47 protein-coding genes and 1 other annotated feature (2 of these 48 cut by a window edge) are annotated in these 57,671 nt (G+C 45.8%); of the genes, 30 read left to right on the top strand and 17 right to left on the bottom strand.

Features of this window, described 5'->3' with window-relative positions; translation table 11 throughout:
* From L5M38_RS05935 to L5M38_RS05925, 3 genes are all read left to right on the top strand, one after another.
* Positions 1–76: the end of a methyltransferase gene (locus tag L5M38_RS05935; RefSeq protein WP_263178556.1), read on the top strand. It extends 998 nt beyond the left edge of the window; only the last 76 of its 1,074 coding nucleotides appear in the window; its start codon lies beyond the left edge, outside the window; it ends in the stop codon at positions 74–76.
* Positions 77–229: 153 nt separating this feature from the next.
* Complete coding sequence (locus tag L5M38_RS05930; RefSeq protein ID WP_263178555.1) at positions 230–1,234, top strand: TDT family transporter; 1,005 nt, start codon at positions 230–232, stop codon at positions 1,232–1,234.
* Between the two features lie 642 nt (positions 1,235–1,876).
* Positions 1,877–4,528 carry a TonB-dependent receptor plug domain-containing protein gene (locus L5M38_RS05925; protein ID WP_411569027.1) on the top strand — a complete coding sequence of 884 codons (2,652 nt, stop codon included), beginning with the start codon at positions 1,877–1,879 and terminating at the stop codon, positions 4,526–4,528.
* A 158-nt stretch (positions 4,529–4,686) separates the two neighbouring features.
* On the opposite strand, the gene focA is transcribed toward L5M38_RS05925, so the two are convergent.
* Positions 4,687–5,682 carry a formate transporter FocA gene (gene focA / locus L5M38_RS05920; protein ID WP_263166051.1) on the bottom strand — a complete coding sequence of 332 codons (996 nt, stop codon included), beginning with the start codon at positions 5,680–5,682 and terminating at the stop codon, positions 4,687–4,689.
* Between the two features lie 1,206 nt (positions 5,683–6,888).
* Between focA and pflB the strand changes: the two genes are divergently transcribed.
* Both pflB and pflA read left to right on the top strand, forming a co-directional pair.
* Positions 6,889–9,171 (top strand): formate C-acetyltransferase, encoded by a 2,283-nt coding sequence (gene pflB, locus L5M38_RS05915; protein WP_028760972.1) that lies wholly within the window; start codon positions 6,889–6,891, stop codon positions 9,169–9,171.
* A gap of 63 nt (positions 9,172–9,234) precedes the next feature.
* Positions 9,235–9,975, top strand: a complete 741-nt coding sequence (gene pflA, locus L5M38_RS05910) for a pyruvate formate lyase 1-activating protein (protein WP_105252135.1) — start codon at positions 9,235–9,237, stop codon at positions 9,973–9,975.
* Between the two features lie 44 nt (positions 9,976–10,019).
* Here pflA and yfbV read toward each other — a convergent pair whose 3' ends face one another.
* A complete protein-coding gene (gene yfbV / locus L5M38_RS05905) occupies positions 10,020–10,463 on the bottom strand; it encodes a terminus macrodomain insulation protein YfbV (RefSeq protein ID WP_081729091.1) in 444 nt (147 codons plus the stop codon).
* A gap of 141 nt (positions 10,464–10,604) precedes the next feature.
* Here yfbV and ackA point away from each other — a divergent pair, with 141 nt between their 5' ends.
* The 3 genes from ackA (at position 10,605) to L5M38_RS05890 (ending at position 14,983) form a co-directional block, all read left to right on the top strand.
* Positions 10,605–11,804, top strand: a complete 1,200-nt coding sequence (ackA, locus tag L5M38_RS05900) for an acetate kinase (RefSeq protein ID WP_107948097.1) — start codon at positions 10,605–10,607, stop codon at positions 11,802–11,804.
* Between the two features lie 111 nt (positions 11,805–11,915).
* The gene (gene pta / locus L5M38_RS05895; RefSeq protein ID WP_028760976.1) at positions 11,916–14,069 is read left to right on the top strand and encodes a phosphate acetyltransferase; all 2,154 of its coding nucleotides are present in this window, start codon (positions 11,916–11,918) and stop codon (positions 14,067–14,069) included.
* A gap of 479 nt (positions 14,070–14,548) precedes the next feature.
* The gene (locus L5M38_RS05890; RefSeq protein WP_263146344.1) at positions 14,549–14,983 is read left to right on the top strand and encodes a hypothetical protein; all 435 of its coding nucleotides are present in this window, start codon (positions 14,549–14,551) and stop codon (positions 14,981–14,983) included.
* A gap of 800 nt (positions 14,984–15,783) precedes the next feature.
* On the opposite strand, the gene L5M38_RS05885 is transcribed toward L5M38_RS05890, so the two are convergent.
* Both L5M38_RS05885 and L5M38_RS05880 read right to left on the bottom strand, forming a co-directional pair.
* Positions 15,784–16,701 carry a class I SAM-dependent methyltransferase gene (locus L5M38_RS05885; RefSeq protein ID WP_263178554.1) on the bottom strand — a complete coding sequence of 306 codons (918 nt, stop codon included), beginning with the start codon at positions 16,699–16,701 and terminating at the stop codon, positions 15,784–15,786.
* A 6-nt stretch (positions 16,702–16,707) separates the two neighbouring features.
* Complete coding sequence (locus tag L5M38_RS05880) at positions 16,708–17,817, bottom strand: AI-2E family transporter (protein WP_028760979.1); 1,110 nt, start codon at positions 17,815–17,817, stop codon at positions 16,708–16,710.
* Positions 17,818–17,915: 98 nt separating this feature from the next.
* Here L5M38_RS05880 and folX point away from each other — a divergent pair, with 98 nt between their 5' ends.
* The 3 genes from folX (at position 17,916) to gltS (ending at position 21,016) form a co-directional block, all read left to right on the top strand.
* Positions 17,916–18,278, top strand: coding sequence for a dihydroneopterin triphosphate 2'-epimerase (gene folX, locus L5M38_RS05875; RefSeq protein ID WP_006082167.1), 363 nt, complete (start codon positions 17,916–17,918; stop codon positions 18,276–18,278).
* Between the two features lie 87 nt (positions 18,279–18,365).
* Entirely contained in the window at positions 18,366–19,259 is an 894-nt protein-coding gene (locus tag L5M38_RS05870; protein ID WP_028760980.1) for a TIGR01777 family oxidoreductase, read from the top strand.
* 533 nt (positions 19,260–19,792) lie between these two features.
* Complete coding sequence (gltS, locus tag L5M38_RS05865) at positions 19,793–21,016, top strand: sodium/glutamate symporter (protein WP_113940752.1); 1,224 nt, start codon at positions 19,793–19,795, stop codon at positions 21,014–21,016.
* Positions 21,017–21,091: 75 nt separating this feature from the next.
* Here the strand turns inward: gltS and lepB are convergent, their stop codons facing one another.
* The 3 genes from lepB to L5M38_RS05850 all read right to left on the bottom strand — a co-directional run bounded on the left by lepB (position 21,092) and on the right by L5M38_RS05850 (position 25,249).
* The gene (gene lepB, locus L5M38_RS05860) at positions 21,092–21,754 is read right to left on the bottom strand and encodes a signal peptidase I (RefSeq protein ID WP_263178553.1); all 663 of its coding nucleotides are present in this window, start codon (positions 21,752–21,754) and stop codon (positions 21,092–21,094) included.
* A gap of 268 nt (positions 21,755–22,022) precedes the next feature.
* Complete coding sequence (locus L5M38_RS05855) at positions 22,023–24,518, bottom strand: ABC transporter permease (RefSeq protein ID WP_263178552.1); 2,496 nt, start codon at positions 24,516–24,518, stop codon at positions 22,023–22,025.
* Between the two features lie 2 nt (positions 24,519–24,520).
* Positions 24,521–25,249, bottom strand: a complete 729-nt coding sequence (locus L5M38_RS05850; RefSeq protein WP_263139018.1) for an ABC transporter ATP-binding protein — start codon at positions 25,247–25,249, stop codon at positions 24,521–24,523.
* A 52-nt stretch (positions 25,250–25,301) separates the two neighbouring features.
* On the opposite strand from L5M38_RS05850, the gene L5M38_RS05845 reads away from it, so the two are divergent.
* Both L5M38_RS05845 and L5M38_RS05840 read left to right on the top strand, forming a co-directional pair.
* Positions 25,302–25,901: an arylesterase gene (locus L5M38_RS05845; protein WP_028760985.1), complete on the top strand. Its 600-nt coding sequence runs from the start codon at positions 25,302–25,304 to the stop codon at positions 25,899–25,901.
* A 145-nt stretch (positions 25,902–26,046) separates the two neighbouring features.
* Entirely contained in the window at positions 26,047–27,114 is a 1,068-nt protein-coding gene (locus L5M38_RS05840) for a DUF3083 family protein (RefSeq protein ID WP_028760986.1), read from the top strand.
* A gap of 87 nt (positions 27,115–27,201) precedes the next feature.
* Here L5M38_RS05840 and sohB read toward each other — a convergent pair whose 3' ends face one another.
* Both sohB and L5M38_RS05830 read right to left on the bottom strand, forming a co-directional pair.
* A complete protein-coding gene (gene sohB, locus L5M38_RS05835) occupies positions 27,202–28,218 on the bottom strand; it encodes a protease SohB (RefSeq protein WP_263178551.1) in 1,017 nt (338 codons plus the stop codon).
* A 111-nt stretch (positions 28,219–28,329) separates the two neighbouring features.
* A complete protein-coding gene (locus tag L5M38_RS05830; RefSeq protein ID WP_263178550.1) occupies positions 28,330–30,813 on the bottom strand; it encodes a VolA/Pla-1 family phospholipase in 2,484 nt (827 codons plus the stop codon).
* 262 nt (positions 30,814–31,075) lie between these two features.
* On the opposite strand from L5M38_RS05830, the gene L5M38_RS05825 reads away from it, so the two are divergent.
* Positions 31,076–31,813, top strand: coding sequence for a YciK family oxidoreductase (locus L5M38_RS05825; protein WP_263166039.1), 738 nt, complete (start codon positions 31,076–31,078; stop codon positions 31,811–31,813).
* Positions 31,814–31,959: 146 nt separating this feature from the next.
* On the opposite strand, the gene L5M38_RS05820 is transcribed toward L5M38_RS05825, so the two are convergent.
* The 6 genes from L5M38_RS05820 to rnm all read right to left on the bottom strand — a co-directional run bounded on the left by L5M38_RS05820 (position 31,960) and on the right by rnm (position 36,920).
* The gene (locus tag L5M38_RS05820) at positions 31,960–32,925 is read right to left on the bottom strand and encodes an exo-alpha-sialidase (RefSeq protein ID WP_263166036.1); all 966 of its coding nucleotides are present in this window, start codon (positions 32,923–32,925) and stop codon (positions 31,960–31,962) included.
* 101 nt (positions 32,926–33,026) lie between these two features.
* Complete coding sequence (gene rluB, locus L5M38_RS05815) at positions 33,027–33,902, bottom strand: 23S rRNA pseudouridine(2605) synthase RluB (RefSeq protein ID WP_028760991.1); 876 nt, start codon at positions 33,900–33,902, stop codon at positions 33,027–33,029.
* On the bottom strand, positions 33,895–34,491 hold the full coding sequence (gene scpB, locus L5M38_RS05810; protein ID WP_263178549.1) for an SMC-Scp complex subunit ScpB: 597 nt from the start codon (positions 34,489–34,491) through the stop codon (positions 33,895–33,897). Before scpB ends, rluB begins: the two co-directional genes overlap by 8 nt.
* A gap of 3 nt (positions 34,492–34,494) precedes the next feature.
* Positions 34,495–35,283, bottom strand: a complete 789-nt coding sequence (locus tag L5M38_RS05805) for a segregation and condensation protein A (protein ID WP_105252121.1) — start codon at positions 35,281–35,283, stop codon at positions 34,495–34,497.
* Positions 35,284–35,442: 159 nt separating this feature from the next.
* Positions 35,443–36,063: an L-threonylcarbamoyladenylate synthase gene (locus L5M38_RS05800; protein WP_028760994.1), complete on the bottom strand. Its 621-nt coding sequence runs from the start codon at positions 36,061–36,063 to the stop codon at positions 35,443–35,445.
* Positions 36,060–36,920, bottom strand: coding sequence for an RNase RNM (gene rnm, locus L5M38_RS05795; RefSeq protein ID WP_105253095.1), 861 nt, complete (start codon positions 36,918–36,920; stop codon positions 36,060–36,062). The genes L5M38_RS05800 and rnm overlap by 4 nt, the downstream gene beginning before the upstream one ends.
* A gap of 211 nt (positions 36,921–37,131) precedes the next feature.
* Positions 37,132–37,239: a sequence feature (Trp leader region), on the top strand.
* 97 nt (positions 37,240–37,336) lie between these two features.
* Between rnm and L5M38_RS05790 the strand changes: the two genes are divergently transcribed.
* The 16 genes from L5M38_RS05790 (at position 37,337) to xthA (ending at position 55,621) form a co-directional block, all read left to right on the top strand.
* Positions 37,337–38,995: an anthranilate synthase component 1 gene (locus L5M38_RS05790; RefSeq protein WP_263166034.1), complete on the top strand. Its 1,659-nt coding sequence runs from the start codon at positions 37,337–37,339 to the stop codon at positions 38,993–38,995.
* 9 nt (positions 38,996–39,004) lie between these two features.
* Positions 39,005–39,607, top strand: coding sequence for an aminodeoxychorismate/anthranilate synthase component II (locus L5M38_RS05785; RefSeq protein ID WP_263166032.1), 603 nt, complete (start codon positions 39,005–39,007; stop codon positions 39,605–39,607).
* Positions 39,604–40,671 (top strand): anthranilate phosphoribosyltransferase, encoded by a 1,068-nt coding sequence (gene trpD, locus L5M38_RS05780; RefSeq protein ID WP_263166030.1) that lies wholly within the window; start codon positions 39,604–39,606, stop codon positions 40,669–40,671. The genes L5M38_RS05785 and trpD overlap by 4 nt, the downstream gene beginning before the upstream one ends.
* A 4-nt stretch (positions 40,672–40,675) precedes the next feature.
* Complete coding sequence (trpCF, locus tag L5M38_RS05775; RefSeq protein WP_263178572.1) at positions 40,676–42,163, top strand: bifunctional indole-3-glycerol-phosphate synthase TrpC/phosphoribosylanthranilate isomerase TrpF; 1,488 nt, start codon at positions 40,676–40,678, stop codon at positions 42,161–42,163.
* A gap of 179 nt (positions 42,164–42,342) precedes the next feature.
* Positions 42,343–43,533: a tryptophan synthase subunit beta gene (trpB, locus tag L5M38_RS05770; RefSeq protein WP_105252117.1), complete on the top strand. Its 1,191-nt coding sequence runs from the start codon at positions 42,343–42,345 to the stop codon at positions 43,531–43,533.
* 5 nt (positions 43,534–43,538) lie between these two features.
* The gene (gene trpA, locus L5M38_RS05765) at positions 43,539–44,360 is read left to right on the top strand and encodes a tryptophan synthase subunit alpha (RefSeq protein WP_263166028.1); all 822 of its coding nucleotides are present in this window, start codon (positions 43,539–43,541) and stop codon (positions 44,358–44,360) included.
* A gap of 246 nt (positions 44,361–44,606) precedes the next feature.
* Complete coding sequence (locus tag L5M38_RS05760; protein WP_105252115.1) at positions 44,607–45,038, top strand: glycerate kinase; 432 nt, start codon at positions 44,607–44,609, stop codon at positions 45,036–45,038.
* 71 nt (positions 45,039–45,109) lie between these two features.
* On the top strand, positions 45,110–45,394 hold the full coding sequence (locus L5M38_RS05755; protein WP_028761002.1) for a DUF2798 domain-containing protein: 285 nt from the start codon (positions 45,110–45,112) through the stop codon (positions 45,392–45,394).
* A 733-nt stretch (positions 45,395–46,127) separates the two neighbouring features.
* A complete protein-coding gene (locus L5M38_RS05750; RefSeq protein WP_263178548.1) occupies positions 46,128–47,642 on the top strand; it encodes a lysine N(6)-hydroxylase/L-ornithine N(5)-oxygenase family protein in 1,515 nt (504 codons plus the stop codon).
* A gap of 2 nt (positions 47,643–47,644) precedes the next feature.
* Positions 47,645–48,409: a GNAT family N-acetyltransferase gene (locus tag L5M38_RS05745; RefSeq protein ID WP_263178547.1), complete on the top strand. Its 765-nt coding sequence runs from the start codon at positions 47,645–47,647 to the stop codon at positions 48,407–48,409.
* Positions 48,410–50,338 (top strand): IucA/IucC family protein, encoded by a 1,929-nt coding sequence (locus tag L5M38_RS05740; RefSeq protein ID WP_263166022.1) that lies wholly within the window; start codon positions 48,410–48,412, stop codon positions 50,336–50,338.
* Positions 50,339–50,434: 96 nt separating this feature from the next.
* Positions 50,435–52,639 (top strand): TonB-dependent siderophore receptor, encoded by a 2,205-nt coding sequence (locus tag L5M38_RS05735; protein ID WP_263178546.1) that lies wholly within the window; start codon positions 50,435–50,437, stop codon positions 52,637–52,639.
* A gap of 123 nt (positions 52,640–52,762) precedes the next feature.
* On the top strand, positions 52,763–53,851 hold the full coding sequence (fhuF, locus tag L5M38_RS05730) for a siderophore-iron reductase FhuF (protein WP_263178545.1): 1,089 nt from the start codon (positions 52,763–52,765) through the stop codon (positions 53,849–53,851).
* Between the two features lie 113 nt (positions 53,852–53,964).
* Positions 53,965–54,510 carry a septation protein A gene (locus tag L5M38_RS05725; protein WP_028761007.1) on the top strand — a complete coding sequence of 182 codons (546 nt, stop codon included), beginning with the start codon at positions 53,965–53,967 and terminating at the stop codon, positions 54,508–54,510.
* On the top strand, positions 54,510–54,809 hold the full coding sequence (locus tag L5M38_RS05720) for a YciI family protein (RefSeq protein WP_028761008.1): 300 nt from the start codon (positions 54,510–54,512) through the stop codon (positions 54,807–54,809). Before L5M38_RS05725 ends, L5M38_RS05720 begins: the two co-directional genes overlap by 1 nt.
* A complete protein-coding gene (gene xthA, locus L5M38_RS05715) occupies positions 54,809–55,621 on the top strand; it encodes an exodeoxyribonuclease III (protein WP_028761009.1) in 813 nt (270 codons plus the stop codon). The genes L5M38_RS05720 and xthA overlap by 1 nt, the downstream gene beginning before the upstream one ends.
* Positions 55,622–55,848: 227 nt before the next feature.
* Here xthA and L5M38_RS05710 read toward each other — a convergent pair whose 3' ends face one another.
* Together L5M38_RS05710 and L5M38_RS05705 are read right to left on the bottom strand one after the other, a co-directional pair.
* Entirely contained in the window at positions 55,849–57,060 is a 1,212-nt protein-coding gene (locus L5M38_RS05710; protein ID WP_028760445.1) for a porin, read from the bottom strand.
* Between the two features lie 222 nt (positions 57,061–57,282).
* On the bottom strand, positions 57,283–57,671 hold the final stretch of the coding sequence (locus L5M38_RS05705) for a DNA polymerase II (protein ID WP_263178544.1). The gene runs 2,059 nt beyond the window's last position; only the last 389 of its 2,448 coding nucleotides appear in the window; its start codon lies off the right edge, out of view — the gene reads right to left on this strand; it ends in the stop codon at positions 57,283–57,285.

Genomic DNA, 57,671 nt, shown 5'->3' with positions numbered 1-57,671 from the left:
GGGACTGTATGTGGATGAAGACACAGACAATCTTGGCCTAGGGCACACGCTACTGCGTTGTAAACTCAAACCTTAAGTTTAATAGCAACACCAAAGTAAACAAAACTTATGCAATGAATAAAATTAATCAAATTTATTTATCATGGATGCCCGCAGTACACTAAATACATCAAAACAGCGCCCCAAAAAAAGCGATGTTAAGCATTGTCAGTATTGAGAGGTATTCAAAATGACTTCAAAACGCAAACGCTGGACATCCCACGCAGCTAAACTTCCCAGCCCTATGGCTGGGTTGGCATTGGCAATTGCCAGCTTAGGTTGGACATGGGAGAACATGACACCTTCACTTAATGGCGCAGGACAACTCACAGGCGCCATCATCGCCTCTGTGTTGCTGTTATTGCTCATGGGTAAATTCATGCTTCATCCTAATATTTTAAAGGACGAGCTAAGTCACCCTGTGATTGGTAGTGTAATCCCCACCTTCGCCATGGGCTTGATGGTGGTGTCTAAATCACTCGGCGATTATTTCCCCCATGCAGGCTTAACTCTGTGGCTAGTCGCCATTGGTATCCATGTGATCTTCCTAAGCGCGTTTATCTACTATCGCGCCATTGATTTTAAACTCGAGCACATGGTGCCAAGCTGGTTCGTACCACCCATTGGTATTATCGTCGCGGCGGTGTCTTTCCCTGTATCTGATTACCAATGGTTAGCAAACGCCATTTTGGTTTTTGGAATGTTAGCCTACTTAATCATGCTGCCTTTGATGCTCTATCGCCTCATCTTCTGTCAGGCGATACCTGATGCAGCTAAACCAACCATTGCCATTCTCGCAGCTCCCGCCAGTTTATCACTTGCAGGTTATCTGACCGTTTGCGAGCAGGCGTCGATCCCCTTAGTCGCCTTACTACTGAGCATCGCCATTCTGATGACCAGCATCATCTACTTGGCCTTCTTTCATCTGCTAAAACTGCCCTTTAGCCCAGGCTACGCAGCCTTTACCTTCCCTATGGTTATCGGTGCAACCGCCCTCTTTAAAACCGCAGCTTGGTTAACGCAGTTCAATAACATGGGTGAGTTAGCGATATGGATAAAATACTTAGCAGAATTCGAACTGGTAATCGCCACCTTAGTGGTTGCCTATGTCGCCCTACGTTATTTAGGACACTACTTTCCACTGCAATTTAAAGTGGAAGAGCTAATAAACAGAATAGAACCAAGTAAAAATTAATTCTCAATTTTATGCGCTCTGTACACATTAATTGGAATAACCTACCAAAACTCAAAGAAAGATGAATCGAGATTCATCTTTTTTTGAGTAACGAAGATATTAATAAAACCCTCAAAAATCAGTTCAATTTCAAACCGAACCTATCCTAGCCCTTCTAAAAAAGTGCATATTTAAGAGAATCAGCCATCTAACTTAAACAGCATGAAATTCTATATATAAAGTTAAGCTGCACAAGAAAACCTGAAGAGATACAGAATGACTAACTAAATAAGCAAAATTTCCTATTTTCCCTATAAAAATAATAAAAAAGTATGATTTAACCAAAAGCAAATTAAAACAAAATGAAAACAATTATAAAAAATAAATAAACATTTAATTAACAGGCTTAACAAAAAAACATCAAAACCAGTACTAAGTAGCCATCATTAACGGCATTAATGATGCACAAACCCTTTGTAAAAAAACATTTAGAATAGAAATTTACAAATTTGAAACAATTTAAGCAACATTTATAATGTTGCACTTGTTATTTCCTTGTGGTTATATCTTGAACCTAATTAAAGGTGACACTTATTGGTTACAAAAGTGACTTTTAATAAAATAAGAATTAAACAAAAAAAACAAATGTTAAGGGAGAATAGAATGCGCGCAAAATCTACATTAGCCAAAGCAGTTCGCTTTGCGTTAATCAGCGGAGCTGCTACAGCAGCATTATCAACTTCAGCAGTATTTGCTGCTGAAGACGGTGCAAAAGTTGAACGTATTGAAGTAACAGGTTCTCGTATTCAAAGAACTGATATGGAATCAGCATTGCCTGTTACGGTTTTATCGGCTGAAGATATAGCTAAAACAGGCTTAAGCGACGTTTCTGCAGTATTAGCACAAATGCCATTTAACACTGCGGGAAGTTTTATTAGTGACGCTGGAAGTTCAGCAAGTAACCATGCAAGTTCAGGTATGCGCGGATTAGGCTCTAACCGTACGCTAACATTAATTAACGGACGTCGGATCGCTCCTTCCGCAACATTTGGTGGTGATTCAACCAACCTCAACTTAATCCCCATGGATGCAATTGAGCGTATCGAAATTTTACGTGATGGTGCATCAGCTATTTATGGTTCTGACGCTATCGGTGGTGTAATTAACATCATTCTTAAAAAGACATTCGATGGCTTAGCATTCGATGCAAAATTCGGTAGCCCAACACAAGGTGGCCGTGATGAAAAATCTGCTTCTATTACATTTGGTAAAACTGATGATAAAGGTAGTAGTTTAGTTGTTATCGAACATAAGGCATTTGACCCTCTGCAAGGTGGACAACGCCCTCACATAACAGCTAACTGGGACCAAAAATATGGTCGAAGTGGTTTGTATGCTCCAGAAGGAACATATCGTCCTGTAGCATCTCGCCCAGGAAAAGGCGCTGATGGAACATTTGATGACCCTGTTTACACAGGATTACAAGTTCCAGGTAAAGACTGTCCTGCTGATAGAGTTATTACCACTAAAGATGGCTCGGCCTGTGGATTCAGTCATTTTGATGGCACAGATTACTTACCTGAACAAACTAAAGACTCTATTTTTTCAAATATGACTCATCGCATTACTGATGAACTAGAGTGGTTTGGTCAAGCAATTGTAATGCGTGATAAATCAACCACATCTTCAACAGCATTATGGACTCCTAATCTATATATGGCTGCTGATAACAAGTTAAATCCAACATATGGCACAGCTCAAGCGTCAGAGGTTCAAGCCTATCACCGCTTAAAAGGTGTAGCTGATCGCAAAACAGAATTCGACTCAAATGTAGTCGATATCGTTACTGGCTTGAATCTTGAATTAGATGCTGGTTCATTAAGCTGGTATGTTCAATATTCTGATCAAGTCGTTAATATCGAAACGGACTCTTATGTCTTTGAAGATAAGTTACAAGAAGCTGTAGATAAAGAACTGTATAACCCTTTTGTGGAAGGTGGCAATGCAACACAGGCAACCTTAGATACATTTTTGCATACAGCAACACGTAAAGCGACATCGAACACAACTGGTACAGGTTTATCTTGGGCAGCTTTAGCACCAATAGCATTACCTGGTGGCGATTTAGGCTATGCCGTCGGTGTTGAATATCAAAAAATGGAGTACAAAGATACTCGTGATGCACAACAAGCGGCAGGCAATGTACTAGGTACTTATGGTGGTGATTCAGCTGGTGACCGAAGCTATAAAGCTGCATTTGTTGAATTAGAGCTTCCAGTTCTAGAAAATTTAAACGTTAAACTTGCTAGTCGTTATGACCAATACAGTCTTCCTGATGTTGGCCAATTATCAAGTTCAATTAACGTGCGTTATGAAGTGCTTGATAACTTAGTATTAAGAGCATCTTATGGACAAGGCTTTAGAGCACCGTCTTTAGACGACTTACTAGGCGAGCCAGCAACAAGTTATGATTCAATAACTGATACAACTCTGTGCCAAAGCTTACCTGATGATCAACAAGCAGGTAACAAAGCATGTGAAGATAACCAGTATTTACGTAAAAGTTCAGGTAATAAAGATTTAGAACCAGAAAAATCAGCTCAATACTCATTTGGTGCAGTGTGGAACATCACCGAAAATATTGATTTTGTCGTTGATTACTACAATATTGAAATCACTGACCAAGTAAGTTATATCGATGCTCAGACTATTGTCGACTTAGAAGCGACAGCTGGTTTAGGCGCCTACGATCCAAACTACATTTATGTAAAACGTAAAGCTGATGGCACAATCGATGAAATTGGTGCTGGCAACATCAACATGGATGGCGTACAAACCTCAGGTCTTGATGTCTCTTTTACGTCTAAATACGATCTAGGCACTATGGGTGAGCTGAAGTTCGCAGTTGAGGGTACATATGCACTTGAATATTCAGAGCAAGCAAGTCCAATTGCTCAACGCTATGATGTTTTAGGAACTAAAGGTTATCCACCACTGCGTTTCAATACTACATTTAGCTACGCTATTGACGATTTTTCCGCGTCTTTAATCGCTAAATATATTGATTCTTATGATGGTGAAACACCACAACAGCAGGAAGCCGGCACTAATAAGCAAGACTTCTCTTCGTTTACAACTTGGGATATGACACTTAACTATGACTTCAACAATTATGGGAAAGTCACTGTAGGTGCACGTAACTTATTTGATGCTATGCCAACAGTTAACTATAGCTTAGGTTACCCTGGATACGACACTGATACGCACAACATCTTAGGTCGTGTAGTATTTGCAGGATACAAAGTTAAGTTCTAATATCGCATTTCTCAATTAGAACTAGAACCTAATCAAAAAACGGCATCTTCGGATGCCGTTTTTATTTACTTCATTATTTACACATCATAGTAAACCGACATAAAAATGCCCAGCTACCTGCTGGACACTTTCACTTCAGACTAATAATTAAAGACGTTTTAGGAATGTTTAGTCAGCTTAATCTCACTCTGATGCTGAGGTTTTTCAGTATGTGAATGTGGTGCAGAAAAGTGTTCATGATGAGCTTTGTGTGGTTCAGCCAAGGTTACTTTACCCTGCTCTATCCACCAATAACCTAAACCAACAATCACACCGCCACCGACAATATTGCCTAAGGTTACAGGTATTAAATTATTGAATATAAAGTTTGCCACGGTTAAATCGGCAAATTGTGCTTGAGTAACCCCTAAAGACGCGAAGAACTCTGGGCTGGCGATTGATTGGATCATCATGCCCATAGGCACCATAAACAGGTTAGCGATACTGTGTTCAAAGCCACTACTGACGAACATAGCCACAGGTAAAATTAACAGTAACGATTTAGTCAGCACATCACGGCTGGCAAAGGTCATCCACACACCTAAACACACCAACATGTTACATAAAATGCCTAAACTAAAGGCTTGAATCCAAGTATGGTGCAGTTTGTGCTGTGCCACTTTAAGGGCATTTAATCCCCAATTACCACCATCGAGCTCATACATACCTGCGGCAGTGATCAAGCAAACCATCAACATAGCGCCGACAAAATTGCCGGCATACACGCGGCACCAACATTTGAGTAATTCAGCGCCAGTGACCTGTTTTTGTGCCCAGGCGACGGTACTGAGTACAGAACTGGTGAACAATTCTCCACCGCAAACAACCACTAAGATTAAACCTAAACTAAAGGCTATTCCGCCAACGAAACGAACTAAACCCCAAGACGCATCGCCTGCGCCAGTGGTTACGGTTAAATAAAAAACAAAGGCTAAGGCGATAAATGCGCCAGCAAACACGGCTAAACCAAAGGACTGCCAAGGTGCTTTAACCACTTTGCTTGTCCCGTAAATTTCAGCCTGATTGTAACAACTAAAATGAGCTGAAACCTGTGGCGCTTCATGTGCGCTGTTTGTCACAGTTGGAACTGATGACGATGGATTTGGGCTTTTCATTGCATAACTCCAACTTCAGATAAACAAACTTGAACGCGTAGCATAGGTATCTCCAGCAGCGCCATTGCGCAGATAATACGAATCAAAACCGAGATAATGATTTGCTTAAATGATGATTCACTAAAGTCTCGCTTTGTATCATACAACGCGCTTATGCTGTGAAGCAGATATTGCTAAAGCGTGATGCTATTCACACCCAAAATGTGAAAACTTTGAAGCCAAAAACACAAAAGGTTAATTGGTCTTACCATGGTGACACAATTTTCATCGCGAGAATGTGGCTTAATTAAGATGGTATACGATGCAAATCCTGCACATTTCCATCTCATATTTAGTGAACTAACGCTTAAATTAATGCGCTATAGATTCAAGTTAACCTCAGCAATGACACATTAAATGACCAAGAGCTTGACGCGTGTCTCTCGGTATTCATTAAATTGAACCGATACTTTAGCATTTACAGTTTAGTCCAACAGCAAGTAACAAGTTGCCTGCATCATAGCAAACTACTGTATTTAGCCACTCTTTAACCCTTCCTGAATGATTTAAGCATTGCATGCTTTATTTGATGGCGTTATGACATGCCGTCTCCTAAATCGACACTAAGTTAGCAAATAAAAATAAATTAATACAAATAGCTAACATCAAACTTATTTTTAATATCATAACCACTGCGCCTACTGTGACAGCTCCCATTATCGAGCCGTGACCTCCACCAATCAAAATCAGCCTATACGAGGATAGATTTATCCTCGCTAAAGGTGGACAGTAAATGGGAACAATATAGGCAGGCTGATTTAAGAGATAATGGGGTTCAGATGTCACACCAAGTTAAAAAGCGTGCCGTATTCCCTATTGTGGTAAAAAAATGCTACCTAGCTAGCAAATTTGGGATTAACAGAGCATAAACCAAGCCGTTTAAGATGCGATAGCGACTGACCTATGTTAATATGCTTATGGACAATTGGTCTTACCAATTATAAAGATTTATCAGTAGCCGATAATCAAAGTAAGCGAATATTTGTCATCTTATCGGGTATCAATAGACAGACTTTTGGAGTGACGAGCGCTTCAAAATCCAGTTCCCATCATAGGGCGTCATCATGAAGGGAGCTTTATTTCAGGAATTAGCTATTGGCTTATACTCAGCATTGCTTAACGCTGATCGCCAATAACCTTTTATCTCAACCAGAAGGTATTAGTACGATGACCGACAAAACTGAACTGTTTGCCAACGCATGGGAAGGCTTTACTCCTGGCGATTGGAAATCTGAAGTCAATGTACGTGACTTTATCCAACAAAACTACGCGCCTTTTGAAGGCGATGAGTCCTTCCTCGCCGGTGCCACCGAAGCGACCACAAAATTGTGGGATAAAGTCATGGAAGGCATCAAACAGGAAAACCGTACCCACGCGCCTGTTGATTTCGACACTAAGATGGTTTCAACCATCACTTCCCACGACGCTGGATACATCAACAAAGAATTAGAAACTATCGTTGGCTTACAAACAGACGCGCCGCTAAAACGCGCTATGTTGCCTAACGGTGGTATTCGTATGGTGGAAAGCTCATGCGCCGCCTACGATCGTGTACTGGATGAAGATGTTAAATACGTTTATTCAGAACTGCGCAAAACCCATAACCAAGGTGTGTTCGATGTTTACACCCCCGAAATTATGGCCTGTCGTAAATCAGGTATTTTAACGGGATTACCCGATGCCTATGGCCGTGGCCGTATCATTGGTGACTATCGCCGTGTGGCACTTTACGGTATCGATTACCTGATGAAAGATAAGTTTGCCCAATTTAGCTCACTGCAAGCGCAGTTCGAAGCGGGTGAAGAATTATCTAACGTTATCCAATTACGTGAAGAAATTGCCGAGCAACACCGTGCATTAGGCCAAATGAAGAAAATGGCTGCCAAGTATGGCTTCGATATTTCTCGTCCAGCGACCAATGCACAAGAAGCGATCCAATGGACTTACTTCGGCTATTTAGCTGCAGTGAAGAGCCAAAACGGCGCTGCCATGTCATTAGGTCGTACCTCTTCATTCCTCGACATCTATATTGAACGTGATCTGAAAAATGGCACCTTAACTGAGCAACAAGCTCAGGAAATGGTTGACCATTTCGTGATGAAATTGCGTATGGTGCGTTTCCTACGTACCCCTGAATACGACGAATTGTTCTCAGGCGACCCAATTTGGGCGACGGAGTCAATCGGCGGTATGGGCTTAGATGGCCGTACGTTAGTGACGAAATCAAGCTTCCGTTTCTTGAACACCCTTTACACTATGGGTCCAAGTCCAGAGCCAAACATCACAGTATTATGGTCAGATAAACTGCCAATCGGTTTCAAAAAATATTGCGCCAAAGTGTCTATCGACACTAGCTCAATCCAATACGAAAACGATGACTTAATGCGTCCAGATTTCCAATCAGACGACTATGCAATCGCCTGTTGTGTGAGCCCTATGGTTGTGGGTAAACACATGCAGTTCTTCGGTGCTCGCGCTAACTTAGCGAAAACCATGCTGTATGCGATTAACGGCGGCGTAGACGAAAAACTGAAAATCCAAATTGCCCCTAAAGCAGACATGATCACAGACGAAGTGCTCAACTTTGATGATGTGATGAATCGCTTAGACGGTTTAATGGATTGGTTAGCGACTCAATATGTCACTGCACTGAACTCAATCCACTACATGCATGATAAGTACTCTTACGAAGCCGCGCTTATGGCGCTGCACGACAGAGACGTACGTCGCACTATGGCTTGTGGTATTGCGGGTTTATCTATCGCAGCCGACTCACTGTCTGCCATCAAATACGCCACCGTAAAACCAGTGCGTGATGAAAACGGCATAGCAGTTGATTTCGATATCAGCGGTGACTATCCAAAATTTGGTAACAACGACCCACGTGTAGATGATATCGCCTGTGACTTAGTTGAACGTTTTATGGCGAAAATTCGTGACCGTAAAATGTATCGCAATGCGATCCCAACGCAGTCAATTCTGACCATCACCTCAAACGTGGTTTATGGTAAGAAAACCGGTAACACACCCGATGGTCGTCGTTCAGGTGCGCCATTTGCACCGGGTGCAAACCCTATGCATGGCCGTGATGAAAAAGGCGCAATCGCTTCTTTAACCTCAGTGGCAAAACTCCCATTTGCCCACGCTCAAGATGGTATCTCTTATACCTTCTCAATCGTGCCAAATGCGCTGGGTAAAGATGATGATGCTCGCCGTACCAACTTAGCGGCATTGATGGACGGATACTTCGACCACAATGACAAAAAAGAAGGTGGCCAACACTTGAACGTCAACGTGATGAACCGCGAGATGCTCGAAGATGCCGTTAAGCATCCAGACAAGTATCCACAGCTGACCATCCGTGTTTCTGGCTATGCAGTGCGCTTCAACTCACTGACGCCAGAACAACAACAAGATGTGATCACGCGTACGTTCACAAAAGGTCTGTAAGCTAAATTAGTCAAGGCTGTAGTACACTGTGCTACAGCCTCACTTATTTTAACAGGAGTCACAATGGCAGTTATCGGTCGGATCCACTCGGTGGAATCCTTTGGCACAGTAGATGGTCCCGGCATACGGTTTATCACCTTTATGCAGGGCTGTTTAATGCGCTGCCAATATTGCCACAACCGTGACACTTGGGATCTTGATGGCGGAAAAGAAGTTCTGGTCGATGAGTTAATGAGTCAAATCATCAGCTATCGGCCTTTTCTCGATGCCAGCAATGGTGGTGTTACGGCCAGTGGTGGTGAAGCCATTTTACAGGCCGAATTTGTCGCCGAATTATTCACGGCTTGTCAGCAAGAAGGTATTCATACCTGTTTAGATACCAATGGTTTTGTACGTAAGTACACGCCAGTGATTGATGAGTTGCTCGACCATACTGACTTGGTCCTGCTCGACATCAAGCACATGGACGATGAAAAACATATTGAGTTAACTAAAGTCAGCAACCATAGAACATTACAGTTTGCGCAATATTTGGCAGAGCGTAATCAAGCGACGTGGATACGTTATGTCGTAGTGGGCGGATTTACCGACGATGAAGCATCGGCATTACAACTGGCCGAGTTTATCAAGCCCATGAAAAACATTGAAAAGGTAGAATTACTACCCTATCACGAATTAGGTAAACATAAGTGGGAAGCCATGGGCGAAAGCTATCAACTCGATGGGATATCCCCCCCGAGTCGAGAAACCATGGAAAAGATCAAAGCGGTATTTGTCCAGCAAGGGATTAACGCGATTTATTAATCCACAGTAACAAAAGAGCCAAAAGGGATAACCGCGGCAACGGCCTAAAGTTCTTCCCAATAACTGGCATCTAAACGCTCAAAGGCTATTTTTAAAATCAGTGCCATATCGAGGTAACAGGCCTTAGCGCCTAACGTGTGGCAATTGATACCCATGGATGACAACTTCGCACTCAACTGGTTAATCCAGTCGAACAGCGTTAACGGTAATGGATGGCGAGCTCGCCAGCCTAACCACAGCAGCCCCTGTAACGGTAAGCTGATGAAAAATAAACCGAGAGTGACAGCTTGGGGCAGAAATGCCCAACCGTGAATATACAGCTGGCTCATGCTCACAAAAATCGCCAGCACTGGCATCACCAGTATGGCAAGCTGAGTTGCTCGGACGACCCGATACTCAGGAAAATAAAAACCCAGTTGTCTAACCATAGGCCAAGTCTTCATATACTGATGACCATCACCTAAGGTTTTGAGGATCTTAATGCTCAATCTTAGACACCAACTACAATGGAATACTGCTCTTACCATAGCACAATCTGGCGAATCGCCCCAAGACTGATATGGTAAAAACACCGCAGTTCCTCATTATTTTGAATCGTTATATTAAACACAATGGCAAAGGGTTTACACATGTCAAATAAACTGGTTTTAGTTCTCAATTGCGGTAGCTCTTCTCTCAAATTTGCCGTCATTGACGCGCAAACAGGTGACGACCAGATTTCTGGCTTAGCCGAATGTTTTGGTTTAGAAGACTCTCGCATTAAATGGAAAATCAACGGCGAAAAACATGAAGCAGCCTTAGGTGCATTTACGGCTCACCGTGAAGCAGTTGAATACATTGTTAATAAAATTCTTGCGGAACAACCTGAATTAGCAGCAAAAATTCAAGCCGTTGGCCATCGTATCGTTCACGGTGGTGAGAAATTCACTCGCTCAGTGATCATCGATGAGAGCGTGATCAAAGGTATCGAAGATTGTGCTTCATTAGCCCCACTGCACAATCCTGCTCACCTTATCGGCATCCGCGCGGCAATGGCCTCTTTCCCTAAATTGCCACAGGTTGCTGTATTTGATACCGCTTTCCACCAAAGCATGCCAGACAGAGCTTATGTCTACGCCCTGCCTTACAAGTTATACCGTGAACACGGTATCCGTCGTTATGGCATGCATGGCACGAGTCATTTATTCGTTAGCCGTGAAGCGGCCAAAATGCTCAACAAGCCAATTGAAGAAACGAATGTAATCTGTGCTCACTTAGGCAACGGTGCATCAGTCACTGCCATCAAAGGCGGCAAAAGTGTCGACACTTCTATGGGCTTAACCCCATTAGAAGGTTTAGTCATGGGCACACGTTGTGGCGATATTGACCCTTCAATCATCTATCACTTAGTTCATCAACTGGGTTACACCTTAGAAGAAGTGAATAATCTGATGAACAAACAAAGTGGTCTACTGGGCATTTCCGAGCTGACCAACGATTGCCGTGGCATCGAAGAAGGTTACGCAGACGGTCATAAAGGCGCGACCTTAGCCTTAGAAATCTTCTGCTACCGCTTAGCCAAGTACATCGCCTCTTACACTGTGCCACTGGGCCGTTTAGATGCAGTCGTCTTCACCGGCGGCATTGGTGAAAACTCAGATTTAATCCGTGAAAAAGTGCTCAACATGCTGGAAATCTTCAATTTCCATGTCGATAGTGAGCGCAACAAAGCGGCGCGTTTCGGTAAGAAAGGTATCATCACCCAAGATAAAGGCACGATTGCCATGGTGATCCCAACGAATGAAGAATGGGTTATCGCCGAAGATTCCATTAAACTTATCAACAAATAAAAAGACCTAAGCCGTTTGCTCACCCAAACGGCTTTATACCTTACGTAGCCGTACTCACAAGCAAATTTGCAGAAACTATTCTGCCAAAAACCATCGACACTAGAGGTTTTTATGTCTCGTAATATTATGTTAATCCCCATAGGTACCGGAGTCGGCCTGACCTCCTTAAGCCTTGGGATGGTGCGCGCACTGGAGCGCCACGGGGTTAAGGTTCAGTTCTTTAAGCCTATTTCTCAGCTTCGTCCAAACGATAATGGCCCAGAACGCTCAACCACTATTCTGAGCAAATCGCCAACAGTAAATCCCTTAGAGCCCTTCGACATGGCCCATGCCGAAGCCTTAATTCGCGCCGACCAAATCGACGTCTTAATGGAGCAAATCATTGCCCGTGCGGCCGATTGCGCTAGCAACACAGAGACCTTAATTGTCGAAGGTCTAGTGCCAACGCGTAATCATCCCTTCGCCGATGATGTGAACTATGCCATCGCTAAAGCTATGGATGCCGACGTGATTTTTATTGCCACACCAGGCAGTGATACGGCCACAGGGCTAATGAATCGCCTCGAAATCGCCTATAACTCTTGGGGCGGAAAAAAGAACAAACGCCTGATTGGTGCTGTGATCAACAAGATTGGTGCCCCCGTTGACGACGAAGGTCGCGCGCGCCCTGACTTATCTGAAGTCTTTGATCACCAAGGTGTTCAACGCTCAGATGCGGCCAGCATGTTCCAACTGCCGGGTAAGAGCCCACTGCGTATTTTAGGCAGCGTGCCCTACAATCTTGATCTTGTTGCACCTCGTGCATCGGATTTAGCGAAACATTTAAGTGCACGCATTCTGAATGCTGGCGAAATGCATACCCGCCGTCTGCGTAAAGTAACGTTTTGTGCCCGCAGTATCCCGAACATGGTCACTCATATTAAGACTGACTCCTTGCTTGTAACCTCAGGCGACCGCTCAGATGTGATCGTATCAGCCTGTCTTGCGGCCATGAACGGCGTGAAAATTGGTGCCCTGTTGTTGACCGGTAGCTATGAGCCGGAGCCAGAAATTCTTAAGCTGTGTGAGCAGGCCTTTGAAACCGGTTTACCTGTGTTCTTGATCGACAGTAACACTTGGCAAACCTCGCTCAACATTCAACGTTTCGACCATGAAGTACCCGTTGATGACGCCGTCCGTATCGATCTGGTGCAGGATTATGTGGCCAGCCACATTGACCAAACGTGGATTGAAAGCGTGACTAAAAACTCGCCCCGTGAGCATCGCCTGTCACCACCAGCTTTCCGTTACAAACTCACGGAATTAGCGCGCGCCGCCCACAAGACTGTGGTGCTGCCAGAAGGTGATGAGCCGCGTACCATTAAAGCGGCGGCCATTTGTGCAGAACGCGGTATTGCTCGCTGTGTGCTTTTAGGTAAAAAAGATGAAATCCTGCGTATCGCCGCACAGCAAGATGTGGTGCTTGGCGAAGGCGTGATCATTATCGATCCAGAAGAAGTGCGCGATCGTTACGTAGAACCTATGTTGGAACTGCGTCGCAGCAAAGGCTTAACTGAAGTCGTTGCCCGTGAACAGTTAGAAGACAACATGGTGCTCGGCACTATGATGCTGGCGCAAAACGAAGTCGACGGTATCGTTTCTGGTGCGGTTAACACCACAGCCAATACCATTCGCCCACCACTGCAATTGATCAAAACGGCACCGGGCTCAAGCTTAGTTTCATCCATCTTCTTTATGCTGATGCCAGATCAAGTGCTTGTTTACGGTGACTGTGCGATTAACCCAGATCCCAATGCTGAGCAGTTAGCTGATATCGCCATCCAATCGGCAGAATCAGCAAAAGCCTTCGGTATCGAGCCAAGAGTGGCAATGATCAGCTACTCAACTGGCAACTCAGGTACAGGTTCTGATGTGGATAAAGTGCGTGAAGCAACCCGTATTGCCAAAGAAAAACGCCCAGATCTGATTATTGATGGTCCATTGCAATACGATGCGGCGGTTATGCCAAACGTTGCACGCTCTAAGGCACCTAATAGCCCTGTCGCTGGTCAAGCTACCGTTTTCGTGTTCCCAGACCTTAATACAGGCAACACGACTTACAAGGCCGTACAGCGAAGCGCCGATCTGATCAGTATTGGTCCTATGCTGCAAGGTATGCGCAAACCTGTGAACGACTTGTCTCGCGGCGCGTTAGTCGATGACATCGTCTACACTATCGCCCTAACGGCAATTCAAGCCGCACAGAACGACGCAGCTAAAGGCTAACAGCATTAAATCTGCATAGCGTTACGTACAAAAAAGCACTGGTTATTACCGGTGCTTTTTTTATGCTCAAATTTAGCGTAAACCATACCGTTGATCGCAAGAATCGCTTAATGGATGAGTCGAAATTGCAAAAGATAAAGAGAAAAACGAGAAATATCGAATTATGCAGTGTGAATAAGCTCGGCAAATTGCGAAAAATATCCACAAGTAGAAGTGGAACATAATGGAAAGCAGAAAAGCGTCACTTTTTAACCAGCAAATAAAGCAAGACAATATCAGTGACTTACAAAGTATCACTGAAGTCTTCAACATAGTTTTCCACAGTTTCTGTGGATAACCTTTTTATATGGCTCCTAACTATATGCCACACACATGAGGTTTGAGTCAATGCTTTTCACAATAGACTGCGAATCACGACAAGACTTGTACATTACAGCTAAAATCGCGATACTCGGAACAAATTCCAATAACTAAAACTTATGCGAACTCTATTATTTTTCTCCCTCCTGTTCCTCTTCGGTTGTGGCGATCCCTCAACGCAAGAGCAGCGCCAGTTATCACCGGAAGAAGTGAGCTTAGGCTTTTTTCAAGCGATTTATGTTGATCGTAATGTTGAACAAGCCAAGCAATACGTTGACGATCCCATTAAACAAGTGCTCACCCATTACCACATTGCCGCAGCCGTACAGCGTAATATGCTCGGCCTATCTATGACCAATGTTGAAATGGAAATTGATGATATCGATATCGACTTCTTCCGCAAATTTACCAAAGACGTCATTGTTGTGGTCAAAATGAAAGGTCTTAAAGGTGGTCAACCATGGATTGATGACAGGACCATACGCCTACACAAAATTGGGAGCCAATGGATTATCGTCGAACTTCTGCCTGAAAAGCGCAAAGTTAACGGTTAACCCCCTTTCTTGCCTGCTTTCACCGCGCATACCTTGTCATACAATCATTCTGCTTACTTTCAGCCAAAAAAATAGCAACCTTAGGGTTGCTATTTTTTTGTGCTTGTTCTGTTATTTCCGACTCATAAGTACCGTCAGTTTAATCGCTATCGATTAAGCTTGGATCACTTCTTCTTCGCTTTCAGCAGGTAAAGACGTTAGTACATCGTCTTTCACTTGATAATAAGCATTTTCGTATTCATGAACTTCCATAACAACTCCTGCTTGATTGGGTAAGGTCGCAGAGGCTTGCCATTCTATGCTGACATTTTGCCTATGAGGAAAGGGATACATTCCGTGGGCGGGAGTATAACAAAGCAAAAGCCATAATTACAGAAAACTTTCAGTTTTGTATCACCAAGCATGGCATTTAAGGCTGGTTATCATTTAAATAGCTCACAATCAGTGATTCGACATGAAAGACTTTCACTTTCTACGAGGATATTCAGGCCATGCTGACGCCATTTCATCATTCGCTTTATACACAAAAGCGATTAACAGAAATCGCTTACATAAAATGAATCTAGGGAATGCCATTAGATGTTCAGGGCAGGCTTTATGGTGAAATGTCCACCCTAAAACACTTAGACCAACATCAAGTCAGTAAAGTAATTAAAACCTATGGGCGATCGCAGCTATCTGAGCGATTAAGCTACTGAAGAATAAGTGCTGTGTAATAAGCGACAGTGTAGAAAGCTAAACACTCAACCTAAGCCGACAAAAAAGGCCAGTTAATACTGGCCAGTTAAGCTAAATCAGGCCTAGGCTTGAGTCGATAAGCGGTAGCGAAGCACCTTAAGTGACTTCTCTTCCGACACATCCATAAAGGCTAGCGGATTGGCTAAGCGCTCTATGTATTCGAGTGCAGGTGCAGCTTCCGCTACCTGTTGACGCAGGAAAGCGGTATCGAGTTCAGGTGCATTTAGACACAGTAATACTTCGCCATTCTCGGCAAGCAACTCAGGTAAACGCCTAATTAAACGCACATAATCCTTAGTCGCGACAAAACTGCCCTTTTGATTGCTCGGTGGATCGGCAACAACAATGTCGTAGGGACCGAGCTTTTTCAGTTTGCCCCAAGATTTAAAAATATCATGGCCTAAAAAACGGGCTCCCGCGCTAAAGCCATTCAGCAAATGGTTCTGCTTACCTATGCCTAATGCGCCTTTGCTCATATCCATATTCACAACTTCATCGGCGCCCCCTTGTAATGCGGCGACCGAGAAACCACAGGTATAAGCGAACAAATTAAGCACCTTTTTATAACGGGCGCTTGCTCTAACCCACTCGCGGCCATTGGCCATATCGAGGAAGAGTCCGTGGTTTTGTCCGCGCATTAGGTGCACCTGAAACCGTGCACCATTTTCGCTAACGATATGCGGCTCAGGCACTTCACCTTGCAATAATTGGGTAAACGTCTCCCCCGCACTACGGTATTGGTAGACTAAATTCAATTGGCTATCTGGCCTAATAGCTTGCCAGCGCGCTGCAATCGCCTGTTGGCAGAGGGTTAAATCCGTATCCTCCAAGGGAGTAAAGCTGGTCAGCAATAGTACGGGTGCAAACCAATCTAAACATAGGTGCTCACAACCCACGTAATGCCCACCGCGGCCGTGGAATAACCGCACCGCATCATCACCTAACTCAATTGTCGCTAGCGCTTGTATAAAACTTTGCATCTTCTACTACTTACTCTCAGTTGCACTTGTATTGGCTTCATCGCCATTGGGAATTGAATTTTCCGTGTTACTGGCCAAGAACTTATCTTCGATATCGTCCGATAATAAAATGGCTAACCAATTACCACTCTTACTCGATTCGAGGGCAATTTTAACCACCATAGTCAATGGCACTGACAGCAACATGCCCACAGAACCTAATAACCAGCCCCAGAAAATTAATGATAAAAACACCACTAAGGTCGATAACCCCAGACCGCGCCCCATAAATTTAGGCTCAATGATATTGCCCATCACCATGTTGGCACCCACGTACAAAAGTGCAGTTCCCCCCGCCGCCGCAGGGCCAAGCTGAATAAAGGCCAACAACACCGCTGGAATCGCGGCAATGATAGAACCAATATTGGGAATGTAATTAAACAGGAAAGCAATCACCGCCCATAACATGGCGTAATCCACGCCGATGAAGGTCAATCCCACACCGACGATGATCCCAGTAGCCAAACTCACTAAGGTCTTGATCACCATATACTGATTCACAGATTGTAAAAAGCGGTCAATCTGCTTTAAGCGCATATCGGGATCGTCCAATGCGAGATGCAATTTCTTTGGCAGCGACTGAGCTTCAAACAACATAAAGACGATAGTGAGGATGATCAGAAATAAATTCGCCATCACATTGCCGACACCCGATAGCATATTCGTGGTCATGGACAAGGCCATACCTGGGTCAAAATAGGCTAATACCTGATCCTTCGAAATCTGAATATTTAATGCCTGTAATTTATGGATAATCCACGAAAACTGCTCCACCAGCTGATCGCGATATTGGGGCAATTGTTTAGAAAACTCATTGACAGAACTGCCGACGACCGAGGCTAACCATAGGCCCATCAACACAATAAAACCCATCAAGAGGATCACTGCCAGCCATTTAGGCACACGGAACTTTGTCATCAAACCGATTGCAGGATTACAAATCACCGCAAGAAAACTGGACAGCACAAACGGCACCACAATCGGGCTCGCCGCCTTAATCCCTGCCAAAATAATCACTACAAAGGCCATAACCGCAAAGCCACGATAAGCAGCAGAGGGCGCATTAGGTCGAGTCATTTATTAAAAATCCTTCTTGATCTTAGATAAAATTGTTAGGCTAACCCTTGAAATCACTTAACCTCAGCAACTTTAGCTTAAGATAGCCATTTGTCATTATGAAACCAGAAACCGCGATTATACGCATTAAAAACTTAAGACTTCGTACTTTTATTGGCATTAAAGAAGATGAAATCCAAAATCGCCAAGACGTGATCATTAATGTCGTGATCCATTATTGTGCCGAACGTGCCCGTAACAGTGACAATGTCGAGGATGCGCTCAATTACCGCACTATCACCAAAAAGATCATTGAACTGATTGAGAATAACCGTTTCTCATTACTCGAAAATCTCACCAGCCAAACGCTGGCCATCGCCAGTGAGCATCCTTGGGTTGAATTTGCCAGTGTCGAAATCGACAAACCCCATGCACTACGCTTTGCCGATTCAGTCTCGATGGAGTTATGTTATCAAAAATAATCTGGCTAAAAATACTCCGACTAAGTGATCGTTGCACACCGCATTTTGGTATATATCCGCAGAGCTTAACCAATTAAGAGAGGTTCCATGAATATACTGATCACCGGCGCAAGCGGCTTTATTGGTCGCCAATTAGTCGAACGACTGGCGCCATATCATCAACTGACGTTATTAACTCGCTCAGTGCAACAAACACAAAAAGTGCTCGGCAATCAGCACCATTACCTCGAGAGTCTCGATGCGCTAAGCGACTTAAATCACATTGATGCCATCGTAAATCTTGCGGGTGAACCCATAGTCGCTAAACGTTGGAGTAAAAATCAGAAGCAACGCATTTGTGATAGTCGCTGGGATATTACGGCAAGATTAACTCAGCTAATACAACAGAGTAGCACTCCTCCTCAGATCATGGTGAGTGGTTCGGCAGTCGGTTATTACGGGCGGCACGATGATAAATTACTCGATGAGTCTAGTGGTGCCCATGTTGAGTTTAGCCATGATATCTGTCGAAAATGGGAGCAAGAGGCGCTAAATGCAACCTCAGAGCACACACGCGTCTGCATTATCCGTATTGGTATCGTGCTAGGTAAAGGTGGTGCCTTAGAGAAAATGTTACCGCCATTTAAACTCGGACTCGGTGGCCCAATTGGCCATGGACGCCAAGGTATGAGCTGGATCCATGTGCAGGATCTCATTTCCCTTATTGATTTTTTACTCACTCAACAACACTGTAAAGGCATATTTAATGCCACTGCACCCAATCCAGTGAGTAACGCTGTGTTTACCAAAGCGCTCGGAAAAGCACTTAATCGCCCAGCGTTAATCACGACCCCACCGCTTGCATTACGCTTAGCGATGGGCGAAATGTCGGAGTTGCTGACGGAAGGGCAATTTGTTTACCCCAAACGTGCCCTCGAAGCGGGTTTTCAGTTTCAATTCAGTGATCTCGATAACGCCTTAACAAACGTGTTAGCCAAATAGGCTAGCACGCTAGAGCCTAAACTCAGCTTAAATATGCTGATAAAATCAGTGGCTAATGCAGGTGGCATCTTAGTACTCAAATCCGCTCAACAACCAGGTATATTGTAACGTCAATCTTGCCATTATTTTAACAACACTAGAAAAACAAGAATGTAACATCATGATTTATATTATGATTTAGCGACAATCCGTCCATTTTCTGCTAAACTCGCCTCCATTCGGTCATAGGAGGCACGCATTAACCGCCTCAGCCTTGACCACAGATAGACTCAGCAACACCTCATAAATAGACAGTTATTTATGCTCAGGAACAGGCTATTTAATCTGCTGTTCTTGGTCTGTAGACCATAAAACGATACACACTCGCGCCTACTCATCCTTTAAATTTTTTATCGGATTGACACTGATCTGTCCTCGACATCAAGCGCTTAACATCCAGCATTAGCAGGTACTTAATAACAAGATGGGTTACTTCTCATTGGACATTGTACCCAATGAAACGCCCGCACTAAGACAGTTTGTAAGGAATTTTCATGCACACGACCTATATGATTGGCGAGCTAGAATCATTTTTAATTGCCATTTTCGTGCTGTTTATCGGCCACTCTATCAATCGCCATGTACGTGTCTTCAGGCAATATAATATCCCCGAACCCATAGTGGGTGGCCTTGTTGTCGCCGCGGGAGTCACATTTCTTCACTTTCAAAATATCAGTCTCGACTTCAGCCTATCACTGCAAAATACCTTAATGTTGATGTTTTTTAGCACCATTGGCCTCTCGGCAAACTACAAGCTATTGCTCAGCGGTGGTAAAAAAGTCTTCATCTTTTTAGGTGTGGCCTCAGTGTATATTGTGATTCAAAATGCCGTCGGCGTCAGTTTAGCCAGCCTATTGGGGCTCGATCCCATCATGGGACTTATCGCAGGATCAATTACCCTGTCGGGCGGCCATGGTACCGGCGTCGCTTGGTCACAAACCTTTGCTGAGCGCTACGGTATCAACACCTTAGAGTTTGCTATGGCCGCGGCAACCTTTGGTTTGATCATGGGTGGGATCATCGGTGGCCCCGTCGCGCAGCGATTAATCGGTAAACATAATCTTGTTTCTCGCTATGGAGTTGGCCGCAAGCATCACAGTGAACATCCGCATTTAGTCACTTATGATCACTTAGAAGAAGACCAAGTCACCGCCAAAACCATATTAGAAACTCTGTTTGTGCTGTTGTTGTGTGTTGCAGGATCAAAATGGCTCACGCTGTGGATCAGCCAATCGGGTATTGCATGGCTAAAGATGCCCGACTTTGTATATGCTCTTTTTCTTGGCGTGCTCATTGCTAATCTCACAGAACTCACCCGCGGTTACAAACCCCATACCGAAAGCATCGATGTAATAGGGACTGTCGCGCTGTCACTCTTCCTCTCAATGGCCTTAATGACTTTAAAGTTATGGGAAATTTTTGATTTAGCGATCCCACTACTGGTGATTTTACTGGTACAAACCGCAGTGTTGGCCATTTTTGCCTATTTCGTGACGTTCAAAGTCATGGGCAGTAATTACGATGCTGCGGTGATCACCGGTGGCCACTGCGGCTTTGGTATGGGTGCAACCCCAACAGCGGTAATGAACATGGGCGCGCTCGTCTCGCGCACAGGGCCATCACCCCAAGCCTTTATGGTAGTACCTATCGTCGGAGCCTTCTTTATCGACATAGTTAATTTAATTGTCTTACAGGGCTATCTGAGCTTTATGAAGTAGTTGTTTATAACTCAATCACTTAAAAAATAGGGCGCCGACTTTGGCGCCCTATTTCATGGTTCAAAATAGTTAAGACTAGAATTCACGCATTAAGCGTTCAGGCCGAGGCAGGTAATAATCATCATAATCAAGGGAGAAAACGACTGAACTTGAACGGCCAACAATCTCATCACGGGGCACGAAGCCAATAACCCGAGAGTCAGCGCTGTTATCACGATTATCACCCAGTGCTAAATAATGCGCATCCGGCACTGTGACAGGTCCAAAATTGGCAAGCCTTGAGGGTACAGGGTTAAGGCGAATACTGTGAACCATACCGAGTAAATTTTCCTGCATTTCTGTCACATCAGCGGGAGCATAAGCACTCAATGCTTGAGATCTGTAGCTAAGCAGTTCGCCGTTTAAATACAAGCGATTATCCTGCATCATCACAGTATCGCCTGGCACAGCTATTACCCGCTTAATCAGCTTTTTATCGGCCTTTTTCGAGTCAAATACCACGATATCGCCACGAGCAGGATCCGCCAGTTTAACTAATGCGATATGCGTAAATGGCACCCTAAGATCATAAGCCATCTTATTAACAAGAATGCGATCACCCTCGACGATAGTCGGCAGCATAGAACCCGATGGCACAGTATTCCAATCGGCCACAGCGCTCCTGAACACTAGCATTAAACTGATAAACAGAAAAAAGGAGCGATTATCCTTAAGCAGTTTTGTTATTCCTTTGAACATAATATTCCCTCTCTATAGCATGTATAAGCTAGTCGCTGTTCTCAGTTAGATAGACCCATTGCGTTGCACTAAGTTCTGTTGCTACCTGCTTATGCACAGATCAATTTGTAAGCCGATGTAAAAAGCATATTCAATTCAAGTGCAGCAGAATCAACCCCATAACAAAAAAGCACTGAGCTTATGTCGCATCAGTGCTTTTAATGTTGGCTCAGCTTGTTGTCTTAATAAGCTTTATGTTTTAGCCCATCAACAGAGTTCACAAACCGCCCTAGCTCCCAGCCTTTAATAGCTCAGAGCAAGATTGGCTGAGCAATTGTCGACAACGCCAAACCCCTAGTAAGGCGACGATTAAGGCTCCAGAAACAGGGGCAATACCCCACCAAGGCCAGTGCATGTATACATTAAGTTCAAATACTTGCGTCTTAAGTAGATATAACGCAAATTCGGCCACAATTACGGCTAACACACCCGCAATACCGCCAAGTAAGGCGAACTCTAAACCCGTTGCACTGCGCAATAACCATCCTGAAGCACCAAAGGTACGCAACACAGCTAATTCACGTTGCCGAGTTGCCATGCCAGCCTCAGTCTGTGCAATCAAGACTAAGGCACTGGCTAATAACACTAAGGCCAGCACTAAAGACAACGACAGCGACACTTGCTCAATTATCTGCCGCAACTGCCCCACCATAGCGCCAACATCTATGATAGATATCGTCGGAAATTGCTGAATAAGCGCAAGGATCACTGCCCCCTTAGGCGTACCATCAGCATTAATAGTCTTATCGTTAGTCGCCTGATCATTCAGATAAAAACTCGCCATCGAGGTATACGCAAAAGGCGCGAGCGCTTCTTGGGTGAAAATCATAAAGAAGTTCGGTTGCAGTGTTTCCCAATGCACGGCACGAATACTGGCAACTTTAACTGTGAGCTCTTGATTATCAATCACGTAAGTCAGCTTATCGCCAAGACCAATACCTAGACGCTCCGCCACGCCGGACTCCACCGACACTTCATCGGCGGCTTGATTAAAATGCCCCTCTAACAGTTCGTTGTTAGCAGGCAGTGTATTGCGCCACGTTAGGTTTAACTCGCGCGAAATGCCCACTCTCCCCTTTTCACCCGCTTCGGACTGTTCATTCGAAATCAGTGCTTCACCATTAATTTGGGTTAACCGGCCACGGATCACCGGATAAATGTCCGTCGCCACTATCCCCTTAGTAGTCATGAAATCATTCAAGGGCTTTGCATCATCAGGCGCAATATTGACAAGGAAATAATTAGGCGCATTTTCGGGCAACTGTTTTTGCCATTCGTTAAGTAAATCTTGTCTTAGCGCCAAAATCGTCAATAACAGTACCAGTGCAGCGCTAAAACCAACCAATTGCACCGCATTTTGCCGCGCACGACGCCTTAGCCCCGCCAGCGCTAATTGCAAAGGATTGGTAGTCTTCATACCAACACTGTGTCCTGCTCGTATCATCACAAATCCAAGCAGACTTAACAGCACAGCCAGCAATAGCACAGCCGCGACCACAGTCAGAGTCAAAGTCCAACTTTGGGAATACAAATAGCCCAGTAGTGCCATAGCCCCTAGACTCAGTAGCAAATGCAGCCACATACCAAGCTGTAAGCCTTCTAACTGACGCTGCAACACCCGCAGTGGCGGAATAGCCAGTAAACGCATCAATGGATAAGCCGAAAACATAAAGGCGCTGATGAGCCCAGTGCTGATACCGAGTAATAATGGCCGTGTGAGTGGCGGTGAATAGGCCGCAATTTCGGGTGGCAAGAGATAACTGATCCCAAAATCGAGTAACCCTCCCCCAATAAGGCCTAGACCAATTCCCAGTAGCGTTACCAACAATAAATGAGTACCAAACAACAGGCGAATTTGCTTTGCCGAGGCGCCAAAGGTTTTCAGCATGGCCACCACATCGTAATGGCGCTGACAATAACGCTGGGCGGCAATACCTATCGCCGCGCAGGCCAATGCAATGCCCATCAAACTTGCCAGCAGTAAGAAGCGCTCCGCTCGCTTAACGGCTCCCGCAATCGGCGAGTCACCGGATTGCACATCGACCCAACGCTGGGTACTATTCAAAAGCGGTTTAACACTTTGTTCAAAGGCCGTAAGCGAGGCTTCATCTCCGGCAAATTGATACAGATAAGTCACGCGACTGCCCGGTTGAATAACACCTGTTTTGGCGACATCCTCCATCCGCATCAATACCACTGGCGATGAAGCAAAAGGATTAAAACCTGCGTCGGGTAAGCGGCTGATCTCATTGCTGAGCACAAATTCGCTGTTACCTAGTTCGATGGATTTGGGATAACCCAAAAGTCCGCCTAAGCGAGTCTCAAACCAAATTTGATCCGCTTGAGGTAACGCCTTTGTTTTACCGCTGGTGAGTTCAATATCGCCCTTAAGCGGGTAACCCGACTCTACGGCGCGTACTGTGACTAACTGAAACTTATCTCCCGAATAGACCATGGAATTAAATTGCATGTTAGTCACATGCTTAAGCCCAAGCGCTTCGGCTTTGGATAAAATCGCCGCATCAATTTTAACCGGCGAATCGATAATACGGTCGGCCGCAATAAACTGTGAAGCTTGACCACTAATTGCCACTTGCAGACGTTCACTCACCCGCGCCAAGCCACTCACAGACAAAACCGCGAGCGTAATAGCGAGGATAATCAATAACAATTGTCCCTGCTGTAACTCGCGTTGAAACAGGCGCCATGCCAGACTTAACTCCATTATTAAGCCTCCTTAACATCAGCTAGCGGTTCTGTTTGAGTGATATCTTCCTGTAAATGGCCGTTATCCATCACTAGTTGACGCTCACACCGCTTGGCCAACTGCAGATCATGGGTAACGAGGACTAAGGTTGTATGGCTTTCTTGATTAAGCTCAAACAACATATCGGCAATCTTATGGCCGTTGACGCTGTCTAAATTGCCAGTTGGTTCATCGGCAAACAAGACTGTAGGCTCACAGATAAAAGCGCGGGCAATCGCCACCCTTTGCTGTTCACCACCCGAGAGCTGTTTGGGTAAATGGGTCAAACGATGGGATAAACCAACCCGCACCAACATGGCCTGCGCTTTTTCCTTGGCATTGCTCACGCCCGCAAGCTCGGCGGGTAACATGACGTTCTCGAGCGCAGTTAAGGTATCAACTAACATAAAGGATTGAAAAATAAAGCTGACCTTCTGTTTACGCAGTGCCGCTTTTTGCTCTTCATTCAGTGGTGATAATGCCACACCATCGAGCCAAATCTCCCCCGACGTAGGCGTATCAAGCGCCGCAAGCAATCCCAATAAGGTGGATTTGCCCGAACCTGATGGGCCGAGAATGGCCACACTCTCACCTTGCTTGACATCTAAGTTAATGCCCTTGAGGATAGTGAGCGTTCCTTCCTGAGTAATCACTGATTTTTCGAGGTTAACAACATTAATGGCACTGTTTTTTAAGATGACGTTAGACATAGGATCCTTCTTATATAAATCGTTCTGGTATCAATCGCTAAGATTAAAATCAATGGCGAAGACCCTAGGGGCATTCATCCTACTGAGTGTACTCATGGTCACGCCCGCTCACGCGGCAAAGATACTGATCCTCGGCGATAGCTTAGGCGCTAGCTACGGCATGGCAGAACAGTCAGGCTGGGTAGCACTACTGCAAAAAAATCTGCCCGAACATCAGTTTACCAATGGCTCAGTGAGCGGCGAAACCACAGCGGGCGGCCTACGCCGATTACCCGCCTTGCTCGATTCTGTTGCTCCCGACCTTGTGGTCGTTGAACTGGGAGGTAATGATGGTTTACGTGGATTCCCCCCAACGCAACTCGAAAATAATCTAATCCAAATCATTACCCTAGCCAAAGATAGCGGCGCAAAAGTGCTGCTGACCGAGATCATGGTACCGCCTAACTATGGCCCTCGCTATACCCAAAAGTTCACCCAAGTGTATCAAGACATATCTAAAACCCAGGATATAGTGTTGATCCCCTTCTTTATGCAGGATATCGCGCCCCATCCAGAATTAATGCAAAGGGATGGCATTCATCCCAACGAAAAGGCACAAGCTCAGATTGCGGCTTGGATGCAACCATGGATAGAAAATGCGTTAACCCAATAAAATAGCTGCTATTTTAAGCTAACGAACCGCTTACTTAGCTAAACTCATACTCAACGGATAAAAACGTGTTCTAACGCAAGATTAACCCTATAGATAAACAGTAAAATTCGTGTTAGCAAATGGTTAACTCAAACAAGGAGTCAATATGTCCCTTAGCCATCAGCAAAAAGTGTACATACCCAAGGAAGCCCGTACCAATCAATACATCACAGCCGAAATCAAGGTGACGGATGAGCTACTCAATCAATATCCCGATTATCAAAGCTGTTATCAAACGTTAAGCCGTTTGATATTTAATTTGGCAGAACAACACGATCTCCGTAATGTTCACGTGATCACTAACGATAAACTGCCAGTAGTGCGTTACCATACCGAAGCATATTGCTTCCAAACCACTGAACAAATTCTATTTTTTTATAACCCAGCCTACCACGAAGCCCAAAACTTATTCTCGCAAGAAAACTATCGCGCCCGTAAACTGCGCATTGTGTTTCTCGCCACAGGTGACGATATTCGCAGTAATTCCGCCAGTTTCCATATCAAGGTGCGTGAGTTACTCACTGAATTAATGCCCTTAATGCCAATAAGCGATCTTAAGGTTAAGGTCCGCGACCATCAGCATTTATCCTATGATCTGTTCGCAAAAGCTAAGGGCTATAAAGAAACCTATGGTTATAAACTGCGCGCCATCGGCCCAAGATATAAAGCCAGAAAATGTGAGTTACCAGAAAACGTTAGCTCTCTTACCTATGTGACGGTGAGCTTGCCGCTGAGTCGCAAACTCAAACAGGGTTTATTACCTGACTCAGCCACTGACTTTACGCCTTTATATCAGCATCTTGAAGACTGCTTCCTCAAAGCGGCAGCTAATAGACAACTGACACGCCTTGCTATGATAGCGAACGGCTTAACACCACTTGTGCGTAACAGTAAGTTTGAAAAGCTCGACAGCAAAGCCGAAGTACAAATGATAGGGTTTGATCCTAATGCGACTGAGCAACAAGTTATCCGTCGTTGGGATGCCGATAACTTAGTCGAAGCCGCGCACTTTACCATAGTGGCAGGTACTAAGGACTGTGACGATTCGGGTTTCGGTCGTTTTATGAACAATGTTGAAACAGCCCTGAAGGCCTTCGCAGCCGACATAGGTGTCGATCCGGAGCGTGAAGATCTCATCGTACGCTTCCATCAACATATCAGCTATCAAATCTAACCCACTTCGGTATTAGCCGCGAAAGCTCAGCAAATGAAAACGCCTGCAAATGCAGGCGTTTTTACTTTTATTCACCAATAGACAGAATTAGATAGGACGATTTTTTTCTATGAGGCGATTAAAAATAGCGTTCACAGACAAAGAGGCACCGTGGGCAATTTTATCAGCGAGTTTCTTTCTCACCTGATAACGTATCTTGTACACAGTACGCTCTGTGGCGAGTGACATTATCACATCATCGCTGGTCGAAATCGCATCAACTAAACCTAATTCAATAGCTTGCTGACCGTACCAATGCTCGCCAGTAGCGACTTTCACTAAATCCAACTCAGGGCGATACTTACCAACAAACGCTTTAAATAAGACGTGGGTTTCTTCGAGTTCCTCTTGAAACTTCTGTCTTCCCTCATCGGAGTTTTCACCAAACACTGTCAAGGTGCGCTTAAAATTACCAGCCGTATGTTGCTCATAATCAATTTCATGCTTTTTCAGCAGGCGATTAAAGTTAGGCAGTTGAGCAACAACACCAATAGAACCGACAATGGCAAAAGGTGCAGCATAAATTTTATTCGCTACACAGGCCATCATATAGCCACCACTGGCGGCGACTTTATCAACACAGACAGTCAATGGAATATCAGCTTGGCGTAAGCGATCTAACTGGCTGGAGGCTAAACCATAACCATGCACCATACCACCGCCACTCTCTACATTGACAACCACTTCATCGCCTTTTTCTGCGATAGCGATAATTGCACTGATTTCTTCACGCAGTGATGCGACCTCAGCGGCATCGATACTGCCCTTAAAATCAATCACGAACACTTTGCCCGTGCAGGCTTCATCTGCGGCCTTGTCTTTTGCCTTTTCGTCAGCTTTTAATTGCTTTTCATAGGCTTTGAATTGTTTCTTTGACAGAAGTTCTTCTTTTAAGCCATGCTTAAGTTCTTCTAACTCTTCAGACAAGTTAGTGATCCTCAGCTCGCCCTTATCTGACTTGTGTTTTACAGTGGAAGCCAACACCACAATAATAACGGCAACGATTGCGACCACTATTGTGACGGCTTTCGCCAAAAACATTCCATACTCGTATAAAAATTCCAAAGTGTTCTCCGTTAGGGCGTTACATCATTCAGTCAATTGCGCGCTATTCTAACAGCCTAAAGGCCCATAAAAAAACCCAGCAAAGGCTGGGTTTTTCCGATTAAGGCAAGATTAGTTAGGACAAGTCGCAATGACCCCACTGTTTGTCACTAAAATCGTCACGTCGTCCTTACCTGCAGTAGCAGCATAGGTTGCCACTTGAGTCTGCATTTCAACCGTGGCAGCCGCGGCCATACCATCCGTTGATTCCTTTTCTTTAGGATCAACAATCGAACTGTGGTGACCTTTAGCGAAACGCACAACGCCATGACCTTTGCTCGTGCTATCGGCACAAGGTAGCCCGATGGCAGCGATCAGCGGCTCAGTGCCCGATAATGGGAAGTTATCGACGCGATTAGGCAGCACTTGATCTGCTAAGTTACCGTTACCATCACCCGCCACTTCAATTAAGTGAACAGGTAAGCCTGTCGCTTTTAACATAGCAGCATGGTTAACAGGATCTGCAGAATCTACCGCTGTTTGAACCGCAAAGGCAAACGTCGGAATAAATTGGGCATATACCCCCTGCACCAGTGCCGCATATTCAGGGCTACCAGGCTCATAACCTGCTGTATTAGCCGCATCGACCTGTGCTTGGAAAGTTGCAGATGCCGTAATATTACTAAACAGTACTGGGCCAAAGGTTGCAGAACCTGCGAATGATCCTGCTAATCCACCTGCTGGCGCAACTAAGGATACAGCATTGATAACATAAGCATTTGGCAAGGCATCGCCGGTTGCTGGATTCTTCATGCCCGTGCTGGCATAGGTCGCAAAATCGGTGCCCACAATGGCGCCTAAACTCAGACCTTGAGCACTGATTTTAGTCACATCAAATACTTGCGGCTGACCTGCTTGTGCTAAGCCCTGTGCTAAGCCCGTAAGAGCAAGACGCACCCCTAAATGGTCCATCGTCGCTTGACGGAAATTATCTCGCACCGACAAAGTGCTAGAAATATTCACAAACACCAACGGGTTACCATTTTTAAAGGCGTCCGGTTTACCAACAACTGCACCGAAGGCAGGATCTGTCGCAGAGACTTCATAAATCCCATCTCCGTTAGCATCAAATGAACGCGCACCGTGAAGTGGCATATCAATAGCAACAGTCGCAACCCCCATTGCCGCATACGTGCCGGCATAGGCCAATGACATTTCTTTACCGCCACCTAAACCGTGAAGGGCAATTGTTGTTGGCCAACCAGATGTAGGAGGAATAAACTCACGACCTTGCTGTTGATAAAAAGCGGCCAATTTCGTTGCATTGGGCATAGAAATCAGTACAGATACTGTTTCATAACCTTTGATTGCTGGAATAGGATTGAATTTAGTCAGATGTTTGGTTTTATCAACTGCCGTACCATCGTCTAAAACCCATGTTTTACCCGCCATTAACGAGGGATTGGCTAAAGCATCAGCAGTGTTGGCAATACCATTAGCCACCGCTTGCATACCAAAATTATTCTGGCTGAGTGTGCCCGCTTGCAGTGCTAGTAGCACAGATACAGGGCTATCACCTTGGGCTTTCCAATGACCATTAATTAATGGTTTACCTTCAGCGGATAAACAACCAACTGAAGAACAATCACCGTAAATAGGCAGTTTAATTTTTGCCGTATACACATCAGCCAAGTTTGCGGCAACATAGGCAGCTCCAGCAGCTGGTGTTAAGCCTGCCACTTGAGCCACAGTCAATCCAGTCGGTGTTGGCATCTGGGCAAAGCTTGGTGCATAGGGAGCACCCTTCGCCATCAGCAATTTGGTGGTTTCATAGACGGTAGCAACAGACTGAGTGGTAAATAAGCCAGAGTAACTGATGGTTAAAGGATCGACCTTATGGGCCGCAGCAATCCCTTTCTCATAACTGTTCACTAAGGTTTGCAGCATCAATTGATCTGGCGTTTCTAAAGGTAACGTATTGATATCCAGCTTCAACAAACCATAGGTCGTTGAAGGAGCGATACCACGACCTTCAGAATCTTGAATAAGATTCGTTGTCGCATAAATATAAGATTGCCCGGCTTTGAGTGGCTTAAGCGGAATTATCACCACTTTTTTGCCCGAAGCGGTTGATATAAAGTCAACGCCAAACTGCAACTCAGCGCCCACTTTACAGGCTGAAACTGACGGTTTAGCCTTACATTCGGGATCAGATGATAATGCGCCGCCTACTGTGGCTTCAAACATTCTGACAGCACCCGGTTGCGCAACCGATGCCGCCATTAAGGTTAGCGGTGTACCGTCATGTTTTTTCGCCAAATCGATATCAATAGAAATCGGTGATGTTGTCGACCACCCATCTAACGCCCCAAGCGCTATTTGTGGATCAACATAATTGCCCGAGCTTTCACCCGGAATTGATAATGTGCCATCTTTGGTGCCACTGAACAGCAAATCATTCGGTAATGGAACTTTTGAATTAGCAGGGTCGAACACCATGTGCGATTCAGGGATGAGCACTTCTGTCTTATCCTTGAGTTCATTAAAACTGTCCTCACCACATCCTGTGAGGCCCAGTGCAGATGCAATCGCAACACCCAAAATGAGTCTTTTCATCTTTTTTCCCCAAATCTTGTTGTAATAGTTTTGTTTTCCCCAAGAAATTAGTCACAATAGCTTTTAGATCTGTGACCAATAGGGCTTATGTTAGCCCCTAACTCATTTCAAGTTAACGTAAAAATATTGAGTTAGCCACAAGTTTGTCACAAAGATTTCAGCTATTGATAACAAAGTTTCATTCATTTGTTTGAAACATGCGTTTATCACTTCGGCGACTCTAGAAGTGGCGGGCATTCTCGCCAAGAGGAAAAAGAGACTCATGTTGGAATATCAAGCAGCAAAAGATTTACTCAAGGGCAAGACGATTTTAGTCACAGGCGCTGGTGCTGGCATAGGCCGAACCGCCGCCATTGAGTTTGCAAAACACGGCGCCACTGTGATTTTACTTGGTAAAACAGTGAAAAAATTGGAAGCAGTTTACGACGTAATAGAACAAGCCGGTTATCCCAAGCCTGCCATAGTGCCATTGGATCTTAAGGGCGCAACGGAACAAAATTATCGCGATATGGCCGATACCATAGCCGAGCAATTCGATCATTTAGACGGCTTATTACATAATGCTAGCTTACTCGGTGCCTTAGGTCCGTTTGAACACATAGATATTCCATCACTCGAAGACGTGCTCAAAGTGAACGTCACGGCCCAAGTCATGCTAACTAAAGCATTACTACCTGTGATGCGCCAAGCACCCAGTGCATCGATTATCTTTACGTCGAGCAGTGTGGGTCGTCAAGGCCGCGCTTATTGGGGACCTTATGCCTTCTCTAAGTTTGCCACCGAAGGCATGATGCAAGTTCTCGCCCATGAATGCGATGGCACCTCAGTTCGAGTTAACAGCATCAATCCAGGAGCTACCCGCACTGAGATGCGCGCTAAAGCCTACCCTGCAGAGAATCCACTGGATCTCAAAACAGCTGAAGAGATCATGCCGACCTATCTCTATTTGATGGGTCAAGATTCTAGTGCCGTCAACGGACGGCAGTTTAACGCACAGTAATCGAATCGCTTATTGAGTTTCTGCCGATATGATTCAGCAATATTAAAGGGCCTATTTATGGCTCTTTAATATTTTAGATATTCTCAAAATGAAACCCAGAACTTGTCGATGATATTAAGTACGACAAAGATACCGCACCGCCAATCCTAGCTTAACTGAATTTTTGCAAAATAAATCATCGTTTTAGCTTTGGCGACTCTGTTTGACTCATCAAGCGAATTTTGTGTATCCAGCTGTGAGTCAGCTAACTCATGGCTGGAGTAATAACTTACCCACAACTCATTTCCGTCAATCACAACGCCCGCATAACTGGTATCGCCCTTCGATGGCAGTGTCAGTAGTTCTTGAACCACGCCAGTATCTGGATGAATTTCAACTAAAGCCGTGCGAACTCGTTCATCATATAAACGCACTACAGCCAACAAACGGGATTGATACATCAACATCACTGGCCCACCAATGCGCTTATCGAGTTCTTGCCATTGCCAATCAGTGAATGGCATTTGACTGCGGCCGAGTAAACCGACAAATTCTGGGCCCCATACGGGATCGCGCCTCAATAGACAAAAGCCGTTTTCTTGATGAAAAACAATGGCAGTTTCGTTGACATAACCTTGATTATTAAACAGCTTTAGCCAAGTTTCAAACTTCACCCCATCCTCACTCTTATACAAACGGGTATCACCATCGGGCCCAGCGCGATAACCCACGCCATAGAGTGCATTTTGATGCTCGGTTAAGCGCCATAACCAATAGCCTTTATCAGCGACTTTTAACGCATCCGACCACGCTAGCCCATTGGCTGAGCGCCAAAGATGTGATTGTAAACCAGACTTATCGTGTAAAGTCCCGCCGCCGAGTAAGAGTAATTCCCCTTGATACTCAATCAGTTTGCCATCGCGTAAATCCGCCTCATCCGAACGGATCAGCGCCACGCTCTGCCAAGTGTCACCTAAATCCGCTGAGCGTAGAATTCGTAGCGCACCATCGGGTGACACATGGGCTGTCCCTTCACGGAAAACGCAAAACAGTGCCCCCTGAAACGTGATTAAATCGGTAAACGCATTATGGGCAGCGTGTTCCCAAATCCGTTTCACTGAAATTAGCTTCATTCATTCACTCCTCAATCCAACTGAGACTTGTTATAACATAGCTGCAAATAACAGAAAGCAAAAAGGCCGCTTAGCGGCCTTTTTCATTGGGATAAAACAACTTAGCTGCGCTGACGCGATGGCTTGGGTTTTCCCGATCCGGTCACTTTATGCTTACGTACGGCGCGGCGAATTTTAGCACTCTTCACCTGAGCACGGGCTACGCTGTGTTTATCAGCGGCGAGCATAGTACGAGTTTCGGGCTCAAGACCCGCCAGCTTACGCAAGTAGTTAACTTGCTCTACTGGCAATTCAACCCAGCCACCGCGAGGCAGTGATTTTGGCAGTTCGACCATACCATAACGAATACGGATCAAACGACTCACCTGTACTTCTTGGGATTCCCACAAACGGCGCACTTCACGGTTGCGACCTTCGCGTAAACACACATGCCACCACTGGTTCATGCCTTCGCCGCCCGCTGGCTTGATGCTATCAAACTGCGCAGGGCCGTCTTCTAACATGACGCCAGTACGTAAACGTTGCACTGTCGCCTCAGGGATTTCACCAAAGGTACGCACTGCGTATTCGCGGTCGACTTCGTTCGATGGATGCATTAAACGGTTCGCCAACTCACCATCTGACGTAAACAACAATAAGCCTGAGGTGTTAATGTCTAAACGACCAACCGCTACCCAGCGTGAATCACGCACTTTAGGTAAGCGATCGAATACCGTTGGACGGCCTTCAGGATCTTTACGACTACAAATTTCGCCTTCAGGTTTATGATATGCCAGCACACGGCAAATCACATCTTCGGCAGACTTTAACGAAATGGCTCTGCCATCGATACGCACTTTAGCATCAGCTTCAATACGATCCCCAAGGCTAGCAATTTCACCATCAATACTAACTCGGCCTGCAGCAATCCATGCCTCCATCTCACGACGGGAGCCATGGCCTGCACGGGCCAAGACTTTCTGCAATTTTTCACTCATTAGTATTTTGCTCTTCTGACTGTTCTGGCGCTGATTTCAAACCTGAAAAAACCGCCTGCAATGACTCAGTATCCGACAACGGCGGTAAATCCGCTAAGGTATCTAAGCCAAAATATGCTAAAAATTCTAAGGTAGTGGCATATAACGCGGGTCGCCCCGGTACTTCTTTATAGCCAACTACTTTAATCCAATGTCTATCTGACAAACTTTTTATGATATGGCTACTTATAGCCACACCGCGCACTTGTTCAATATCGCCGCGAGTCACAGGTTGACGATAAGCAATCACCGCCAAGGTTTCTAATGTCGCACGCGAATATTTAGGCGCCTTTTCTTGCCACAGAGGCTGCAAAAATGGACTCAAGACTTCTAAGGTCTGGAAGCGATAACCCCCAGCGACTTTCACAAGTTGCACACCTCTGTCTTGATAATCCTGCTGCAGCTCATCCAATGCAGCTTTTATTTTGTCTCTGGAAACCGTGAAATCCACCAATACAGTGTCTTTCAACATTTTCGCCGACAAGGGTTTCCCCAATACAAACAAACTCGCTTCAATAAGCTGTTTTAATTGAGTAGGATTTATCTGCATCAATTAATAGGCCTTAACGTAAATAGTTGAAAACGGTTCTGTTTGGTACAATTCGACCAATAATTCTTTGACTAATTCCATCAAAGCTAAGAAGGTGACAACCACGCCGGCACGGCCTTCTTCTAGGGTAAATAAACGTTCAAATGCCGTAAAATCTTCCGAGTTCAACATGGCTAAAATCTGGCTCATGCGCTCACGGGTCGATAACTGTTCACGCTTAACGTGATGATCTTCATAGGCATCGATACGTTTGAGTACATCACCAAAGGCACGGGCAATTTCAAACAACGAGACTTCTGGCGGGATCATTAACGGCTTAATGTCAGGTGCTGCCACTGCCTTGGCTTGAAACACATCCCGCTCGAGCCGCGGCAAATCATCGAGTTTTTGCGACGCTTCTTTAATCACTTCATAGGCTTTCAACTGACGGATCAATTGCGCCCGAGGATCTTCCTCAACCTCATCTTCAGCCACCATACGCGGCAGCAGCAAACGGGATTTAATCTCGGCAAGCGTTGCCGCCATCACTAAGTAATCGGCAGCAAGTTCGATTCGAGCCTGAGTCAGCAACGTAATATATTCTAAATACTGCGCGGTGATTTGCTGAATGGGTAAATCGACAACGTCTAATTTTTGCTTACGGATCAAATATAAAAGTAAATCCAATGGCCCTTCAAAGGACTCGAGGAACACTTCCAATGCCTCAGGCGGAATAAACAAATCCAGCGGCATTTCGGTCATTGCCTGACCACGAATAACGGCTAAGGGTAAACTTTGTTGCGTGCCCTGCATCCGCTATCTTGCTCCGTTAACACTGCGCTATCCAACCTAGGCTAACGCCAAACGCGCGATTATACCTGTAAATCTACGGCGATAAAACTGCCAAATGTTGACTACCACGATCAGAATCACTTACCCGCATCCATTAGCGATAAATCTAATGTGGCAGATTTAGAGGAACGGCGTGATATCACCCGCGCCTTCACGTAAAATCTCGGCGCCATCTTCAGACATATCAATCACAGTCGTTGGCTTTTCGCCTAAATAACCACCGTGGATAATCACATCCACTTGATGCTCGAGCAAATCACGAATTTGTTCAGGATCAGACTCGGCAAATTCTGCATTCGGCATCACTAAACTGGTCGACATCAGCGGCGCATCTAAGGCTTCCAGCAACGCCAGTGCGATTACATTGTCGGGCACACGAATACCTATGGTCTTTTTCTTGTCATTTTGTAAGCGACGCGGTACTTCTTTAGTCGCTTTGAAAATGAACGTATAAGGCCCAGGCGTGCAGCTTTTTAGGATGCGATACGCCTGATTATCCACTTTAGCGTAGGTCGCAAGCTCGGATAAATCACGGCACATCAAGGAAAAGTTATGATCGTTCTCAATTTGACGAATTCTCGCCATCCGCGTCATCGCGTCTTTCTCACCAATCAAGCAGCCTAAGGCATAGCCCGAATCGGTGGGATAAACAATCACACCGCCGCTTTTCAATACGGCGACCGCCTGACTAATAAGCCGCGTTTGCGGATTTACTTCATGTACATAAAAAAACTGACTCATGGTCGTTCCATCCAAGATTCCGATTGCCAGACCCAATCAATACCTTGGGGCTGATACAGATTTTTACCTAATTCTATCCAATTGCTCGGAAAGTGAAAATCACTCCCTATCGATGCGAGCAACTGGTTTTGGACACTCAGCGCCACAAGATTGGCCCTGTCGTCTAATGTTTGCTGGCCAAGCACCACTTCCATGGCATCTCCACCGGCTTCTTTAAATTCACGCACTAAGCGCTTAAGCCACTTAGCCGATAACTTATAACCACTGGGGTGCGCCAACACGGCTAACCCACCTGCGTTATGGATGATATCAATGGCACTGGCCATATCACCCCAATTATTAGGCACATAACCGGTTTTACCGCGTGCAAGGTAGCGTTTAAAGACGCTGGGCATATCCACAGCATGACCATTTTCAGCCATCCAGCGAGCGTAATGTCCACGGCTCAATGCCGCATCACCCGCCAACGCCTTAGCACCTTCGTAGGCACCTTCAATGCCAGCTTTAGCTAATCTATGGCCAATTTCTTGAGCCCGTAATTCACGTAATTCACGCTGGTTTTCTAAAAATGCTAATAACGCTGGATTATCAGCATCGAAGTTAAGCGCCACTATGTGGATATCGTAACTGTTCCAGCGAGTAGAGATTTCCACGCCAGAAATCAATTTCAATGGAGTAGCTTGTGCCTGATTAAAGGCACGGGCTTCAGGTAAACCAGCCACTGTGTCGTGATCGGTAATGGCAAATAACTGCACCCCCTTTTCAAGGGCTCTTGCCACCAATTCAGACGGCGTTAACTGACCATCGGACGCGGTCGTGTGGCTGTGTAGATCAGCCAATATGCTTTGAGTATTCATGGCGCTATTGTACGCGAACTTGTTAACAAATGCGCTGCTATCTCGTATTTTGTGGCTGAGTAACATCAATTTTATGCATCATTGCAGCGAATAAATCGCAGGAAGTGAAAAATATTCAATTGACATTCAGCTCCAGCTAAGGTTTTCTATACACCAATTGACTGAATTAGCGAGACCCTTTTGAATGACACACATTAACGCTTCATTAAACATCATTTGGTGGTGGCACTTCCCAACGTAGCGGGTGGTGTGAAGCTCTGTGCTCATTTGAAAGTGACCAGAATCAACAAGAAGCCCGCAGAAATGCGGGCTTTTTTGTTAGGTGCGAAAAATGTCGGCAGACTCGGGCAAAAAATTAAGAAAGCGAGATAACTCATGATGTTAAAGACATTTTATAAGGTAGCTGGAATATGAACATGCCCAAACAGACATTCGCACGCTCAAGCACACTCAAAGCGGCATTAACCTACCACAGCGATCCACTACGCTTATATCAGCACATCACCCAAGATGCGCCCCATACTATGTTGCTCGAATCGGCCGAAATCGACAGTAAAGATCACTTAAAAAGCATGGTAATGACCCATGCCGCCATGATGATCCGCTGTGACGGTTATCAGCTGACCTTCACCGCACTGACCGACAATGGCGCGAGCTTACTTGCTCCCATCGCGCTGTTTTTCAGTACAGCAGTCAATGTCGCCAGAGATAACTTGACCTTAGTGGTGACATTGCAAAAAGACACTCAACTGCAGGATGAAGATGCGCGCTTAAAATCGACCTCGCCACTCGATGGCCTGCGGATGTTTATCCAGCAGATTGATTGTGGCGCCCATACTGACAGCCAGACCAAGCCCGCCTTTGAGGATCTGTTTTTAGGTGGCGTGCTGGCATACGACTTGATTGATACCGTCGAACCACTGCCTGCCGTACCGAACCGCGATAACGATTGCCCTGACTACTTATTTTACCTCGCTGAAACCTTAATCCTTATCGACCATAAACTGAAACAAGCCGACATCATTACCCATAATTTCAGTCGTGATTCAGCCCAGTATGCCGCCATCACCGCAGCGCTAAGCGAACGAGTTCAGCAGTTAAGCACACAATGTAAAACTCTGGGTAATTCACCTGCCGATATACCGACACTGGTCGCCATCGACGCAACTGAGCAAGTCAATATTTCCGATGAGGTGTTCAAACAAACCATTATCGATTTGAAAGAACACATTATTGCGGGCGATATTTTCCAAGTAGTGCCATCCCGTAGCTTTAGTTTGCCTTGCCCGAATACTTTAGGGGCTTATCGTGCCCTGCGCCTGACTAACCCTAGCCCTTACATGTTTTATTTCAGGGGCCATGATTTCACCCTGTTTGGCGCCTCGCCAGAAAGTGCGCTCAAATTTGATGCCAGCAGTAATCAAGTCGAGGTCTACCCAATTGCTGGCACCCGCAAACGCGGCAAAACCACAACGGGCGAGATTGATTTTGACTTAGACAGCCGTATTGAACTTGAACTGCGTTTAGATAAAAAAGAACTGTCGGAACACTTAATGCTGGTCGATTTAGCGCGCAACGATATCGCACGCATCAGCCAAAGCGGCAGCCGCAAAGTCGCCGAATTATTAAAAGTTGACCGTTATTCCCACGTGATGCACCTCGTCAGCCGCGTAACGGGTCAACTGCGCCAAGATTTAGATGCGCTGCATGCTTATCAGGCCTGTATGAATATGGGCACATTAGTGGGCGCACCAAAAGTACGTGCATCGCAACTGGTACGCCAAGCAGAAAAAGCCCGTCGCGGCAGCTATGGCGGTGCAGTGGGTTACCTTAATGCCCTTGGTGACATGGACACTTGCATCGTTATCCGCTCCGCCTTTGTGAAAAATGGCACCGCCTTTATTCAAGCGGGCGCTGGCGTGGTATTTGATTCTGATCCACAAAGCGAGGCAGATGAAACCCGTCAGAAGGCCCAAGCCGTGATTTCAGCCATCAAAATGGGCGCTGGACTGCTAGTAACTGAATCACCAGTGAATGAATCGTCAGCACAATCCTCTTCAGCACAATATAAATAGGAGCCAAACATGAAACTCTATCTACTCGATAACTTTGACTCCTTTACCTATAACTTAGTGGATCAATTTCGCAGCCTTGGCTGTGAAGTGGTGATTTACCGCAACGATGTTGCCGCCGATTATATCGCTGAAAAACTGCTAAACGAACAAGAGCCTGCAGCCCTCGTGTTATCACCAGGACCAGGTGCACCCCATGAGGCAGGTTCTATGATGGCACTTATCGCCAAAGTTGCGGGTAAGGTGCCTATGCTGGGTATCTGCCTTGGGCATCAAGCCATGGTGGAATATTACGGCGGCACAGTGGCACGCGCACCTTTTGTGGTACACGGCAAGGCAAGCCCCACTTTCCATGACGGTACTGGCGTATTTGCTGGTTTGCCCTCTCCCCTGCCCGTTGCCCGCTATCACAGTCTCGTCGCCACTCAAGTACCGGATTGCTTGCAAGTGATCGCAACCACTGACGCTATGCCTATGGCAATTTTGCACCCGCAGCATAGAGCCGTTGGATTTCAGTTCCACCCAGAATCAATTCTGACGACGTTGGGCAGCACACTGCTCATTCAAACCTTGGCATTTCTGACCCAAGACATGACAGCAGGAGTAAATGCATGAGTACAAACAATATTCAGCCTTTACTCGACGTTTTATACCAAGGTAAGAGTTTAAGTCGCGAGCACACCTTTGAGATTTTTAGCGCGTTAATTCGCGGTGAAATGAGTGAAGCCACTATGGCTGGAATGTTAGTCGCGCTCAAGATGCGCGGCGAAACCATTGATGAAATCAGCGGCGCCGCCGATGCGATGCGCGCCGCTGCCAAGACGTTTCCCTACTCGAATGGCGATAACCTTAGCAATGGCATCGTTGACATAGTTGGCACCGGTGGCGATGGCTTTAATACCATTAATATTTCCACCACTGCGGCCTTTGTTGCCGCGGCGGCGGGCGCCAAGGTCGCCAAACACGGCAATCGTAGCGTGTCGAGTAAATCGGGTTCATCGGATCTTTTGGCGCAGTTTGGCATTGACTTAACCATGTCACCAGACACCGCCAGTCGTTGCCTCGACGCATTGAACCTGTGCTTTTTATTTGCGCCCCACTACCACGGCGGAGTAAAACATGCGGGGCCGGTCAGGCAAGCACTGAAAACGCGCACTTTATTCAATGTGTTAGGGCCACTTATCAATCCTGCCCGCCCCGAATTTATGTTACTTGGCGTTTATAGCCCTGAGTTAGTCTTACCGATAGCGAAAGTATTAAAGGCGCTTGGCACAAAACGCGCTATGGTAGTGCACGGCAGCGGTTTAGATGAAGTCGCGCTGCACGGCAACACCCAAGTTGCTGAGTTAAAAGACGGCGACATTATTGAGTATCAACTCACGCCCGCCGATTTAGGTGTGCCTTTAGCGCAAATAACAGACTTAGAAGGGGGCGAGCCCGCGCAGAATGCCTTGATTACCGAGGCGATTTTAAAAGGCAACGGTACTGAAGCACATGCCAATGCGGTCGCCATCAATGCCGGTTGTGCTTTATATGTGTGTGGAATTGCTGATTCAGTGAAAACGGGAACCTTACTTGCGCTCAGTACCATACAAAGCGGTAAAGCCTTTGAATTGTTAAGCCAGCTCGCAAAAGTCAGCGGTGAAGCCCATGCCAACGGTCAAGAAAGAGGAAGATAAGCGAATGTCTCAAGTAGAAGTGACTCCAACAGCAATGACTCAAGACCTGCGTACTCAGCCAGAGGCAGCCACAAACCCTATGCCAAAAAGTAATGTGTTAACCCGTATAGTCGATACCAAAGCTGCCCATATTGCCGCCCTGAAGCTGCGTTTCCCCGAGGCCAGTCTGTCGCCAAAAATCTCTGACCGCAGTTTATTTGCCGCACTCAAGGCGCCCAAGGCGGGTTACATTTTAGAATGTAAAAAAGCCAGCCCGTCCAAAGGGCTTATCCGCGATGTGTTTGATGTAGAAGCCATTGCCGATATTTACGGAAAATATGCGGCGGGCATTTCGGTATTAACCGACGAGCAGTTTTTCCAAGGGGATATGGACTATATCCCTAAGGTGCGCGCTCGGGTGAACCAACCTATTCTGTGCAAAGATTTTTTTGTCGATGAATACCAAATTAAACTCGCCGCCCACCAAGGTGCCGATGCCATTCTGTTAATGCTATCCGTACTCGATGATGCGCAATATCACCGCCTAGCGAAAGAAGCCGCTAAGTATCAACTCGATGTGCTGACCGAAGTCAGTAACGAAGAAGAACTTAAACGCGCCATCGCATTAGATGCGCCGATTATCGGGATCAATAACCGTAACTTAAGGGATTTGAGTACCGATCTCGCCACCACAGAAACGCTGGCGCCACATATTGGCAGCGACCGCGTGGTGATCAGCGAATCAGGCATCTACAACAATCAGCAAGTACGCCGCCTGAGTCCACTGGTTGATGGTTTCCTCGTCGGTAGTTCGATAATGGCCGAGGCTGATATCGACTTAGCCTGCCGTAAATTGATCTTCGGTCACAATAAAGTCTGCGGCCTCACCCGCATGGAAGATATTCGCGCCGCGGCAACGTCAGGCGCCGTCTATGCCGGGCTGATTTTTGCTGAAAAATCCCCGCGCGCGTTAACCCTTAACGCCGCTGAACAATTGCTCAGGGAATATCGCGCATCCGCGGCTCCCGCCATTGAATTCGTCGGTGTGTTTGTTAACGCAGCGCCAAGCACCATTACGGATACCGCAGCCAGTTTGCAGTTATCTGCCGTGCAGCTGCATGGCACGGAAACTGAACTTGAAATCGCAGAGCTCACTAAGCGACTTGAGCAAGCGGGACTCACCACTCAAATTTGGAAAGCCGTCAGCGTCGATGCGCAAACGGGTGAGCTTGGTAACTTACCTCAGGGAGCATCGCGATATCTGTTTGATAGTAAAACGGTAAACCAATTTGGCGGCTCGGGCCAAGCCTTTAATTGGCAAAATATTGATGTGAAGTCCTTAGGCCAGCAAAAGGCCCATGCCATGTTGGCGGGTGGACTCAACGCCGAGAATGCGGCCAGTGCCAATGCCCAAGGATTTTACGGTTTAGATTTTAATTCTGGCCTAGAAACCGCCGCAGGAATTAAATCGGCGCAACTGATCCAAACGGCTTTTGCCCATTTACGTCTCTAGCCTATCGCGCTAAGCAAGAAGCCCTAGATGCTGTTGGTGCAGGACAAGCGTGATGCTCAACAAACAATATGAACCTATTAATGCCAGTGGCCAAATAGATAACGATGCGGTTAACCCCAAGACGCTGTTAGTACAATCGAAGCCACTGACAAACTGATTGATAAGATAAGGAAAAAGGTATGTCAAAGTTAAAGCTTAACCCTTATTTCGGCGAATACGGCGGCATGTATGTGCCACAGATTTTAGTGCCAGCCCTTAAGCAATTAGAAACTGCCTTTGTGGAAGCGCAAGAAGATGAAGACTTTAAAGCCGAATTTACCGATTTACTGAAAAACTACGCGGGTCGCCCAACAGCACTGACCTTAACCCGCAATTTAAGCCCAAATCCTATGGTGAAAATCTACCTTAAACGGGAAGATTTACTCCACGGCGGCGCCCATAAAACCAACCAAGTGTTAGGCCAAGCACTGCTGGCTAAGCGCATGGGTAAAAAAGAAATTATTGCCGAAACTGGCGCAGGACAACACGGCGTTGCCACCGCCCTTGCCTGCGCGCTATTAGGCTTGAAATGTAAAGTCTATATGGGCGCAAAAGACGTTGCGCGCCAATCACCTAACGTATTTAGAATGCGTTTGATGGGCGCGGAAGTGATCCCTGTCACCTCAGGTTCTGCCACCCTAAAAGATGCCTGTAACGAAGCAATGCGCGACTGGTCTGGCAGCTACGAAAAGGCCCACTATCTTCTGGGCACCGCTGCGGGGCCACATCCGTTCCCAACAATCGTGCGTGAATTCCAACGCATTATTGGTGAAGAAACCAAGAAGCAAATGCTGGAACGTGAAGGTCGCCTGCCCGATGCCGTTATCGCTTGTGTTGGCGGCGGTTCCAACGCTATCGGCATGTTCGCTGACTTTATCGACGAACCAAGTGTCGAACTGATTGGCGTCGAACCTGCGGGTAAAGGCATAGACACGCCAATGCACGGCGCGCCGCTTAAACACGGTAAGACAGGGATTTTCTTCGGCATGAAAGCGCCTTTGATGCAAGATAGCGAAGGGCAAATTGAAGAATCTTACTCGATTTCAGCCGGATTGGACTTCCCCTCCGTTGGCCCGCAGCACGCGCATCTTAATGCTACAGGCCGCGCCCGTTATGAATCGGCTACCGACGATGAAGCCTTAGAAGCCTTCCAACAACTGGCGCGCTGTGAAGGGATTATCCCTGCATTGGAATCGGCGCATGCTATCGCCTATGCCGTGAAAATGGCGCGCGAGTGCACCAAAGAAACCATTTTAGTGGTCAATCTTTCCGGTCGTGGCGACAAAGATATTTTCACCGTTTCTGACATTTTGAATGGTAAAGAGGAATAATAAACATGAGTGACACGTCTACCAACACTGGCCGTTACCAAGCCTCCTTTGCCAAACTCAACGCCGAAGGCCGTGGCGCTTTTGTCCCCTTCGTCACCCTTGGCGATCCTAGCCCTGAGTTATCGCTAAAAATTATCGATACCTTAGTGCAAAACGGTGCCGATGCCTTAGAACTGGGCTTTCCATTTTCCGATCCCTTGGCCGATGGCCCAGTGATCCAAGGCGCTAACCTGCGTTCTTTAGCCGCAGGCACGACTCCAACGGCGTGTTTTGAATTACTGGCGCAAGTGCGTGCAAAATATCCTGAACTTCCAATCGGTTTGCTGCTGTATGCAAACTTGGTGTTTGCTAATGGCATAGATGCGTTTTACGCCAAAGCGCAACAAGCGGGTGTGGATTCAGTACTTATCGCCGATGTGCCAGTGGAAGAATCAGCGCCCTTTAGCGAAGCCGCTAAAGCCCATGGTATTGCGCCGATTTTTATCGCACCGCCCAATGCCGACAGTGAAACCCTTGAGCAAGTGAGTAAAAGTGGTGAAGGTTACACCTATCTCTTATCCCGCGCGGGGGTCACAGGCACAGACACGAAAGCTGGCGTGCCGGTAGAGGAAATTTTATCTAAATTAAAAGCCTTTAACGCCCCGCCACCGCTCCTCGGTTTTGGTATTGCCGAGCCTTCACAGGTAAGCGCCGCCATCAAAGCGGGCGCTGCGGGGGCGATTTCTGGCTCTGCCGTAGTAAAAATCATCGAAACCCACCAGCACGATGAAGTTAAGCTACTTGCAACGCTTGGGGAATTTACTCGCGCAATGAAGGCTGCAACCTAAGCGAGTCTTGATTTAAATAATCCAATATAAATCAAAAGTTCAATTACAAATAAAATAAGTGAGGTAGACTCGTCGCCTCGCTTATTTTGTTTGTATTTACCAAGCTCTATGTTTACTCAGCCTTTATCTCCCTCAAACACAATCTATCAAGGCAATACTGACACTCACGCAGTACTACACTGACAGCGTATTTATTTAGTCACAGTTCCTCGATAGAATGCCCTATCGAAGAAAAACGGACTTTTTATGCAGTATCGGATCTATATTCTCGAATTAACGCCTTGGGGCTGTGGTTTTGAAGGTGAAGTTGCAGGTAAATGCGATAATGGTGCACCAATTTGGTTTTACTACCAAGGTAGCGATCAGCAGGCCGAAATTCGCTTTCCGGTTAACCAATGGGTCACAGTTGAATTGCTTGGCCGATTAGCAAGTGCCAGTCTTCAAGCTGATATGATTAAACAAACGCCACACCAGCATCTGAAATTCCCGTTGCATAACTGTCACTTTGAAGCTTCGGGACAAATCATCGACATCAGCCAAACACCCGAAGATACAATTTACCTGTTGCAATCAAACTTACCGCTCCCCTTTGATAATGAACTTGGGAAATCCCCTATCTCGCTAGGCCATTGGGTTAATGTAACAGGCGAGCTTTGGGTAACAAATTGGATGAATTGAGTCGATAAAAAAAGGTATAGTGCTAGCCTGTAACAAATCATTCGCCTGATACATATCCATTAGAGGATCCGATGACCATTTCTAAATCTTTACCCGATAACAAACCTCGTACTTTTTTGGGAACACCCAAATTACCGGCCAAGTATGCCACTGTGGTGATGCCATTTTTTCTCTCTATTCTCATGAGTTGTATCGTTTCTGGGATCAGCACTTTCAATGGCGTTGGCGCTTCACCGCAATTTCTCGAACTCTGGCTAGGCGCTTGGCTGATCTCATGGGTTGTCGCCTTTCCTACACTGCTGATGGTGTTACCTTTGGTGCGTAAAATCACAGCTCATTTTGTCGATTTACGCTAGTTTTACGACTTAATCTTCCGATTTAACTATTTTATTTCAAAGCCGTTTTAGGACGGCTTTATCTTGAACTCCTTCTCTTATGCGTACAGCGACTAAAAATCACATCGATAATTGCTCGATCTGTTACCCTGCCAATATTCACTTAAACTAAAACAGTACGACCTACACCATACCAATCGTATTAAATCAAAGCGCTCATTGAGCCCCCAGTCCACGCTTTACAATGGATTTACACTGACCGTTTAGCGGCACCTATGTTTATTGTATAAGGATGACATGACTCCCATCTAAATCAATTTTCCTCTGCTCTCGAACCAACTCAAGCATTAATGTAACCCACTGTATTTATATATTTTATAAAAATAGAGCTCGTAAAACCCTAAATGATACATCCTCAAAACGCTGCCTAATTATCACTCCTTTGTCATTTACTTATTTGTACCATTAACCGTATCTGCCCCCCTTATTCATCAGTTAAAAGTATTAACCCACAGCCCCACACAAATGAGAATGATTTGCATTTGAATATTTTCACATGCTAATTTACCTACCGTTGTCGGGACAGAGACAGCAGGAAATGGCCTAAGGACTGAGCTAAAAATAGCGAGTTAATCAACGCAAGATAAATAGCCAAACAGTCTATTTTGATAACCGCATTCACTTTGGTTTGCGTCCTTAGGTAACTGATTACTGGATCGGCAACGCGCAGCAGCATGTTGCCAAGGAGGCGTAAGTGAGTACACAGCAAAGGGAAATGGATCGCGAAATCTTTGATCTACTTGGCATAGGCATTGGCCCATTCAATCTTGGCCTCGCCGCCTTATCAGAACCTATTGACGGCTTTAACTGCTTATTTTTAGATGCTAAAACCAGTTTTGACTGGCATCCAGGCATGCTACTCAAATCCTCAAGATTACAAACACCCTTTATGTCGGATCTGGTGACTATGGCCGATCCCACCAGCCGCTACAGCTACCTTAATTTTGCCAAGCAAACGGGCAGACTTTATCCCTTTTATATTCGTGAGAATTTCTTTTTACCCCGCCACGAATACAACTTGTATTGCCAATGGGTGAGCCAACAACTCAACAACCTTAAATTTGGTTTTAAGGTCACTCAAGTGGATTACAACGCAGGTGAAAGTATTTATCGAGTTACAGGTTTTGATAGGCGCAGTGGTAAAACCCATTCCTATCAATGCCGAAAGCTAGTGCTAGGCACTGGCACTGAACCTTATCTACCAAAGGATTGCCCAATCCAAGATGCACGGGTCATGCATACCGCCAGTTATATGCAGCAAAAAACCTACCTGCAGAGTCAGAGTGCCATCACAGTAATTGGTAGTGGCCAGAGTGCGGCGGAAGTGTTTTACGATCTACTGCAAGATATTGATACCTATGGTTATCAACTCAATTGGATGACACGATCAGCGCGTTTTTATCCCTTGGAATATACCAAGCTTACTTTAGAGATGACCTCGCCAGATTATGTCGATTACTTCCACGAGTTGACCCCTAATCAAAGATGCTCACTGATCGCCAGCCAGAAACAGCTCTACAAAGGGATAAATTCTGAGCTGATAAACGACATTTACGATTTGTTATATCAAAAACGCCTATTGGCCGATTTTCAATGCCGACTGATGACGAATGCGGCGCTGACTCATATCGAGCCACAAGCCAATATGCTCAAGTTGCATTTCCACCACAATGAAAAAAATCACACCTTTGAGCAAGAAACGGGCGCCGTTATTTTAGGCACAGGTTACCACTATCGTTTACCCGAGTTTATCAGTGGTATTAAGCAACAAGTCGAATTCGATGACGCCGGACAACTTAGCGTGCAGCGTGATTACAGCATAGATATTCGAGGGGATATTTTTGTCCAGAATGTCGGTTTGCATACCCATGGGATAAGCTCTCCAGATCTGGGTATGGGCTGTTATCGCAACGGCACCATCTTAAAAGCTGTGCTCGGTTATGCGCCCTACCACATTGAGGAACATATCGCGTTTCAAACCTTCGATCCGGCCAAACTTGCCAGTCATCAGCCCTGCGGCGCCAATGCAATTAACACGTTGGATCTTAATCCAAGACATTTTCCTAAGGCGCCGCACAGAAAAACTCAAGTTGATGCGCCACAAACTATCCCTCCAACCAAGATTCCAAGTTCTGGCGCAAGTTCAACCGTGAGTTCAGGCGCGGGAACCAATATGCCGGTCTTAATGGCGCCGAACCAGGAGGCATAATAATGGCAAGCCAATTTAGCAACCATTGTTTAACGCAACTATGTTTAATGCAACTATCCGCTATTTCGAGCATTAATGGTTTCCAGTTCAGAGCGTTAGACCTTACACAAGACATTCCAACACTACAGTCTTGGTTTAACCAAGATTACGCCAAGTTTTGGGGTATGCAGGGCTTGAACCTTGATGCCATAAAAAATCTGTTAGCAACAACAGAACACAAGTTTGCCTTGATAGGTGAATGGCAGGCCAAAGCACTATTTATGGTGGAGCTCTACAATCCCGTCCACGATGAAGTTGGTCAGCACTATCGTGTTGCGCCGGGTGATTGTGGTATGCATCTGATTATCGCGCCGCCAGATGGCAAACCCGTCAGCGGCTTATCCTTGAAAGTGATGGATGCGATAGCGCAGCTCGTGCTTGAAAAACTAGCCTTTAATCGCCTCGTGGTTGAACCCGATCAACTCAATAGCAAAATTCATCGCTTAAATAGCCTGATAGGCATTCGCTATGAAAAAGCGATTCAGTTAAACACTAAAGCTGCTTTCCTCGGATTTTGCACTGCGGTCCAGCGCCTTCAACCATCGAGCACGCCCTCTTTGACGAGCCTAGCCCAAACAACCTTAGCCCTGCCAAGCTCAGCTCAGTCAACGCCTGCTCTGCCAAACTTAGCAGAACAATACTTAGCAAGCCCAACCCTAGCAAAGCCAAGCTCGCACGCGGCATCTCCAACCTCTCCCATGACATTATCGACTCTTCAGGTGAATTAGATGAACTTACCCACAAAAGCCTTATTAATTAACCCATTGCCAACGCAAGATCATCATGTTCAAGCAGTACATGCTCAACAAAGCCCGACGCTATCGACAACATCGACTTCTATGCCGGAGCATTTGACTCCCGCCTATTGGCAAGCGGCTAATCGTCATTTAGTGAAGAAAATCCTCTGCGAATTCACCCACGAGAAACTCATTACGCCGACCCTGTACGGGCAAAAAACGGGGCTTAACCACTATGAACTCAGGCTCAAAGACAGCACTTACTATTTTAGTGCGCGGCACTATCAGCTCGATCATCTCGCGATTAATGCCGATACCATCCGCGTTTCACTTGCAGGCAAAGAACAAACCCTCGATGCGATGTCGCTGATTATTTCCCTTAAAAATGACTTAGGGATCAGCGAAACCTTACTACCAACTTATTTAGAAGAAATCACCAGCACCCTTTACAGTAAGGCATACAAGTTAGCGCATCAGGCGATTCCCGCAGCCACACTGGCGCGAGCCGATTATCAAAGCATAGAAGCGGGTATGACAGAAGGTCATCCGGTGTTTATTGCCAATAATGGCCGGATTGGTTTTGATATGCAGGATTACCGTCAATTTGCCCCTGAAAGCGCGATGCCGATGCAGTTAGTCTGGCTTGGAGTCCGCAAAAACAAAACCACGTTTGCCGCCCTCGAAAACTTGAGTCACGATGCGGTACTAAAGGAAGAGCTTGGCCAGCAGTTCACTGACTTCCAACAACGTCTTAAAACGCAGCAGCATGATCCACAGGACTTCTACTTTATGCCAGTGCACCCTTGGCAGTGGCGTGAAAAAATCGCCCGCGTCTTTGCCGGCGACATAGCCCGTGGCGATCTGGTTTACCTTGGTGAAGGCAGCGAACAATACCAAGTGCAGCAATCGATACGCACTTTCTTCAATCTTGCATCACCGCAAAAGTGCTATGTCAAAACCGCGCTTTCTATCCTAAATATGGGCTTTATGCGTGGTCTATCGCCCCTTTACATGAGCTGCACACCGCAAATCAATGCGTGGGTGGCGAACTTGGTTGAAAGCGACCCTTACTTTACTCAGCAAGGGTTTGTGATCCTTAAAGAAATTGCAGCCATAGGTTACCACCACCATTATTACGAGCAGGCACTCACCCAAGATAGCGCCTATAAAAAAATGCTTTCTGCCCTGTGGCGCGAAAGTCCACTGCCACACATTGAGCCTAAACAAAATCTGATGACCATGGCTGCGCTACTGCATACTGATCATGAAGATAAGGCCCTTATTGCAGCCTTGATAGCCGCATCAGGCTTGCCAGCAAAGGATTGGGTCAGTCGCTACTTAAACCTGTATTTATCGCCGCTGTTACATGCCTTTTTTGCCTACGATCTGGTCTTTATGCCGCACGGGGAAAACCTGATCTTAGTGCTCGATGAATATGTGCCAGTCAAGATTTTGATGAAAGACATAGGCGAAGAAGTCGCGGTACTCAATGGCGCGAAGCCGCTACCTGATGATGTAAAACGCCTTGCGGTGAGCCTTGAAGAAGAGATGAAGCTTAACTACATCTTACTGGATATTTTTGACTGTATTTTCCGCTATTTAGCACCGCTGCTCGATGAGCAAACCAGTGTCAGTGAAAGCCAATTCTGGGAGTTAGTGGCGGACAATGTACGTGATTACCAAGCCCAGCATCCACATTTGGCCGACAAGTTTGCCCAATACGATCTGTTTAAGGACAGCTTTGTACGTACGTGCCTCAATCGTATCCAATTGAATAATAACCAACAAATGATAGACCTCGCCGACAGGGAGAAAAACCTGCGTTTCGCCGGCGGCATCGACAATCCCTTGGCGACCTTTAGACAGAGCCATACCTTTAAGCGCCCTATGCTTAGCAGCGCTGAGCAAAGGACACGTTAACACACCACAAAGTGGATAACCCCGAAACTTTAGCATGGGCCAATGTTGGCCCAGCTTGTTTAACCCCCAACCTAAACGGAATTAAAGATCAACATTATGAAGACTTTTCCTCTCTCCAACATCGCACTCGTCTGTCGGCAAGCCCTCGTTAACCCGAAGCTATTGCTGTGCTCAGCCATGTTAGCCACAGTTCCCCATGCCACAGCTGACACTGTCGATACGGATAGTAAGACTAAAAAGCACCAGAAAGAAATTGAAGTCATCAATGTCATTGGCGCTAAGGACTTACACGACAACCGTTATAAAACCCAAGCGATGAACACGGCAACTGGGCTCGATTTATCCTATCTAGAAACGCCGCAGTCGGTCACGTCTATCACCCGCCAAATGATGAATGATCAACAGCTTAATAGCGTGATTGATGCCATGACCAGCGTTGCGGGGATCAATGCCCGCCCAATGGATAACGACAGATACAGTATTAGTGCCCGCGGCATTGCCGTGACCAGCATTTTGTACGATGGCGTGCCAACGACCTACGATACCCGCTTCAACTATGGCGATAATCTGATCGACACCGCCATCTACGAGCGAGTAGAAGTGGTACGCGGCGCGACTGGCCTCATGACGGGAGCCGGTAATCCCTCGGCGGCCATTAACCTTATCCGTAAACGCCCGACTCAAGAGTTTATGGGCAACACCTCGTTAAGTGTGGGCTCATGGAATAATGTGCGCGGTATGGTCGATGTTTCCAGCGGCTTAAATGATTCAGGTTCTGTGCGCGGTCGCGTGGTGGCCGCCTATCAAGATAAGGATTCATTCCAAGACAGGTACGAGCAGCAGCGCACTACGCTATACGGCATAGTCGAAACCGATATTGGCGATAGCACCTTATTCACCCTTGGTGTCGATTACCAAGATGCCACACCGAGCGGCACTATGTCGGGCGGTTTACCGCTATTTTACAGCGATGGCAGTCGCACTAATTATGATCGTGCCACTTCAACGGCGCCCGATTGGGGCTCGGCGCATACCCAAGGACTCAACACCTTTGCGAGTCTCGAACACAGATTAGATAACGGTTGGAACCTAAAAGGGACTTACACCTACGGCGATAACTCATTGGAGTTCGATGTACTATGGGCCACGGGATATCCTGATCCTGTAACCAATATCGGCGCCACTGCAGGCTCTATCGCCTATGTCGACGGCAGTCGCACCCAACACAATGTGGATTTGCGCGCCGAAGGACAATACCAACTCTTTGGTCAGGAACATCAATTGATGTTTGGCTGGAATGGCCAACGCCAAGAGTTCGCCAATCCCTACTATTATCCCACTGCGGCAGTACCGCCTTTGGGGGATTTTCGCGATCCGAACTTCCAATATCCAAAACCTCAATGGAAGGAAACCTATACCACGGGTTCATTTGGCGAAACCAAACAGAGTGCAGCCTATGTGGCGACTCAGCTTAATCTCAGCGACGCGTTAGCTGTCATCGTCGGATTACGCCTCAATGAGTGGGAAACCGACCAAGATAATTTTGGCAGCCGTTACGATTTCAACATCAGCAACGAACTCACCACTTACTTCGGCCTCACCTACGCCCTGACCGAGCAATATTCGCTCTATGCCAGTTATACGGATATTTTTGCACCGCAAACTAAGCAAAAAATCGATAAAAGCTATCTAGATCCGGTCAAAGGGAAAAACTACGAAGGCGGGATTAAGGCGAGCCTGTTCGATGAGGCTTTAGATATGTCGCTGTCGGTGTTTGAGATCAGACAAGACAATGTCGGAGTCAGCACTGGCGATGTGATCCCAGGAACAACAACGCAAGTGTATGAAGGCGTAAACGGTACAAAAACACAGGGATTCGAATTTGAATCGACGGGTAAAATCACTGATGACTGGAATCTTTACTTAGGTTACACCCAGTTCACTAGCGAAGATCCTGAAGGCAAACGTATCAGTACCACGTCACCACGCCAGCAATTAAAACTCTTCACCACTTATACCTTTGGCGGTGATTGGCATAAATTGCAAATAGGTGCGGGAGTTAACTGGCAGAGCCGCGTCTACCAAACAGTTAATTCGCCACTTGGCAAAGTCGAAGTCGAGCAAGGCTCTTACGCGCTAGCGAGTCTAATGGCGAGTTACGCCTTCACCGAGCAACTTAAGCTCAGCGCAAACCTGCACAACGCCTTAGATAAAAGCTACTACAGCCAAGTCGGTCAATACAGCCAATTCCAATACGGTACGCCGCGAAGTGCCAGCTTAACCTTAGACTATCGCTTCTAAGTCAGATTTATATTGAGATCGTTCGAAAAACCTTGTGAGCCCAAATCTTGGGCTCGCAAGGTAATCATTTACATGGACTTATCGATAACCGCGGCAATCAATCACAGCCATTAAGGAGTCACTATGGCAAGCCAACGGAGAGACACCAGGCTGCAAACATTGTGCGATACCTCGCCAAGCCACAACGCGTTGAATCAAACTATTTTGACACTCAATCAGCTGTTACATGAGCGGGCGCCCTTCTATGGCGAACACCTTCGCGCAACCCAGTCACCTACAGGGCTCAGTTTTGATGAATGGAGTAACATCGATACTTATCAAAAACTCATTGCACGTTTTGCCATCGCACATCCTAGCGCTGAAACTCAGAGTGAAACTGAGGCTGTAACTAAAGATAAAACCGAGGCTACTAAAACAGCTGCAACCAGCCGAGCGCACGCTTTCGTCAGTAAAAGCGCCTTAGTCAGTAAACGCGCTACGGCCAGTAGAAAAGACACTCGCAAAGCGCTGCATTCACTTTGGGGTCAATGGTATTTTGGCCTTTTAGTTCCGCCTGTGATGGAGTGGATTTTTAACGCAAAAAAAGCCGATTTCGAGCCTATTCACTGGCAGCCACAGTCCGTTTTTATGCAGGTACACGCCAGTGGCCGAGTGGCAAAATTTGAATTTAACATCGCAAAGCGCCAGCCAAATACCGCTTTGACCTTTAAAAAATACCACGGCATCGAGCCACTTTCCCAAACAAACACTAAGCCAAGTTTCAAGACAGACACTAAGGTACACTCGCCATTAACTTCATATAAGCCGCCAGTTAATAAAGAACTCGCCCTACAAGGCTTTATCTTAAACTTACTGCAACCGAGTGTTGAGCGCCTACTCACTTTAAGCCCCGTGCCCGCTAAATTATATTGGAGTCACTTAGGCTATCTGATCCACTGGTATCTAGGTGAGTTGGGATTATCTCAGCAGCAGAGTCAGCAACTTAAGCAAGCTCTGTTTCGCAGAACGACCTTTTTTGATGGCACCCAAAATCCACTGTATAACAGCATCAATTTGATTGTTGAACCAAAAGAAGGCAGCACAAACATCCACTGCATTCGCCGTACTTGCTGCCTAAGGTATCAACTCGCCAACACTGGCCAATGCCACGATTGCCCACTACTAAGTCGCCCTAACGCTAAGACAAACGCAACCAAACAGGCACAAGTCTAACTTGCCCATTAAACCCATTTAATGGGCAAGATCGCAATCCTAGGCCCATGGTGCTTTTGCCCTTATGTTGCACATGCTACACTCAAGCCCATGTCTCTTTAACATGATTATTTATGAAACAACTGCTTGATTTCCTGCCCCTCGTCATCTTTTTTGCCGTTTATAAATTTTTCGATATTTATATCGCCAGCGGCGCATTGATCGCAGCCACCGCGCTTCAATTGATCGTGACCTATGCGCTATATAAGAAACTTGAAAAGATGCACTTAATCACCTTTGCTATGGTGACAGTGTTTGGCACACTCACTTTAGTGTTTCACGATGATTCTTTTATCAAGTGGAAAGTGACCATCATCTATAGTTTGTTTGCCATCGCCTTAGGTGTCAGTCAATTGCTCAATAAATCGATATTAAAGTCGATGTTAGGCAAAGAAATGCAAGTAGACGACAAAATTTGGGCTCGCGTAACTTGGTATTGGGTGATCTTTTTCGCCGCTTGTGGCCTAGTCAATATTTATGTCGCCTTTAGTTTGCCATTAGAAACTTGGGTCAATTTTAAAGTGTTTGGTTTAACCGCTTTAACCTTAATTAATACTGTCCTGACCGTATTTTATCTTTATAAACACCTTCCCGAAGATCAACGCAAGGAACTCAAATAATGTGGTATATGATTTCAGCTCAAGATTTTGAGAATAGTTTAGAAAAACGTTTAGCTGCACGCCCAGCCCATTTAGCTCGCCTGCAAGCCCTCGCCGATGAAGGTCGTTTACTGATCGCTGGCCCACACCCAGCCATCGACAGCGAAAACCCTGGTGATGCTGGCTTTAGTGGTTCACTGGTTGTCGCAGATTTTGAATCCTTAGTCGCAGCAAAACACTGGGCCGATGCCGATCCCTATATCGAAGCGGGCGTTTACCAAAGTGTTGTGGTTAAACCCTTTAAACGAGTCCTGCCTTAATGAAAATAGTGTCCTTTAACATCAATGGTCTGCGGGCACGCTTGCATCAATTGCAAGCCTTAATCGATAGCCACCAGCCCGACATTATCGGCCTGCAAGAAACCAAAGTGCACGATGAGGCGTTTCCATTAGCCGAAGTCGAAGCCATGGGATATCAAGTGCATTACCACGGCGGTAAAGCTCACTATGGTGTTGCCATGCTGTCTAAAGTCGCACCAGAAAAACTGCAAAAGGGTTTTCCAAGCGATGATGAAGATGCCCAGCGCCGCATGATTATCGGCACATTTACCCAAGCGAATGGTCGTCCATTGACTGTGTTCAACGGCTATTTCCCCCAGGGCGAAAGCATAGACCACCCCACAAAATATCCTGCTAAACGTAAGTTTTATCAGGATTTAATGCACTACTTGCAGACAAATCACAGCAACGATGAAGATATCGCCATCATAGGTGACATCAATATTTCGCCGACCGATTTAGACATAGGCATAGGTGAAGTCAATCGTAAGCGTTGGCTGAAAACCGGCAAATGTAGCTTCCAACCGGAAGAACGTGAGTGGTTGAAAACCTTACAAGACTGGGGCTTAATCGACACTTTCCGTCAATTACATCCAGAGCGCATCGAACGTTATTCTTGGTTCGATTACCGCAGCAAAGGTTTCGATGACAATCGTGGCCTGCGTATTGATGTGATTTTAGCAACGCCTTCACTGGCAGCACGTTTAGTCGAATCCGATGTCGATTACGATCTGCGCGGCATAGATAAACCCTCAGATCATGCCCCCATTTGGAGCACGTTCAAAGAGGCTTAACCCGCTAGGGTTCGACCTTACAGACATAAAAACATCTGCCAAACAGGTTAAGCGGGTGATATAGGTGCAGACTAATTTATCTTGGAGTTACATAAAAATCCGATGATATGGGATCATCGGATTTTTAACTTTTAAGTGAACTAGTCAAGCATTTCGTCTTAACTGTTCGGCATTGCTGACTGGCTTTTTGTTAAAAAAGTGGTTTCTACTATATAGAAACTGGAAACTTAAAGTGTGTAACGGATACCAATGGCAACACCGTCAGATTCTGAAAGCGCCATTCTAGCTTCTTGTTCTTTATCTGCACTGGTAAAATCGCTGTAATCTTTACGTGCTTCTACGTAAAGCACTGTGTTTGGGTCCCATACAAAATGCAAACCAACTACGACAAACTGACGTTTGAACTCATCGTTAGGATCGGCATTAAAGTTAGGTTGAATGACGTAGTCTTTACCGGCATCAAGCACGTTGTAAGAAATGAATGGGCGTAATCCATTGTCAAACTTGTAAGAAACTAAACTTTCAATACCATAGGCGTCTTTAATCAAACGACCAATATTGTCTGTGTCATGATTTTCTTGTCTGTTAACGTTTGCAGCAGCGTATAAGCCATTGCTATCGAAGTTACCCCAAGTGATACCCGCACCGTAGATAAGATCAACCGCAGTGGTTTGTTCGCCATTACCAAAACTCACATCAAACTCACCGCGGTTAACACCCGCAGTTAAGGTCAGCATATCAGTGGCTTTATAGGTCAGCGCGCCACCATAAGTATAATTGTATTCTACTTGTTGAGCTGCTTTATCACCGCTTTCCCAGTTCGCTTGACACTGAGCTTGTGAAATATCATCCGTTGTATCACAGGTATAAAAGCTGCTGTTTTTCAACTGAGCTTGAACTGCAAAGCTTACATCGCCAAATGCATTGCGATATTGAACTGTTTTATCACCACGACCAACACCGTTTACCGCGCCATCATCTTTATTATAAGTGTAAACACCTGCAGTGTTACCGTCCCACACAAAACCATAGTTAGTGTTGTAAACGACATCGTACCAAGCGCCCCACTGCTTACCAATAGTCAGTGTTCCGTAAGTGTCATGGGACAGACCAGCGTAACCTAAACGGTTATAAAAGAACTCTTCTTGAACAGATTCGAAGCGATTGTTATAGACGATGTCACTACTACCAACAGGATTCACACCCCATTCCAATTTAGCAAATGCTTTCCAACCGTCAGTCAACTCACGATTAAAACCAAAATTAATGCGAGATGCGCCGTTAACAACCTCTGTTTCCCCTTGAGTGTTGATCACGCGTGCATCAATAAAACCACCGATTTCTACGGCATTTTTATTATCTTTATAGATCTCGATAGCTGAGACTGATGGAACTAAAAAAATTGCTGCAAGCGCAGTTGCTACTAACGTCTTGTTCATTTGGTGCTTAACCTTTTTTGTTTATGTTCTGTCAACGTCATTCCGTTGTTATATTTCCTTACAATTTCCTCTTAAAGGGTAGCAAACTTTCAATATTCCCTCAAAGCTAAACCTAAAGAATATGTCGATTAACATCACAAAAACAAACCAGTTAACCTCTACAAAACAGGTTAAAACGCTACATTCGCCACCCTGCGCAACACATAAAGAACATTAAGAACACTATATTAACAGCAACTGCTTTGACGCAATATCCATGTAGTTTAGTTTCATTATCGAAAAAACAGGCTCGGCAATAGGGCCAATTTGCTTATCAATGTAGTATTGGTAATCAATTGGTGACGTTCTGTACAGTAAGGATTCCGGTCCATTTACAGTAACCAGATAATCAATCTGCGCCCCACGCTTGCCAAAAGAGGCATCTCCTGTTAAGCCGCATAATTGTTGAGCGACTTTAACATGGGGAGAAGATTTAGCCGTGTAATCTTCAATATTGCGTCGCATTCGTTTGCGAAATACCAAATCATCGTCCAACTCACCATCAAGCAGCTTTTCAAACACACTGGCCAAATAAACACGGATATCCCTTTGGTTAAACATCCGTTCATAGA

The organism is Shewanella sp. SM101 (genome assembly GCF_025654465.1).
GTDB lineage: Bacteria > Pseudomonadota > Gammaproteobacteria > Enterobacterales > Shewanellaceae > Shewanella > Shewanella oncorhynchi.
This window is presented reverse-complemented; position numbering and strand designations above follow the sequence as displayed.

What these genes read in the sequence shown, in the direction of transcription:
- L5M38_RS05930 (WP_263178555.1), top strand. Translation starts at nt 230, where the DNA reads ATGACTTCAAAACGCAAACGCTGGACATCCCACGCAGCTAAACTTCCC.
- L5M38_RS05925 (WP_411569027.1), top strand. Translation starts at nt 1,877, where the DNA reads ATGCGCGCAAAATCTACATTAGCCAAAGCAGTTCGCTTTGCGTTAATC.
- focA (WP_263166051.1), bottom strand. Translation starts at nt 5,682, where the DNA reads ATGAAAAGCCCAAATCCATCGTCATCAGTTCCAACTGTGACAAACAGC.
- pflB (WP_028760972.1), top strand. Translation starts at nt 6,889, where the DNA reads ATGACCGACAAAACTGAACTGTTTGCCAACGCATGGGAAGGCTTTACT.
- pflA (WP_105252135.1), top strand. Translation starts at nt 9,235, where the DNA reads ATGGCAGTTATCGGTCGGATCCACTCGGTGGAATCCTTTGGCACAGTA.
- ackA (WP_107948097.1), top strand. Translation starts at nt 10,605, where the DNA reads ATGTCAAATAAACTGGTTTTAGTTCTCAATTGCGGTAGCTCTTCTCTC.
- pta (WP_028760976.1), top strand. Translation starts at nt 11,916, where the DNA reads ATGTCTCGTAATATTATGTTAATCCCCATAGGTACCGGAGTCGGCCTG.
- L5M38_RS05890 (WP_263146344.1), top strand. Translation starts at nt 14,549, where the DNA reads ATGCGAACTCTATTATTTTTCTCCCTCCTGTTCCTCTTCGGTTGTGGC.
- L5M38_RS05885 (WP_263178554.1), bottom strand. Translation starts at nt 16,701, where the DNA reads ATGCAAAGTTTTATACAAGCGCTAGCGACAATTGAGTTAGGTGATGAT.
- L5M38_RS05880 (WP_028760979.1), bottom strand. Translation starts at nt 17,817, where the DNA reads ATGACTCGACCTAATGCGCCCTCTGCTGCTTATCGTGGCTTTGCGGTT.
- folX (WP_006082167.1), top strand. Translation starts at nt 17,916, where the DNA reads ATGAAACCAGAAACCGCGATTATACGCATTAAAAACTTAAGACTTCGT.
- L5M38_RS05870 (WP_028760980.1), top strand. Translation starts at nt 18,366, where the DNA reads ATGAATATACTGATCACCGGCGCAAGCGGCTTTATTGGTCGCCAATTA.
- gltS (WP_113940752.1), top strand. Translation starts at nt 19,793, where the DNA reads ATGCACACGACCTATATGATTGGCGAGCTAGAATCATTTTTAATTGCC.
- lepB (WP_263178553.1), bottom strand. Translation starts at nt 21,754, where the DNA reads ATGTTCAAAGGAATAACAAAACTGCTTAAGGATAATCGCTCCTTTTTT.
- L5M38_RS05855 (WP_263178552.1), bottom strand. Translation starts at nt 24,518, where the DNA reads ATGGAGTTAAGTCTGGCATGGCGCCTGTTTCAACGCGAGTTACAGCAG.
- L5M38_RS05850 (WP_263139018.1), bottom strand. Translation starts at nt 25,249, where the DNA reads ATGTCTAACGTCATCTTAAAAAACAGTGCCATTAATGTTGTTAACCTC.
- L5M38_RS05845 (WP_028760985.1), top strand. Translation starts at nt 25,302, where the DNA reads ATGGCGAAGACCCTAGGGGCATTCATCCTACTGAGTGTACTCATGGTC.
- L5M38_RS05840 (WP_028760986.1), top strand. Translation starts at nt 26,047, where the DNA reads ATGTCCCTTAGCCATCAGCAAAAAGTGTACATACCCAAGGAAGCCCGT.
- L5M38_RS05830 (WP_263178550.1), bottom strand. Translation starts at nt 30,813, where the DNA reads ATGAAAAGACTCATTTTGGGTGTTGCGATTGCATCTGCACTGGGCCTC.
- L5M38_RS05825 (WP_263166039.1), top strand. Translation starts at nt 31,076, where the DNA reads ATGTTGGAATATCAAGCAGCAAAAGATTTACTCAAGGGCAAGACGATT.
- L5M38_RS05820 (WP_263166036.1), bottom strand. Translation starts at nt 32,925, where the DNA reads ATGAAGCTAATTTCAGTGAAACGGATTTGGGAACACGCTGCCCATAAT.
- rluB (WP_028760991.1), bottom strand. Translation starts at nt 33,902, where the DNA reads ATGAGTGAAAAATTGCAGAAAGTCTTGGCCCGTGCAGGCCATGGCTCC.
- scpB (WP_263178549.1), bottom strand. Translation starts at nt 34,491, where the DNA reads ATGCAGATAAATCCTACTCAATTAAAACAGCTTATTGAAGCGAGTTTG.
- L5M38_RS05805 (WP_105252121.1), bottom strand. Translation starts at nt 35,283, where the DNA reads ATGCAGGGCACGCAACAAAGTTTACCCTTAGCCGTTATTCGTGGTCAG.
- L5M38_RS05800 (WP_028760994.1), bottom strand. Translation starts at nt 36,063, where the DNA reads ATGAGTCAGTTTTTTTATGTACATGAAGTAAATCCGCAAACGCGGCTT.
- rnm (WP_105253095.1), bottom strand. Translation starts at nt 36,920, where the DNA reads ATGAATACTCAAAGCATATTGGCTGATCTACACAGCCACACGACCGCG.
- L5M38_RS05790 (WP_263166034.1), top strand. Translation starts at nt 37,337, where the DNA reads ATGCCCAAACAGACATTCGCACGCTCAAGCACACTCAAAGCGGCATTA.
- L5M38_RS05785 (WP_263166032.1), top strand. Translation starts at nt 39,005, where the DNA reads ATGAAACTCTATCTACTCGATAACTTTGACTCCTTTACCTATAACTTA.
- trpD (WP_263166030.1), top strand. Translation starts at nt 39,604, where the DNA reads ATGAGTACAAACAATATTCAGCCTTTACTCGACGTTTTATACCAAGGT.
- trpCF (WP_263178572.1), top strand. Translation starts at nt 40,676, where the DNA reads ATGTCTCAAGTAGAAGTGACTCCAACAGCAATGACTCAAGACCTGCGT.
- trpB (WP_105252117.1), top strand. Translation starts at nt 42,343, where the DNA reads ATGTCAAAGTTAAAGCTTAACCCTTATTTCGGCGAATACGGCGGCATG.
- trpA (WP_263166028.1), top strand. Translation starts at nt 43,539, where the DNA reads ATGAGTGACACGTCTACCAACACTGGCCGTTACCAAGCCTCCTTTGCC.
- L5M38_RS05760 (WP_105252115.1), top strand. Translation starts at nt 44,607, where the DNA reads ATGCAGTATCGGATCTATATTCTCGAATTAACGCCTTGGGGCTGTGGT.
- L5M38_RS05755 (WP_028761002.1), top strand. Translation starts at nt 45,110, where the DNA reads ATGACCATTTCTAAATCTTTACCCGATAACAAACCTCGTACTTTTTTG.
- L5M38_RS05745 (WP_263178547.1), top strand. Translation starts at nt 47,645, where the DNA reads ATGGCAAGCCAATTTAGCAACCATTGTTTAACGCAACTATGTTTAATG.
- L5M38_RS05740 (WP_263166022.1), top strand. Translation starts at nt 48,410, where the DNA reads ATGAACTTACCCACAAAAGCCTTATTAATTAACCCATTGCCAACGCAA.
- L5M38_RS05735 (WP_263178546.1), top strand. Translation starts at nt 50,435, where the DNA reads ATGAAGACTTTTCCTCTCTCCAACATCGCACTCGTCTGTCGGCAAGCC.
- fhuF (WP_263178545.1), top strand. Translation starts at nt 52,763, where the DNA reads ATGGCAAGCCAACGGAGAGACACCAGGCTGCAAACATTGTGCGATACC.
- L5M38_RS05725 (WP_028761007.1), top strand. Translation starts at nt 53,965, where the DNA reads ATGAAACAACTGCTTGATTTCCTGCCCCTCGTCATCTTTTTTGCCGTT.
- L5M38_RS05720 (WP_028761008.1), top strand. Translation starts at nt 54,510, where the DNA reads ATGTGGTATATGATTTCAGCTCAAGATTTTGAGAATAGTTTAGAAAAA.
- xthA (WP_028761009.1), top strand. Translation starts at nt 54,809, where the DNA reads ATGAAAATAGTGTCCTTTAACATCAATGGTCTGCGGGCACGCTTGCAT.
- L5M38_RS05710 (WP_028760445.1), bottom strand. Translation starts at nt 57,060, where the DNA reads ATGAACAAGACGTTAGTAGCAACTGCGCTTGCAGCAATTTTTTTAGTT.